Here is a 57,671-nt window from a genome sequence, read left to right as displayed (position 1 = left end):
AAATGACGAACACCAGTAAAGACCATCGCCACACCGTACTTATCTGCCATGTCGATCGATTCTTGATCTTTGATACTACCACCAGGTTGAATAATCGCTTTGATTCCTTGTTGTGCTGCATATTCGACACTGTCATCCATCGGGAAAAAGGCATCGCTTGCCAGCACTGAACCAGCCAATTTATTGTTTTCACGGGCTTGTTCCACAGCGATTTTCACTGAACCAACGCGGTTCATTTGACCAGCACCGATCCCGACGGTTTGCTGTTGATTGGCTAAAACGATCGCATTGGACTTCACGTGTTTCACCGCTTTCCAAGCAAATGCCAAGGCTGCGATTTCTTCTGGTGTCGGCTGTCTTTTGGTCACCACGGTCCAATCTGCTGGTGACTCCATTTGATCGTCTGGTTCTTGCACCAATAAGCCCCCAAGGACAGAGACAACTTCTGGCTGTTTGGCTGCTTTTTCGAAATCAACAACCAGCAAGCGCAGATTTTTTTTCTTCGTTAGGATTTCAAGTGCTCCTTCTTCAAATGCAGGTGCAATAATGATCTCAAGAAAAATCCGCTGCAGCTGCTGCGCAGTTGTCACATCAACTGGACGATTTAAGACGATAATCCCGCCAAAAATCGACACTGGGTCTGCTTCGTAAGCTTCTTGGAAAGCTTCAGCAATCGTTTCTCCACTTCCGATTCCACATGGATTCATGTGCTTTAGGGCTACTGCAGTTGGCTCTGTAAATTCTTCTGCGATCCGTAAGGCAGCGTCAGCATCTTTAATGTTGTTGTAAGACAATTCTTTGCCGTGGATTTGTTTTGCGCTGGCAATCGAATAGGGCACGGGTAATGCGTCTTGATAGAAGGAAGCTTTCTGATGACTATTTTCACCATAACGCAATGTTTGTTTCAAAACATAGGTTTTCGTCAAGTTCTCCGTTTCTGTTTCAGCCACCGCTTTGGTCAAGTATTCACCAATCAAGACATCGTAGGCTGCGGTATGGCGGAAGACTTTGGCAGCTAATTTCTTTCTTGATGCCAACGTCGTATTGCCTTCCTTCAGCTCAGTTAAAACCCAGTCGTAATCCTTGGGATCAACGACAACAGTTACTGAGGAATGGTTTTTCGCCGCAGAACGCAGCATGCTTGGTCCGCCGATGTCGATATTTTCGATTGCGTCGGCTTCTGTGACATCAGGCTTGCTGATCGTTTCTTTAAATGGATAAAGATTGACGACAACGAGGTCGATCGGTAAAATACCGTGCTCAGCCATTGCCTCCATATGAGAAGGCAGATCACGTCGCCCTAACAGACCACCATGCACCCGCGGATGTAGCGTTTTTACCCTACCGTCCATCATTTCAGGAAATTCTGTGATCGCTTCGATGCCGATCGGTTGAAGCCCTGCTTCCTCCAAGACGGTTTTGGTCCCGCCAGTTGAAATGATTTCAAATCCTAAATTGGTCAATTCTTGGACAAATGGTACCAGTCCTTCTTTGTCAGACACACTGATTAATGCACGTTTATTCACGATTTGATAGCCCCTTTTCCACAATTTCAGCTAAAACAGCTGGATAGATTTGGTGTTCCACTTGATGAATTTTCTCTGTCACACTTGTTAACGTATCGTCGGTGTCAATCCGAACGATTTCTTGGGCAATGATTGGCCCTGTATCAATGCCAGCATCGACATAATGAACCGTAACCCCCGTCACTTTCACGCCATAAGCGAAGGCATCGGCAATCCCAGATTTGCCTGGGAAGCTCGGCAACAACGAGGGATGGATATTGATGACTCTGCCTTCATAAGCGGATAATAGGGTGTTCCCGATGATCCGCATATACCCAGCTAAAACAATAAAATTGATGGCATGATACTGCAATTCTTCGATCAATTTCCTTTCAAAGGCTGCTTTTGACGCAAAAGCCGCTGGCTCCAAGACAAGCGTTTCATAGTCTCTTGCGCGGGCTTTTTCTATCACTGGCGCTGCAGGTTTATCGGAAAAGACCAATCCGATCTGCGCCCCTTTGATTTCATTAGCCTGGATCGCATCGGCGATCGCTGTAAAATTGCTGCCCGTTCCAGAAGCAAAGACGGCGATCCTCATCGGACTGCCTCTTTAAAGCAGACAGCTTCGTTGTCACGTTTCGTCACTTTACCGATCCGATACGCTGGTTCTTCATTGGCGGATAGAAGCGCCATTACTGCCGCAACATTTTCTGGCGCAACGGCTAAGACCATACCGATCCCCATGTTGAAAATCTCGAACATTTCTTGGTGAGGAATCGCGCCATGAGCAGCGATCAGATCAAATATCGGCAACTGCGGCCAAGTGTCTAAGGAGATTTCTGCCGCCAGACCTTCAGGCAGCATCCGCGGGATATTTTCAACAAAGCCGCCACCAGTGATATGAGAAATTCCAGCTAGCCATCCTTCTGTCAATAAAGGCTTCAATGCATCCACGTAAATTCTCGTTGGCGTCAATAAACTTTCTGCAAGTGTTTGGTTGCCAAGTTCTGCAAATGTTTCTGCTCCTGTATAGCCATGCTGTTCAAAAAAGACTTTTCTGACTAAAGAGTACCCATTCGAGTGAATGCCTGATGAAGGCAAACCAATCAGCTCATCGCCTTCTTTGATGGTTTCTCCAGTGATCAAGCGACTTTTTTCGACGATTCCTACGGCAAAGCCAGCAAGATCATATTCTTCTGGTTGGTACATTCCCGGCATTTCAGCGGTTTCCCCACCAATCAGGGCAGCACCCGCTTGCACACAGCCCTCTGCGACACCAGCAATGATTTGTTCGATCTTTGCAGGATCGTTTTTACCGACTGCAACATAGTCAAGGAAGTAGATAGGTTCTGCCCCTTGAGCGACGATATCATTCACGCACATTGCGACGCAATCAATGCCGATCGTTGTGTGCTGTTCTTGCTGGATCGCCAATAAAAGCTTAGTTCCTACACCATCTGTCCCAGAAACGAGTACTGGTTCTTTCAATTGGTACGATGATAAGTCAAAACAGCCACCAAAGCCCCCGATTGCCCCCATCACGCCTAGCCGTTCTGTTCGTTTCACATGCTTTTTGATCCGTTCGACTACTTCATAACCGGCTTCGACATCGACACCGGCTTTTGCATATGCATTTGCCACGTTCGTTCCTCCTCAATCATTCATCCGCTTTTCTTCATTCAGCTCATTCGTCGTTAACGCAAGTAAACCAGCGGTCCTTCACTGCTTCGTTTGAAAACCCATTTTTGCCTACAATTTATTCAGCTAAAGACGCGAGATAGTTTTCTTCATAATCATACAAAGGGGTTGGATAATCGCCATTGAAATAGGCCATACACAATCCTGAGTAAGGTGCGTCAAAATCTAAACCGATCGCTTCGATCAACCCGTCTTCACTTAAAAAGGCCAAAGAATCTGCTTCGATTTTTTCACAAATCTCAGCTTCCGTATATTTGGCTGCGATCAATTCTTTTCTCGTTTGAATGTCGATCCCGTAAAAACACGGATAGCGCAAAGGCGGCGAACCGATACGTACATGAACTTCTTTGGCACCTGCTTCTTTTAGCAGTTGCACGATACGGCGGCTGGTGGTTCCTCGGACGATCGAATCGTCGACTAGAATCACTCGTTTGCCTTCGACTACGCCACGAACAGCTGAGAGCTTCATCCGTACACCTTGTTCCCTTAACTCCTGCGTCGGTTGAATAAACGTTCGTGCGATGTATTGATTTTTTACTAAGCCTAATTCATAGGGAATACCTGATGCTTCTGCGTACCCGCTGGCAGCAGATAAGGATGAATTCGGTACACCAATGACCATATCCGCTTCGATCGGCGCCTCTTGTGCTAAGCGACGGCCCATATTTTTACGGGCACGATGGACGTTGACGCCAGCGATGTTGGAATCAGGACGGGCAAAATAGATAAACTCCATCGAACATATCGCAGGTTGTACTTCTTGGGTATACTGTTCAATTTGAATGCCTGCATCATCAATGATCACGACTTCGCCTGGTCGGACATCACGAATAAATTCCGCACCGATGACTTCCAACGCACAGGTTTCTGAAGCCACCACATAAGCACCATTGACCATTTTCCCGATTGACAATGGCCGAAAGCCATTGGGGTCTAGTGCTGCGATCATGGCATTTTCGGTCAGTAAAAGGTACGCAAATCCACCTTTAACTTGATTTAATGCCTCCTTGACCCGATCCATAAAAAGCGGTTCTTCGCTGCGACGGATCAAGTGCATGAGAATCTCTGTATCGGAATTCGAGTGGAAAATCGCACCAGCCTTTTCTAAGGATTTCCGTAGACTTTTCGCATTCGTCAAGTTGCCGTTATGAGCTAAGCCAATCTGCTGATCAAAAAATTTGAATAAAAATGGTTGAATATTATCAACGCTACCATTACCAGCAGTTGCGTAGCGAACGTGACCAATAGCAGCATCTCCTGTCAGACGCTGGAGGACACGTTCATCCGAAAAGACTTCCGCTAGCAACCCTAAATCACGGTGGCCATTGAGTTTCCCCGCATCATTCGTGACAATCCCTGCACCTTCTTGGCCGCGATGTTGCAAACTGTGTAGTCCGAAGTAGGTGACGCGAGCGGCATCTGGATGACCCCAAACACCAAAAACCCCACATTCCTCGTTGAGGCTCTTTACTTCATTAAACATGGAATGGCTTCCTCCCATTTCAATTTCGCCTCAGTAAGGGGCATCTCGATCGTATCATCTTGTGCTTGCATGCGAATCTGGCCATCAGCAGTCACTTCCCCGATCGCTGTTGCAGCAGCGCCTACCAGCGCTTCAAAAGCTGCTTGCTTATCAGGTGCGACTGAAAGCACAAATCGGGATTGGGTTTCTGAAAACAATTGTGCTGCTGGCAATGACACGGTCACATTTAGACCAAAGCCCTTGTCAAAAGCGGATTCGGCTAAAGCGATCGCTAAACCACCTTCGGCACAATCGTGGGCACTTTGAACAAGACCTGCTTGGATCGCTGCGGTAACCAATTGTTGGTTCATTTTTTCTGTTTCAAGGTCAAAGGACATTAAACGCCCAGCGATCTTTCCTGTCTGCAGTTTTTGCAATTCAGACCCATTGAAGTCAGCATGGGTTTCCCCTAGGACATAGATCAGATCCCCCGCTGATTGGAAATGCTGCGTCGTGATATGCGCCAGCTCTTCGATCAATCCGACCATCCCAATTACCGGCGTTGGATAGACCGATTGTCCGTCCGTTTCGTTGTATAAGGAGACGTTCCCAGAAATGACTGGTGTCTCTAGCACACGACAAGCTTCTGAGATCCCGTCAGCAGCCGTGGATAACTCCCAGAATCCTTCTGGTTTATCTGGCGAGCCGAAGTTAAGGCAGTCAGTGATCGCCAATGGACGCCCACCGGAAGCGACGATATTTCGAGCAGCTTCTGCAACTGCGATCTGTCCGCCGACTTCTGGATCTAAGTACAGGTAACGAGCATTACAGTCAGTCGTCATCGCCAAGGCTTTATTGGTTCCCTTGATTCGTAACACAGCGGCATCACTGCCGGGTCCTACCACGGTATTGGTACGAACTTGCGAATCGTAGGTTTCAAAAATCGAGCGTTTTGAAGCGATCGTCGGCTGCTGCAGTAGATCGGCAAATACAGACGTTGCTGAGTGAATCACTGGAACAAAGTCTGGTGTTTCCTTAAACACTTTGATCCGTTTCGGTTCTGCCATCTCTTTGTAGTAAGTCGGCGCATCTTCAGCTAAAGCATCTACTGGCAAATTAGCGACTTCCTGTCCGTGATGGAACAAACGATAGTTGCCATCATCTGTTACTTCACCGATCACGACGGCTTCTAGATCGTATTTCTTAAAGAGTGCTTCCACTTCAGCTTCATGTCCTTTTTTGACACAGATCAGCATCCGCTCTTGAGATTCTGACAACATCATTTCATAAGGCGTCATATTGGTTTCTCGTTGTGGAACATCATCTAACGTTAAGCGCAACCCTGATCCGGCTTTTGATGCCATCTCGGCACTAGAAGAAACCAATCCAGCAGCACCCATATCTTGAATTCCGACTAAAATGTCCGAATGATCCACGATCAATTCCAAACAAGCTTCCAACAAAAGTTTTTCCATAAAAGGATCACCGACTTGTACGGCGGAACGTTGTTGTTCTTCACCTTCGACAAATTCTTCCGATGCAAAAGTCGCCCCATGTATCCCGTCGCGTCCTGTTTTTGCGCCGACATACATGATGGTGTTTCCAACACCTTTGGCCTGCCCTTTTTGAATATCCTTGTGAGCAATGATCCCTACACACATCGCATTGACTAATGGATTGCCTTCATAACAAGGATCAAATGCCACTTCACCACCGACGGTCGGAATCCCAATACAGTTGCCATAGCCACTGATCCCTGCAACGACTTCTTCCAAAAGATATTTCGTTCTTGGATTATCTAACTCACCAAATCGTAAGGAGTCTAAAACAGCAATCGGTCTTGCTCCCATACTGAAGATGTCGCGGATGATCCCACCAACTCCAGTTGCTGCTCCTTCATAAGGTTCCACCGCAGAAGGATGATTATGGCTTTCCGCTTTAAAAACGACGGCTAGATCATCGCCGATATCCACGATACCCGCACCTTCGCCAGGTCCTTGCAGTACTTGCGGCCCTTCTGTCGGGAATTTCCGCAAAACAGGTTTGGAATTTTTGTAAGAACAATGTTCACTCCACATCACTGAAAAGAGTCCAGTTTCGGTATAGTTCGGTAAACGTCCCAAAATATCTTCTGAGATCATCCGATACTCTTCTTGGGTCAATCCCCATTGCTCGTATAATTTCGTGTCTTTGATTTCTTGTGGTGTAGGTTCTTTTACGATCATTTTATCCATTTACCGGCACCTTCCCAAAATTTTTCAATAATGAAGCAAAAAACTTCTTGCCATCTTCTGAGCCTAATAAGCTTTCCATCGCTCGTTCTGGATGAGGCATCATGCCTAGAACATTGCCAGCTTTATTACAGATACCAGCGATGTTGTGTAGGCTGCCGTTGACGTTATCTTCATAACGGAAAACGATTTGATTGTTGGCAACCAATTCCTGATAAGTCGTTTCATCACAATAATAATTGCCCTCACCATGAGCGACAGGAAGCGTAATGACTTGATCCGTTTCATATTCAGAAGTAAAAGCTGTTTGATTATTCACTTGCAGACGGACCGGTTTGCAAATAAAATGGAGTGATTCATTTCTTTGTAAAACCCCTGGTAACAAGCCCGCTTCCGTTAAAATTTGAAACCCATTGCAGGTACCAAAAACAGGTTTGCCTTCATTTGCCAGACGAATGACCTCTGACATGATCGTTGAAAAACGGGCGATCGCTCCACATCTTAAGTAATCACCATAAGAAAATCCTCCTGGAAGCAAAACACCGTCAAAACCAGCTAAGCTGTCTGCATCATGGCGCACATATTCTGCTTCTGCCCCCATGATATCTTTGATTGCCCACATCAAATCAACATCACAATTTGATCCAGGAAAAACGATCACTGCAAATTTCATAGGGCCCCTTCCTCCATTTGAACCATTTCATAACGGTAGGTTTCCATATTGACGTTTGCCAAAAGCTTGTCGCAGATCGCTTCGATCTCTTCTGCTACAGCTGCTTGTGTTTGATTGTTGGAAGGTGTCACTTTGATTTCAAAGTATTTCCCGATCCGAATATCACTGACATCTTGATACCCCAAGCGATGAACGGCTCCTTTCACAGCTTCTCCTTGAGGGTCTAAAACAGATTCCTTATAGGTTACATAAACTTTGACTAAATACATGCTGAATTCTCCTTTTCTAAACGATTTAAGACTTCTTCATAAACAGGAACGATGTCCCCTAAATCACGTCGATAGACATCTTTATCAAGATGCTCATTTGTCCCCATATCCCATAAACGACAAGTATCTGGTGAAATCTCATCAGCCAGGAGCAACTCGCCCTTCTTGGTTTTGCCAATCTCGATTTTAAAATCGATCAAGCGAATGTTGATATTCGAGAAGATTTCCAGTAACGCAGCATTGACTTTCAGCGCCAATGTTTTGATCTGGTCCAGCTCCTCTTCTGAGGCAAGCCCTAGATAAAACACATGATCATCATTGATAAACGGATCATCCAAGCGATCTTCTTTGTAGTAAAACTCTACGATCGGCTTTGGCAGTTTGGTTCCTTCTTCGATGCCCAAGCGCTTTGAAAAACTACCAGCAGCCGTGTTGCGAACAACGACTTCTAAAGGAATCATGGTGACAGCTCGAATTAATTGTTCGTGTTTAGACACTAATTGAAGAAAGTGACTTGGGACGTTTTTATCGGCTAGCCGCTGAAAAAGATGCGCAGTGATCTGATTGTTCAAGGCACCCTTTCCTACAACGGCATCTTTCTTTTGACCATTCAATGCAGTAGCTTGATCCAAATAAACGACTCTCAATACATCCTCTTCGTTGGTTTTAAACAATTTCTTGGCTTTTCCTTCATAAAGAAGCACTTCTGATTCCATAATCCACCTCAGTTAAGTAATATTTTTCACATAGCGATGACACACATCTTTATTTGCTTATTATTCTAACAACGCAGAAAAAGCGGGTCAACGATTATCTGTACATTTACATATTAATAAACACGAATGTTCGCTTTTTACCCAGTTGGTTGAAAGTAGATTCCTCTTTAGAAGCAGCGAAGGATTTATAAAGCGTTTACAATATTCTTTTTTCATGCTATATTTAGGTCGTATTGTAGCTACATTCAAGGAGGAGTACTATATGTGGTCGCTAAAGAATCGTGCTGAACTTTTTTTAGCTCATTTATCAGACAAAGAAAAACAACAGCTCCATAACGAATTATTGGCCGTGCAGCAAATCCTTTCCATCAACCAACAAACAAGTTTCTATTTATTCAGTCCCTTCAAAAAAGGGGCGCGCCCTCATTATGCCGAAGAACAAAAGCGTGTTCTACAATTTCAAAATGAGCGCAATGACGAATTGATCATTCATCAAATCCATCGCCAAAGCTTATTTAAACATACGTATTCTTTTCGGATTTATTTTAATTTAGAAGAAATGGACTTTTCTTTCTTGGATGATCTTTTGCATCTTTTGAAGGAACAAAGCCAGACACCAACGTTTAAATTGAGTCCAGCGGCAAACTGACTGAGTATCCTTCGATAAAAAAAGGTAAAATAAACAAAAGCCCGTAATTTATCGGGCTTTTTTTGTTATACTATTTTCAGACAACAGAAAGGATACGATTATGCTATTTACGAAACAATCATTTGATGCTTTTTCTTTAGAAACGTTAGACGAACGAATGGAAAAAATCCGTGCCGAGATTCAGCCGATTTTTCAAACGATCGGTGAGGCAGCGATCCCATTAATTGAAGAAAGCTGCCAAGAGCCTTTTTATTTGCATATTGCTCAGCACCGACGCAGAACCGTCTACCCTCCTGCCGAAACCTGGGCAGGGATCGGTCCGAACAAACGAGGCTATAAAATGGATGCCCACTTTCAAATTGGGATCAATCAAGCGTATGTCTTCGTTTGGCTCAGCGTGATCGACCAACCGAAAAATCAGGCAACGATCGCTGAATCCTGGTTGGCCCAAAAAGAATTATTCGATCAATTACCAGCTGACTTTACACTTTCTCCTGATCACACAAAATACGACCACCACCCTATCGCCATGTGGCCAACCTATCTGGAACGATTGAAGAAAGTCAAAAAAAGCGAGCTTCAAATTGGAAAGATTTTTCCGAAAGAAATGATCGAAGACGTTGAGATGGCGGATATTTTAGCAGTTTATCAAACGCTGTTGCCGCTTTATCATGCCCGTATGACGGCTTTGAAGGAGGAACAATAATATGTCAGAAAATCGGCGCTCTCGCAACGAAAAGCCAGCGAAAAAGCCCAAGCGCTTCGTCTGGTTGGCACTTCCTGCCGCCTTATTGGTACTAGGCGGCGGCTATTATGGTTATACCGTCTATCAGGATCGGCAAGAAGAAGCCGCTGCTAAAAAAGCCCTCACTTCCTTTATCGACGCTTTGGCCGATCAGAAGTACAGTGACTTGCCTGCCTTCGTGTCTGAAGACAGTTTAGCATCAACCGGCTTTACCGCAGACGAAGTCTCTGCAAAATACGAAGCGATCTTCACTGGTATCGGTGCTGAATCATTTAAAGCCTCTGGGATTGAGGTAACTCCTAATGACAAGGATTCCGATCAATTCAATTTCCAATACAACGGTTCCTTGACCACCTCGTTAGGTGAATTAACCGAGCTTTCTTATAGCGGCACGATCACTGTAGCTGATAACGAAGCCAAAATCGATTGGTCCCCTCAGTTGATCTTTCCAGGAATGGAGGGACAAGACAAAGTCAGTATTTCCGTAGATAATGCCACTCGCGGGGAGATTCTCGACCGAAACAACGAACCACTAGCAGAAAATGGCACGCTTTATCAGTTAGGCGTCGTTCCGGGGCAACTGGGCACGGGAGACGAAAAAAACGCCAATATCAAAGCGATCGCGGAACGTTTCGACCTGACAGAAGAAGCCATCAATCAAGCGTTGGGGCAATCTTGGGTTCAAGATGAGTTGTTCGTCCCCTTGAAGATCATCGAACCAACGGATGAGATGCCAACTGGAACAAGTTTAAAAGAAACGACTGGACGCACTTACCCACTTGGGGAAGCTGCCGCCCAACTGATTGGTTACTTAGGAAATGTAACAGCGGAAGATATCGAAAAAGATGAAACACTAGCAAGCAACGGACAAATTGGTCGTAGTGGTCTGGAAGCTGCCTTCGATAAAGAGTTGCGAGGAGAAAACGGCGGAAAAATCGCCATCACAGATGAAGATGGTGCTGAGAAAGCCGTCCTGTTAGAAAAAGAACGCGCAGATGGCAAGGATATCCAATTGACTATTGATGCCCAAGCCCAAAAGACGGCGTTTGACTCCTTACAAAACCAAGCAGGAGCAACGGTCGTTACTGAACCCAAAACTGGCGATCTGTTGGTACTTGCCAGCTCGCCAAGTTATGATCCCAATAAAATGACCCAAGGGATCTCACAAGAAGATTATGATGCGTATGAACAAAATGAAGACCTGCCTTTCATCAGCCGCTTTGCTACGGCCTATGCACCTGGTTCGACCTTTAAGGCCATCACTGGTGCGATCGGCTTGGAAAATGGCACGATCGATCCTACGCAGAGTATCGCGATCGATGGATTGAAATGGCAAAAAGATAGCTCGTGGGGCGACTACTTTGTGACGAGAGTTACTGATGTAGCTTCTGTGAATCTCAAGGATGCACTGGTATACTCTGATAACATTTATATGGCGCAACAAACCCTATCTATGGGCGAAGATACCTTTCGTGACGGCTTGTCGAAGTTGATTTTTGGTGAAACATTGGATTTACCGATCGCGATGAATCCTGCTCAAATTTCAAATGAAGACTCCTTCAATTCGGACATTTTACTGGCAGATACCGGCTATGGCCAAGGAGAATTGTTATTGAATCCAATCCAGCAAGCGGCGATCTACTCCGTCTTTGCCAATCAAGGGAAGCTGGTCTATCCCCGTTTAGTGAAAGAGGAAGAGCAAAAAGACAAAGAAGTCTTTAAAGCAGAAACGATCGATCAAATCAATCAAGATTTGACCGCCGTTGTTTCCGATCCAAACGGAACTGCACATTCCTTGGCAGCATTAAACATTCCATTGGCTGCTAAGACAGGAACAGCTGAAATCAAAGAAAAGCAAGATGAAAAAGGCCAGGAAAACAGTTTCTTATTTGCCTTTGATTCGCAAGACCAAGGATTTCTGATGGTCTCCATGCTAGAAGATCGCCAGGAAAACCAATCAGCAACTGGTTTAGCACCTGAGCTATTGACCTACTTAGCTGAACATTATTAAAAAAAGCCGCAACCTTCAGACAAGGATCTGAAGGTTGCGGCTTTTTTCTTATTCGGCTAAACCGACACGTTCAAAGATCGTGTCGACTTGTTTTAAATGATGGTTGTAATCAAACGCATCGTCTAAGTCTGCTTTGGACAACACATCCGTAATGGCTGGATCAGCTTCTAATAGTGGACGGAAATCCGTTTGCTCATCCCAAGCTTGCGCTGTTTTTGGCTGAACCAAGTCATAGGCTTGCTCTCTTGTCATACCGTGATCGATCAATTTCAACATCACTCGTTGGCTGTAGATCAATCCAAAGGTCGCATTCATATTGCGCTTCATATTCTCTGGGAAAACAGTCAGATTTTTGACGATATTGCCAAAGCGATTCAGCATATAATCGATCAAAATCGTCGTATCCGGAATAATGATCCGTTCTGCCGATGAATGTGAGATATCCCGTTCATGCCACAGTGAGACATTTTCATAAGCTGTCACCATATGGCCGCGAACGACTCGTGCAAGTCCCGCCATATTTTCAGAACCGATTGGGTTACGCTTATGGGGCATGGCAGAAGAACCTTTTTGACCTTTTGCGAAGAATTCTTCAACTTCTCGGGTTTCTGATTTTTGTAAGCCCCGGATTTCGGTGGCAAATTTCTCAATGCTAGTTGCGATCAACGCCATTGCAGAGAAATACTCTGCATGCAAGTCACGAGGTAGTACTTGTGTGGAAATATCTTGCGCACGAATCCCTAATTTTTCACAGACATACTCTTCGACAAACGGTGGAATATTTGCAAAGGTTCCAACTGCTCCGCTGATCTTTCCTGCTTCGACCCCTTTTGCTGCCCGCTCAAAACGCTCGACATTGCGTTTCATTTCCGCATACCATAAGGCTAATTTCAAGCCAAAGGTCGTTGGTTCCGCATGTACACCATGGGTACGTCCCATCATTACGGTATGTTTGTATTCTTTGGCTTTTTCACCAATGATCGTCACAAAACGATTTAAATCTTCCCGAATCAAGTCGTTGGCTTGTTTCATCAAGTAGCCATACGCAGTATCAACAACATCCGTCGACGTCAAGCCGTAGTGGACCCATTTACTTTCATCACCTAAAGATTCAGAGACTGCTCGGGTAAAAGCAACCACATCATGTCGCGTTTGCGCTTCGATCTCTAAGATACGGTCGATATCGAAGGTTGCTTTTTCACGAATCAAAGCAACATCCTCTTTCGGTATCTCCCCTAGTTCCGCCCAAGCTTCATCCGCCAATATTTCTACTTCTAACCACGCTTGGTAACGGTTTTGATCGGTCCAAATAGCACCCATTTCTGGTCTTGTGTAACGCTCTAACATGTTATTATCTCCTTTAATCCCAAATATTGGTTTGATAGATTTCTTCAGTGGTCTCTGCGATATCTTCTGTCAAAACAGTGATATGACCCATTTTACGCCCGGTTTTCGCTTCTTCTTTGCCATAGTAATGGAATTGCCAAGCAGGTTTTGTGGCAATCAACTCATACGTTTCTGTCAATTCATCGCCTAAGACATTGACCATGACTGCTGGTGAAAGCAATGACACTTCTGGTAATGGCCAGCCACAGATCCCCCGGATATGGGCATCAAACTGACTCATGGAACAAGCTTCGATCGAATAGTGACCAGAATTATGTGGTCGCGGTGCCAACTCATTGACATACAAGCCGCCACTTTTAGTCAAGAACATTTCGATGGCTAAAACGCCTTGCAGATCCAAGGCCTTCGCAATAATATGAGCGATCCGTTTGGCTTCTTCGGCAACTTCTGGATCAATGCGCGCAGGAGCGATCGTTTGATGCAAAATATTGTTGCGGTGGATGTTTTCTACCACTGGGAAAGTGGTAAAGGTTTCTCCATTACCAGCAACTAAAATCGACAATTCTTTTTCAAAAGGAATCCACGCTTCTAATTCGCACGTCCCTTCACGCAGTAAGTTCATCGAAGGCGCTAAGTCCGCGGTACTGTATAACACGTGCTGCCCTTTTCCGTCATAACCGCCTCTAGTCGTTTTTAACACACAGGGATAACCGATACTGTCGATGGCATCTTGGATATCCGTTGGACTGATGATCGTGGCATAAGGTGCAATTACGATATTGTTAGCCTCTAGAAATGACTTTTCTAATAAACGGTCTTGAGTGATTGCTAACAGGTCAGTCCCTTGAGGGATATGGGAATAAGGCAAAATGGAATTCAAAGCCTCGACACTGACATTTTCGAATTCATAGGTGATCACGTCGGCACGTCGAGCCATTTCTTCTAAAGCAAACACATCATCGTAGGCAGCAACAATATGCCAATCAGCGACTTGGGCTGTTGGACAATTGGCAGTAGGGTCTAAGACGCCAACCCGAAAGCCCATTTCTTTGGCACTCATTGCCATCATACGACCTAGCTGTCCTCCGCCAACGATTCCGATCGTTGCGTTGGGCATTAAAGGTTTAATCAAGTTGATCACTACTTTCCAATACAATTTCTTTTAATGTATTTCTTCGCGCGTTTAATTTCTCCGCTATCTCTAAATCATACATGGAAAGCATCTGCGCTGCAAGTAGTCCTGCGTTAGTTGCGCCAGCTTTTCCGATCGCTGTTGTTGCTACTGGTACCCCAGCTGGCATCTGCACGATCGATAGTAGGGAATCCAACCCGTTTAATGCGCGAGATTGTACAGGCACACCAATGACGGGCAACGTTGTTTTCGCTGCGACCATTCCTGGCAAATGAGCTGCTCCTCCTGCTCCTGCGACAATGACTTTGATTCCTTCTGCACGAGCAGTTTCGGCAAATTCGAACATCAAATCTGGTGTACGATGTGCCGAAACGACTTTTTTCTGATAAGGTATCGCTAACTCATCTAAAATCAAGCAGCACTCCTTCATTGTTTCCCAATCTGACTTGCTCCCCATAATCACTGCAACTGCTGGTTTCATTTGATTTTCCCTCCAACGATTTTTTACTAGTTTCTTCTGAAACAAGCTCAGAAGTATTTTCTCACGAAATTAGTTTGTTAGCAGCAGTTTGTCACTGCGACCCAACGCCCTTTGCATAGCACGTTATGACTAACAATCACTTTCCCCTTTAAATAGTAACGAGTTGCCGGAGCAATGTCAAAATATTTTCGAACTATTTGCTAGTTTAACTTTGTATCGTTCGTTTTTATGGCTAAGAAAACCATTCAGTCTTTCTGTTTGGCAGGAAAAAGACAAATAAAGGAACAATACAAAAAATCCAGACGAATCCTCGTCTGGATCAAATCGACTTACTGTTGCAAGCTCAATTCCGTAACTTCGTCTGTTTCTTTCGGCAATCCATTGAAGAACAGGTTCAAAACAATGGCTGTCAAACTACTCATGACGATCCCATTGCCTGTAAACATTTGGACGGTTTCAGGCATCTGACTGAATAAGGTTGGCATCATATTGAACCCTAAACCAAAACCGATCGAGACCGCAATCACTAACAAGTTCTTGTCATTCATAAAATCAACTTTGCTCAGCATTCGCATCCCTTGAACAGCGACCATGCCAAACATCACTAACATGCCGCCTCCCAGTACTGCTTCTGGAATGATCTGTGCGATGGCACCAACTTTTGGAAACAGCCCTAATACGATCAAAAAGATTGCTGAAAAGAAAATCGGGCGACGAGTCTTAATGCCTGAAAGTTGAACCAAACCTACGTTTTGTGAAAATCCAGTATAAGGAAATGTATTGAAGATCCCACCAAGGATCACCGCCAAGCCTTCCGCACGATAGCCGCGCTTTAAGTCATTGCCTGTAATCGGTTTTTCAGTAATATCTCCAAGTGCAAAATAAACGCCAGTGGACTCTACTAGACTCACGATGGAAATAATGATCATCAAAACGATCGACCACAAATCAAAGGTTGGTAAGCCGAAATAAAAAGGCTGAGGCAAATGAAACACAGGCGCATGGGCGATGGCAGAAAGATCCACCAAGCCTAATAATGCTGCTAAAATAGTCCCACCGATCAAAACGGCAATCGAGCGAATAAAGCCTTTCCCAAACACCTGCACCCCAATGATCAAGGCAATCGTTACAAAACCTAACAATAAATTCGTTGGATCACCAAAGTTAGCAGCTGCGGCATCCCCTCCACCGATTTTAGTGATGGCGACTGGAATCAAGGTCAAGCCGATGACGGTAATCACCGTTCCCGTCACCAATGGTGGAAACAAAACTTTGATTTTCGAAAAAATGCCGGCGATCAGAACAATGAAAATCCCGGCGGCAATGATCGCTCCGTAAATCGCACTGATTCCCGATTTGGTGCCGATCAAAATCAATGGGGAGACAGCTTGGATGGCACAGCCTAAAACGACTGGTAGGCCGATCCCGAAAAAGCGGGTAACAACTAATTGCAAAAGCGTAGCGATTCCGCACATGAAAATATCGATCGAGATCAAATACGTCATCTGAGCTTCATTGAAGCCCAGACCTGTTCCAATCAACAAAGGAACGGCAACAGCTCCTGCATACATCGCTAGCAAATGCTGCAAGCCTAAAACTGCTGAACGGCTATTCGTTTCTTTCATTAGGCATCTCCTTCTAAAAAGCTGACTTGTCCCTCAGACAATGAGGCGATCCGTGCTAGTGAAACAACAGGAATTCCCATTTCTTCAAGTAATTGTCGACCACTTTGGAATGATTTTTCAATCACGATACCGATACCGACGACGTTGGCTCCTGCTTGTTGACACAGTTCGATCAACCCTTTTGCTGCTTGTCCGTTTGCTAAAAAATCATCAATAATCAAGACTGTATCCTCTGATGACAAAAATTTCTTGGAAATCGATACTTGGCTGGTCACTTGCTTGGTAAAGGAATAGACAGATGCAGTCAGCAGCTCTTCATCCATCGTCAAACTCTTTGCTTTACGGGCAAAGATCATTGGTACTTGTAACTGTTCTGCAGTATAAAGGGCTGGTGCGATCCCTGAAGCTTCGATGGTCACTACTTTTGTGATGCCGCTTCCTTGAAACCGTTCCGCGAAGACTGCACCGATTTCTTTCATCAACTCATAATCCACTTGGTGGGTCAAAAATTGGTCCACTTTAAGAACCCCTTCGCCCAGCACATTTCCGTGTGTTTTGATACGCTCAACTAATTTTTCCATCCTAGCTCTCCTCGTTCCTTTCTATTCCATCCTGAAAAAAAAGACACTCTTTTTGCCAAAGCAAAAAAAGTGTCTAACAGGCACGATTTTTACTTATAGTCCGATATTTACGGTATCGGGTAGAGACTGTCGACCATATTTCGACGATATACAAGTAATTTTTAAATGATAGATTCGATTATGCCTGTCTTTGATTAAAAACACAAGCATGGAATGCCCTTTATAAATAAAAATATTCTCATTTGTGGATCATTTCCTACTCTGGCTTCTCCATATCGCGATAGTGTTCCATCTTTTTACTGAAAAGCTCCCCATTGGACGGCGGCGTGTAGGTGATGGCATTAGCGCCTGCTTCAATCGTTTCTAAGATGCTTTCATCGGTTGGTCCACCGGTTGCGATGATCGGCAGCTTCGGATATTTTTTACGGAAGAAAGCCACGGTATCTGCTGTGTCCTTGCCAGCACTGATATTGATGACTTTCACACCAGCTTCAAGCTTGGCATCAATTTCGGTATACTTACTCGTTACGGTACTGATAACGGGAATATCTACAACTTTACAGACCTGCTCTACAGTTTTCAGTGGCGTTGGTCCGTTTAAGACGACCCCGATCGACCCTTGGGCTTCAGCAAACATGCTCATATAAGACGAGCGAAATCCTTGGGTCAAGCCCCCGCCGACACCAGAAAACACTGGAATGTCCGCTGCTTCGATGATTGCTTTCGTAATTGCTGGGTGTGGTGTAAAGGGATAGACCGCAATCACAGCATCCGCATTTGTATTGCGGATGATCGCAATATCCGTTGTGAAAATAATGGAGCGGATTTGTTTTCCAAATATTTGAATACCGCTAGCCTCTCGAATAACTTTAGGCACTTTCACGATATCTTTGCGCAAATCGGTGGTGATTTTTGGCATATATTTTTCTTCCATAAGCAGCCAACTCTCTTTTCTTATTGATCAAATCGATTCAATTGGTAGGTTTCAATTACTTGAATGATTTTGCTGGCATAATCCGGATCCGTTGCATACCCTGCATCTTGTAATGCTTGTGCGGCACTGCGGTAGTCGTTTGCTGTCAAGACATTTACATAAAGTGCAGGATTCCAATCCACACCATTTACAAACAACATCGTATGATCATCCATTGATTCTTCCCAAGTATCATAGACACGAAAATCTCCTTGAATCGTGACCCATTCTCCATTATAAAACTCTTGGGTATCTAATGTCACCTTTTTTGAATGGCCAAATGACTTAATTCCAAATAAATTATTGTATTCACTGGCTAGAGAACTTTGACCCCAATCTGATTCAAGGATTGCCTGTCCAATAATGATACTTGGTAAAATCCCGTAGCCCTTTTGCAGTTCTTGTGCGTAAGGAGCGATGCGATCAATAAATTCTTCATGGGAGATGGCTTCCGTGTTTGTTTCTTCCTCTTTGGGAAGGGGGTCTGCCAAACTATTTAAGGAAAAAATAAAGGCAATCCCAATCAAGAATAACCCTAGAAAGACTAATGGGAAACGAGTCTTCTGTTTTTTTCGTCTTGCGCTCATTTTTTCACTTCCTTTGTCTGACTAAACACATTTTCAGAAAACAAATTGCCTCCATTCAGCAACAACTCATCTTGTGTAAGCTCACTGCTTTCTTGACTTTTAGCAAGAGACCCCTCATAGATCCAGTCCTCTGCCAGAGGATCTTCCCATTCGTGAGAGGACAGTTCTGCTTCTTTTCGAGCGATGTGTTCTTTTGCATCTTCCAGAAACTCTTCAAAGGTCAACTCCTGCTCCTCAATGTAGGTTGCCACTTCGACCCCTACATATCGTAGATGCCAAGGCTCATAATCGATTTGCGTAATAGCATGTTTTCCTTTCGGGTAACGGATGATAAACCCATACTCCCTTGCATGAGCTTGTAGCCATTTTCCACCCTCAGTATCACCGAACCCCTCATTGAGCAGTTCTCCTGTATGATTTTGATACCAATCCTGATCCACAACATCAACAGCAAGCCCAGTATGATGTTCGCTATAGCCAGGCTCAGTAAAGGTCAGTTTCGTGATCCGAATTGCTTCTTCTTTTGTATGACCTTGACTCATCAGGGTGTTGACATTGGCATTGAATATCTCCTCTTGATACGCGACTGAACGGTAGGCAGAGACCATCACCAAAGGATGTCCTGCAGCTTTTGCGGCATCTGCCAGCTTTTCATAAGCTGAAACGATGCGTTGATCGACGAGATAGCCATTCGACAATTTCCCTAAATCTTTTTGTGCAATTTCGCTTTTGATTTTATTGTTTGGGCCTACCAAAACCAATGACCAATCATCCAATGAGACAGTTGGAAAATCCTCTTCGTTCACTTCATCACTAGCACTTGCTTGTTCTTGTGACTCTTGCGTGTTCCCATTTGGCTCTTTTTCATTTGTTTCTGTTGTTTCACTCGTTGTTGCTTGATCTGTTGAACGAGCGATACTTGCACTCTTTGTTGGGGTGACTGCGGTCACTCGGTTCACTTGAATGGTTAAAAGAACCAGAAACAAGAAGCCCGCCGCCGCAGCCATTCCATAATACTTTTTCAAAAAATATCCTACCTTTAGTTGTAAGTTTCTTCCAGATTTTCTTTGACCCACTCCAACAGTTCGATTTTTTCATTGCGAATTTGCTGCTGAACAAAAGCGGGCAATCGGAAGTTTAGTATATCATCATAACCCCACTCATCATACGTAATACTGACTCTCAAATCAAGGTATTGGGCTGTTTCTTCAGATTCTGTTAACAATTCGACTTTCGCTAAATCGCTTGCTAACCACGTTCTGGCGATTTGAGTCTTCATTTTTTTGAACTCGACGACCGCTTGATTGCGTTTTTCTGGATAAATGACGGTTTGCCGAATGATTTTTTGGATCAACATCCATTCATAATCTGAAAACAGCAGCTTCACTTTCTGATTTTCAGCAGGTGACAGACTCATTGTGCCATTTTTCCATGCCTCCCATTGCTCCTCGGTGATGCCTAATTGTGTTTCATAAAACTGTTTTTCTGATGCGTATTGCTCGATGATGGTATTTAAAATAATTGCAATTGATACATTATGCATATGTTATCCCTCCTCTTCTATATTTTACTGAAAGTCAGCCGTAATGGAAACTTTTTGCGATTGTTTTTGATTATTTTAAAGAATTGATTTCTTTTGTTATACTAAATACGAAGGAGATGATCAATGATGAAAAAATACCGTTGGGGAATGATTGGCCTCGGAGATATCGCAACGCAATTTGCTGCTGGCTTTTCTAATGAAGCAAGTGAACTATATGGGGTCAGTGCCCGGAGTTTCCCTAAAGTCCAAGCATTTGCTGAGAAACACTCTATTCCCCATGCCTATGAAAGCACAGATGCCATGTTAGAAGATCCGCAAATCGATATTGTTTATATTGCAGTACCTAATGATCTTCATCATGAATTTATTATGAAAGCTCTGATGGCAGGAAAACATGTCCTCTGCGAAAAAGCCATCACCACCAGTGCCGATGAGCTAGCGGAAGAACTAGCCTTAGCCAAAGAAAAAAACCTAATCTTAGAAGAAGCAATGACGATTTTCAATATGCCGGTTTATGCTCGGTTGAAAGAAGAGATTGATGCCGGACGCTTAGGAAAATTAAAAATGATCCAAGCACCATTTGGCAGCTACAAAGATCCAGACCCAAGCAATCGTTTCTTCAATCCAGATTTAGGTGGCGGTGCTTTATTGGATATCGGTACGTATGCTGTTTCATTTGCCCGCTTTTTCATGACGGATACACCAGAAGTGACGTTTAGCAGCATGAAGCCCTTCTCTACAGGTGTGGATGAACAATCAGTCACGATCTTACAAAATCCAGCCGATGAAATGGCTAGTGTCACGCTGACTTTCCAAGCGAAAATGCCTAAAACCGGTATCGTCGCTTTCGAAGAAGGATACATTACCGTAGATGAATACCCTCGTGCGGACAAAGCCGTGATCCATTTCCGAGATGGAACAAATGAAGTGATTGAAGCTGGCGACAGCAGTCAAGCCCTTAATTATGAAATTGCCAATATGATCAAAGCCATCGATGGCGAGATCGAAGGATCGATCCATTTGACCACCGATGTCATTGACGTTCTTGATCAAATGCAAGCTTTTTGGGAACAGCAGTAAAATGAAAAAGACTCCTTTAGGCTGATGCCAGATATAACAGGAATCAAAACACATAATACCTAATCATTCACCAATAGGATTGTCAAAAGAAAAGGTAGCAACGGAAGCGAAATTCCGTTGCTACCTTTTTTCTGTTCCAAACCACCACAGTTTTGGCGAAAATACACGCAGAAGAAAATACGGTCAGAAGAAGATTTAACACTACCTATAGGCTGTAAAAAAGCTGATAATAGCACCAATTCTTTAAATCGTAACTGCCCATTACTTTACACCGTAACTGTGGAAGATTACCGTGTGTACGATCTTAAAGTGACTTCGGCAATTTTCCTGTCCATTTTAAGTAAGATTTGAGAAGGTTAACTATTCCGATGGTGTTGAGTTAGCTGGCTTTGCGTGTCAGCTAGTTCTTTATTTTGCACGCCAATTTTGAAATCAAAGACAGTAAAGATTTTTAGCAGGTGTATGCTGATGTGGACCTTTGTGTCTACGTCATCTGATCTAGGCAGTTGGGAAAAAGGTATTTCTTTTCCAAAGTCGGAGCCGTTCACTGTAGGCAGCTAACGCGGTAAAATGTAGCGTTCGAATTGCATATATATAGCTATTTTACAGTGCGTTCGCGGCTATTGTTTGAATTTAGCATAAAGACAATTCCTGCTTTTACTAATCTGCATATGTGAGGCTTCGAACTAACTTAAAAGAAAATCTTTAACATGTTTATTGAAATCTTTGCCTTCTTCATAGCTCGCGTGTCCCAGCCCTTTATAGAGAAGCAAACGACCGTTTGGGATTTTATCAGCCATCTCCGCTGAAGAATTTGATCCAACTATTTTATCGCTATCACCGCCAATTATGAAGGTAGGACAAATTATGTTTTCAAGTTTACTGAAAGTATCGTGTGCCAATACAGCTTTTGCCTGAAGTATGAACCTCTCAAAGCTTTTCGGCTTTCCAACTCTACATAGAAGTGGATACATCAGCCGATATGTTTTCAGTTTTTGGGATGAGTATGTTTTCTCCATTGTATCAATCATCAGTGATTTATAATCATTATTTTCCGCGTAATTCACCCATCCGTTGATAGCTCGATGAAGAGTTTCGTTTGCACGGGAAGTGGTAACAGCAAGAATAAGCTTTTTTACCATCATAGGATAGTCGATAGCAAAGTGCTGGGCTATCATACCACCCTGTGATATACCCATTAGGCAAGCACTTTTTATTCCAAGTTGGTCAAGTGCTGCTTTAAGGTCTTTTGCCATCTCCCTGGTGGTGTACCCATTTTCAATATTTGTTTTTCTACTAAACACATACACCTTAAAATCGTTCAAAAAAGCCCTAAAGTAATACGCCAATTTGATTGCTTGCCCCTCTACAGTTTTTAATCCATCTGATAACCCAGGCAAAATTATCAATGGAGATTTCCCCAGTCCAAATTCCACATAATCCATTTTTGATCCATTGATAGTTACTGAACTTCCTTTGGCACCATAAAACAAGATCTTCAACTCCTTCTAGTCTATAATCCCCTTTTTAAGTATATCTATATAGTCGGTAAGGTGGGTTACATACTCATTCCTAATTTGGTTAATTTCGGATTTATTTCCGTTTTGCACTTCTATTCTTTCGATAAAGTCGGCATTAAAACCTTGTAAAAACCATTTAAGCACATCAAGAACTTTTCTTTTATCCCAATTCAACGATTTCGTATCAACGTTTTCTAATACGCTATAATAAACATTCTGACCAGCATAATTAAATCTTGCTTCAACCTTTCGATAAATTTCTGTATCATTTTTGCTAAATGCTTTGATAATAAGCTTATATTTTTCTGGGTTTTGGATATACCATAAAAATTCCAATTCCGAGTATTGAATTATACGCTCAAACAAGTTAGTTGAAAGGGTGCCTAATTTTTGATATAGGTTTGCGTTTAGCTCGCCTGTGACAAAATCAAGCAAATAAAAATACAAATCTTCTTTGTTTTCAAAGTATTTAAACAAACTTCCTTTACTAATTTCAGAGGCCTTTACAATACGGTTGGTGGAACTATCTGCATACCCGTATTTTGCAAATTCTGAAATACTAACAGAAATGATTCTTTTCTTTTTATCTTCATGCAGTTCATGAAACAACTTTTTAGGCATAAGGTTCTCCGTTCAGTGACCACATGGTCATTTGTTTTCGAAATTTTAGTGACCACGTGGTCACTAAAAAAATTATACCATACGAAACTCCCGCCATCAATATGTTTATCTGTAAGAGGAACCGATCTTCGGGAGTTATCCTATCTAATTACATGGAATTGGAAGAAGAACATGCAATGGAAGTGGCTATCCAACAGCATCAAGTCAACAGTAAAAAATAAAATTTGGCTAGGGGACATTACCTAAATCCCTCTGAAGGAAGAAACGCTTTATGTATCTGTTTTTATTGATGTCTATAAGAAAAAAAGAGAGCTGATCAATGACGCTCAATTTAGAGGATTTGATCAGGCTCAAATGGAGATATCTAAATAGTTTGAAACTTACTAAACACAAAATTCAACCACTCTGCTCCGAGCTATCAATTTCCTAATGTCTTTGAAAAAAATTCCACTTACTCTCTTAACTAAGTGTCCAGTTTTTATTGACAACTCCAAATTTCTTCAATCCATAAAAGTCAAACTTTTGGGGTGACCACACGATAAAGCTGAACGAAAAATTGTAGCTACTTTTCCAATGGGTGTATGAAAACCATGTGACTGGCTCGCTGACTGAGAAACTTTTCCTACAGCTATCGAATGGATATGATACTCAACAAAAAGAATGTCTAAAACTGATTACAAGGCTGGAAAAAGAAATAGATCAACAGGAATAACAGACTATACAGGTGAAGGAATTTATCTCTAAGTATAAGCAGTTTTCTGAACGGGTCGAATTGATGCCTGCTCTTCTCAACCATGTTGTTAGCAAGATGGTTGTAGAAGCACCGAAAAGAGCAGGTAGATTCTTCGCATTGCTATGCTCTTGTTGGATATTACCGCCAATGAAGCGCGCAAGTTCTGCTTCCTATATTGGTATATTACGGCTGCCTTTTTGGGAGTCTTTTTTAGCGTGCTATTGTTTGCATTTGTTCAGAAAAGTCGGCTTTGATTTCAATAAAACTTTTAAAGGTTTGCAGAAACTGAAACAGCTGAGCGCGATTTTCAAACTCTGCTCTTGTTTGGGGCAATGGCTTTTGTCGATAATCTTCATAAAGCGCAGCAATTTTTGCCAAGATCTCTTTCCCATCGTTATTTTCGTGAAAGGACTCGGCAGTAAAGGATAGCAACTCTTGAAACGCATTTGTATAGGCTTCTTCTACCCAAAACAACTGCAATAAGTCAACCATTTCTAAGAGTAAGCGTGCCTGACTTTGGCGCATGGTAAAGTACTCTTCATAATAGGAGGCTTCTCCTCGCCATTGATTTTCACTATGCACCATTGCTTGTTGTTTGCCTTGCTTGATATCCCCCAAAAGCGTTTGGCAAACCTGGGGAAGCGTCGCCTTTTCTTTTTCAGTTAACGCAATTGACATGTCTTTTAAAAGACTTTTAAACGTTTCTTCTACTAATTGCTGTCTTTCTTTCAATGCTCGTTCGCCATCTGGCATATATAAATTGAACAAAAGCGCAAAGCCAATGCCAATACTCATCAATAAAAAAGCATTCCCAATCAGTGGCCAAGCAAACGAACGTTCCATCATATAATGGGTCACCAAGACAGAATTGACGACGATCCCATCCGTCAAATTGAAATAGACAGCGGTTGGGATAAAGAGAAAGAGAAAAAGAACAAATCCTATCGGCCCAAAGCCTAATAAATGGAAGCTGACAAAAGCTAAGAGCGTTGCGATCGCCAAAGAGATCAAACGCCCGATTCCCGTAAAAAGTGACGTTTTCTTTGTATTGCCGACGCTTAAAATGGCGATGATCCCTGCGGCTGGCGCATACAAAAGACCGATCTGTTGTGCCAGAAACATTGATAAACCAGCAGCAATCGCCGTTTTCACGGTTCTCATTCCGATTTTCATTTTTGTCACCTCCTGTGAAAAGTATACTAAATTGTGAGGAATAAGACTAGAATTTCTCAACTGCTTTGGGTATGATTAAGTAAAGGGGGCATTCGACCATGAAACTGGGGCGTTTTCGCTTAGGTATGCGAACGATAAAAACAGCCATTGCTGTCATGCTTTGTATTCTGCTCTTTCATTTTCTTGATCGTGGCCAACCATTGATTGCTGCCTTGTCGGCTGTCTTTTCTTTGCGACAAGACCTGACCACAACGATCTCTTTTGGTAAGTCACGGGTATTAGGAAATACGATCGGCGGCGGTACAGCCATTTTTTACTTTTTGACGAAGCAATATTTTCAAAATGACTTTCTGATCGAATTGTTTGTCTTGCCAGCGCTAGTCATTTTTGTCATCGTTTTTTCAGATGGCATCAATAACAATTCTGGCATTATCTCTGCTATTGCGACGATGCTTTTGATCACTTCCAGTGTCCCTCAAGGGGAATCGATCATCTTCGCCTTAGACCGTGTATTGGACACCTTTATCGGCACGTTAGTTGCCCTATCGATCAATTTCGTCATTCGACCACCTGAGGAAGAGAAAAAGGATGAGATCCAAGAAGATCTGGTGGTGCTGAGGCAAAAAGAGCTTGAACTAAAAGCCATGCTAGAAGAAGTCCAAGGCGAGATTTCCGAACAAGAAAAACAAGAAAAATAAAAACAGCCTTTTTCCAGAATCATTCTGAGAAAAGGCTGTTTTTGTTACTCATTGGCTTTCAGTGCATCGATCATATTGACATGTTTCAGTTTGAAATACATTGCGATCCCTACCACGCTTGAAATAAGCAGGTCAATCCAGCGGCATACACATAGCTCATTGGTTCGACTGTCGGTGAAAACATGGCGATATCGACTTCGATGGTCTGTAAGACAAATTGATGCTGAAGCACCCCTAATAATAAACCAAATGCAATGCCGAAGATCGTCAGAAAGATATTTTCACGAAAGACGTACATGGTCACTTCTCGATCATAAAAGCCCAATACTTTGATGGTCGACAACTCGCGAATGCGTTCCGCTATATTGATGTTGTTCAAGTTGTACAACACGATAAAGGCTAATGCCCCCGCAGACGAGATCAAGATCCAGATGACGATGTTCAAGGTTGCTGTCGTGTCATCTAAGGCATCCGCTGAAGCTGAGAGGAAGGAAACATTGATGACATTGTCTTGTGCCATCAAATCAGCCGCGATCGCTTCTTCCTCCGATTTCGTCAAACGCTGACTGAATTTCAATAACTCACTGTTGTAAGAAGGGGCGGCCTGAAAGATCTTTTGATACGCATCTGGGGTCAAATAAGCAAAATGCCCTGTGTAGTTTTCTGCGATTGCAGCCACATTCAGTTCAAATGCTTCGCCGCTTTCATTCGTCAACGTTATCATATCACCCACCGATAATCCAAACAACTTAGCAAGCTTTTCATTGATGATGGCACCCTCTCCTTCTAGCTCGTAAGCTTCTCCTGAAACCCGATCATTCAAGTGGACAAATCTCGATAAAGCCGCAGGATCTTCTGGCACGGTGACGGTTACTTCTTGCTGCGTGACCCCCGATTGAGCCAACGTCAGACTTTCCGTATGCAAGAATAACCCTGCTTCAAAGCCTTCAATATCTTCTGCGGCGGCTTTTGTTTCACTCATTGCTTCCGAATCCTCATCATCAAAGGTGATCACCGCCTGATACTGCCAGATTTTCTCAAACTGTAAAGGAATGATATTGCTGATAGAATCTCTTAGACCAAATCCAGTCAAGATCATGGAGGTACATCCCGCGATCCCTAAGATGGTCATGAGCATTCTGGACTTGTAGCGAAACAGGTTTCGCATTGTAACTTTTTGAATAAAACTTAAGTGCCGCCATATAACGGTGATTCTTTCTAAGAGAATTCGTTTTCCTGTTTTGGGTGCCTTTGGTCGTAACAATGAAGCCGATGACTGTCTTAAATCAAAACGTAAAACCAACAACGCGATACCGATGGTGCAAAGCAAGCTGACTCCCACAGCAATCAATGAAAGCCGCAAATACCATGGGGTGTCATATTCCGTGAGATTGTAAAGCGGTCCATAAGCTTGAATGATGATTGCTGGAAAAAAGGAAAAGCCGACTGCTAGACCCAATACAGCACCTGTGATGCCTGCTGCAGAGGAATAAAGCAAAAATTTCTGTCCAATCTCCCAGTTACGATAGCCTAATGCTTTCAATGTACCGATCTCACTACGTTTTTCATCGATCATCCGCGTCATGGTGGTTAGACTGACTAACGCTGCAATCAAAAAGAAGATAACTGGGAAAATCGTCGCTAACGAAGAAACCCGTTCCGCATTGTCTTGGTACTCTGAATAACCAGGATTCGCATCGCGGTTTGCGACACGATAAACTGCCGGTTTTAGATCCAACAATTCCTGCTCTTTTTCAGCAACTTCTTTTTTGGCATCTTCAAGTTTTTCGCGTTCTTTTGGTGCTCTTTCTTTAAATTCGTCAAGCTTTTCTTGAAGGGTTGCTTCGTTTTCTCGATATTCCTGCCAACCAGCAGCTAATAAAGACTGACCCTTTGCTTTTTCAGAAGCTAAGGTCTCACGAGCGTCGCTTAGCTGCGTCTCTCCTTGGGTGATCTGGGTCTGCGCTTGTGCCAATTCTTGGCGCCCAGCTCTGATTTGGCTCCAGCCAGCATTGACTTGCTGTTGTGCCTGCTGAAGTTGCGCTTCTTGGTCATTGATTGCAGCCAGTTGTCCGCTTAATTGGGCACGTTGTTGCTCACCTTCATCAATAAGTGGATTCAATGTATCTTCAGCTGCCGTCAACATAGTAGCAATCATCGTTTCATCGATTTCCTCCAGATCAGGAACCGGACCAAGGACATCTGTCGGCAGGTTCAACTGTGCCAGAGCGGCGGTTATTTGTGCATAGACGGTAGGCAGCTGGGACATTTGCTCCTCTGCAGAAAGTTGACCCACACTTCTGATTTGATCCATGCCTTGGTATGCCAGCGCCAGTTGCTCCTCTACCTGCTGGATACCCTTTTGTAGTTCAGGTCTTTGTGCCAAAACGGGTGCCAACTGAGCTTGGGCTGACTGTACTTGGGCTTCTTGCTGAATCAATGCTTGTTCATTTTGATCTAGCAGGCGTTGATTTTCGATCAATGCCTGTTTCCCCTCAGCTAATTTTTGCGCTTCTCCAATCAATTGCTCTTGGGCAGTTTGAATCTCTGTCTGAAAAGCTGCTTCTTGTTCCGTCAACTCCTGATGCGCCTGCGCCAATTTCTCTGTTGCGTCGTCAAGTTCCGCTTGCGCTTGCTGCAATGCTTCTTCGCCATCACGGATCTGTTCTTTGGCCTCATCAATGGCTGGTTGCGCTTCATCGATCAACTCTTGCCGCCGTCCTTGTGCCCGCGGAGCCAACCGTTCTTCTACTTCATCACTTACTTGATCCCTTTTTGTCTGATATGCTTCTGAATAGCTAGCCACTTGCGATAGCTCATCAAAACGAACTAACAATCTAGCATACGCAGTTTCTTTAAAATCTTCTTCTGGAATTACTGCAAAGTAATCAACCGTCCCATTCCCAACGGTACTATTGCCTCGATGAAAATTCTCAATAAATTCGGGACTATTGACAAAGCCAACGATCGTATAAGTGTGCGTTTCTAGCTGGTTTTCACCGCTTTCTGGCAGTTCAAAAGTTTCATCTAGTGCAAACCCACCGCTGCTTTGTGCCGCTTGATCCAAAGCAATTTCCCCTGACTTTTGCGGCAATCGACCAGAAGTCACCTGATATTGATTGACTCTCCGCTCCTTCGAAAGGGAAAAGACACGGATCACGGCACGGTGATTTTCGGCATTGATATCGGCGATCTGCTCTGCTTCAACAGACGTGACACCAGGCATTTCTTCAATGATTTCCCGATCGGCAGTCGACAACCCTAATGTTGACGCAATCGTAAAGTCCGCTAATTTCTGGCGAGCAAAATAATCTTCAGCTGCTTGTTCCATATTCGGACCAGTTGCACTGATCCCCACAAAAAAAGCGACCCCTAAAAAGATAATGCCTAATATGGACAAAAACCGCCCGGGTGCTTGCCTGATTTCACGTAAACTGGAACGTAATAATGTTTTTTTCATAGGCATTTACCAAGAAATAGAGGCAATTGGAATCGGATGAGTATTTTTTTCCATCTTGCGGACCTTTGCATCATTGATATGGATCACACGATCAGCCATGGGAGCCAATGAGCTGTTATGTGTAATGATCAAAACGGTCGTCCCAGTCTCGCGAGCCGTTTTTTCTAGAATTGCTAGAATCTGTTTCCCCGTTTCATAGTCAAGGGCCCCAGTTGGTTCATCACAAAGCAGCAATTTGGGCTTCTTCGCAATAGCACGAGCGATCGTGACTCGCTGCTGTTCGCCACCAGACAATTGCGCTGGAAAGTGATCCAAGCGATCACCAAGCCCAACTTGGGTCAAGATCTCAGCTGCATCAAGTGCCTCTGGCACGATTTGTGCTGAGAGTTCAACGTTTTCTCTGGCTGTCAAATTAGGGACCAAATTATAAAACTGAAAGACAAAACCGACATCTTTGCGGCGATAGGTCGTCAATTGTTTGGCATCAAAGCCAGCAATATCTGTTCCATCAACGATCACTTTGCCACTATCACATTGATCCATTCCACCTAATATGTTCAAAACGGTGGACTTACCAGCGCCACTAGGACCAAGGATCAGTGCGATCTCTCCTTTTTCTACGGAAAACGAAACACCATCATTAGCAGCAATGACCGTGTCGCCCATTGTGTATTTCTTCACTTCTTTCACAACTTCGATATAACTCATTATGTTCCTCCAAGAATTCCAGCGCCGCATGCGCTTTCTCGCTTAATAGTGTATCATACTTATTCCTGCGAAAGAAACAGCAAAAAAGCAGCTCATTTTATCAAATTAAAAAATCTGAGACAAAATGATGCTCATTCTGTCCCAGAATCGATTTTACACTTCCATCTAATTTGATTGACAAAGAACAAAAACCAATCATTGTGCTTGGTCGGCAATTCTTCGCTGGGTTTCTTCCCAAAGTTTTTGCGCTTGCTGCCGCTCATCAAGGATCTCCGTCGGCACTGCCTGACGATCGACAAAGTAGCGCCCGCTAATGCCAGCCACCTCGGGGCTTAGTGCCAAATATATCGCTGTATCAGACCCTTCCTCAGGTGTTTTGAAAAAAGGCGTGAGCATTTTGTAGACAGATTGACCAAATCCTGTTTGTCGGCTGACCCCTAAGCTGGTCGCCACAGCTCCCGGATGCAAGGCATTGGCAGTAACGGTCGTATTGCGCAGTTGAAACGCAAGCGCATCTGTAAATAAAATCAGGGCTTTTTTTGAGCGGCCATATTCCCGCCAAGGCAAAAAATTCGGCACATCGAAAAAGCGCTGATCCTTTTTCTTTACAAATTTGTAAGCACCAGAAGCAACATTAACGATCCTACCAGCATCCGCACGTTTTATTAGCGGCAATAACTGACGGGTCAGTTCAAAATGCCCCACGTAGTTTACGCCCAGCATTTGTTCAAATCCATCGGCTGTTCGCTCTTTTTTTAAATTGACGATGCCCGCATTATTGATCAGTACATCCAATTTCTCAAAGCGGGCATTGATTTCAGCGGCTGACTTGCGTACGCTAGCCAACGACCCCAAATCACCGATCACTAGATCGATGCTTGGATTGCCTGTCTCTTCCTTCAAACGTTGCTGTGCTGCCTGTCCTCGTTCGGCAGAACGGCAATACAAAATCACATGCATCCCCAATTCTGCCAATTGTTTGGCTGTTGCAAAGCCCATGCCAGCGTTGGCACCCGTAACTAAAATCGTCTTCAATTTGCCACCTTCCCCTTCTAAGAATACCGTTTTCTTTCATCATAACTGAAAATAAAAAAATCTGCTCAAAAAACAGATCAAGAGAAGCTCTCTTCTTGTTTCTTGAAGCAGATTGTTTCAATTTATGCTTGGTAACGGCAAACACCATCTAAATAAGTGGCTGCTAAATTCATTTCTTGATCCAAAACAATGAAGTCAGCTGGACGACCTTGTTTGATCATACCGCAAGCGTGGTCGATCTTGCAGCTGATCGCTGGGATCAAGCTGGCCATCATGACCGCTTCTTGAGGAGTAGCAATTCCCCAGTCTACAACATTTTTCACGGCTTCTTTTAGTTTCAAAATGCTGCCAGCAAGATTGCCTGTTTCCATTCGAGCCGTGCCATCTTTTACCACTACTGGAAATTCACCTAAAATGTAATCACCGTCTGGCATACCGCCAGCCATCATACAGTCGGTGATCAAGGCCACATGGTCATGACCAGCTTTTTCCATTAAGATCTCAGCTGCTTGAGGATGCACATGGTGGCCATCACAAATCAACTCAGAAAAAACTTCTTTTAATGAAAGTAAGGCGCCGACCATTCCAGGTTCACGATGGTTTAATCCGCGCATTCCGTTGAAGGCATGAACAAAGACACTGGCACCAGCTTCTACTGCTGTTTGCGCTTCTTGTAACGTTCCGTTACTATGCCCTAGTGCAACCACTACGCCTTCTTCCGTCACTTGCGAAACAAATTCCTTCACACCTTCGCGCTCAGGAGCCAAGGCGATTTTCTTGATAATTCCACCAGAAGCTTCTTGCCATTCATGGAAGGTATCGATATCAGGATCACCAAAATAGATCGGATTTTGTGCCCCTTTATGTTCTTCAGTAAAGAACGGTCCTTCAAAGTAGATCCCTTGGATCTTCGCTCCTGTAACTTCGTCTTTGACTTTCCCAACGGTTTCAGCAACATCCCGCAACCGTTCTTTGCTAGATGTTAAGGTTGTCGGTAAGAACGATGTCACACCACAAGACAAAAGACCTTCTGACATGGCTTTGATGCCTTCTGCATCGTTATCCATCACATCATGGTTCATAAACCCGTGGATATGCGTATCCACAAGACCCGGTGCTACCCATTTGCCTGAATAATCTTCTACGTCTGCACCAGCAGGGACTTCATCGACGATCGCGCCGAATTTTCCCTCCTTGACCTCCAAGTAACCAGGGCCATGAACCGCTGATTTCAGAAAGAATTTGTCTGCGTAAATATATTTATTCATCTTGATCGCTCCTCTATTTCTTTTCTTCCTTAAAAGTACTCTTATTTGCAGCAGAAGTCAAGAAAGGTCTACACCACTTTGTCAGATTGGCGAATATCCATGACGGCACGATACAGTTGAAAACTTTTTTCAGCTGCTTTTTCTTCTTTTAGTCTTTGAAGCAATTGTCCTTTTAGTTCAAACAATTCTTCTAGAAAATATAAGCTATTTTTCTCTCTCGCTAGAGCAATGCCTTCGTTGGTTACTTTTAGCGCGCGACAGTCTTCTTGTTGCTCTTTTAAAAAGACCGCATAGTTGTAATAAATTTTGGTCAGCGCTGTGGACAGTCGCTCCGGCGGCAAGGCATGCATGGCATCGTAGGCTTTTTCTAAGTAAAAACGCGCCTCACCCAGTTGCAGCAAATCACTATAGACACGACCCATGCAGCTCAGGATACGAATTTCCATCACCGAAACATTGGTCTTATCCTGTTGATAGGAATAGGCCAGTCCTTTTTTCAGCGCCTCAAGGGCGGCATCATAGTTTTGATCGAGGAAATAATCACAGCTGCCTAGATAGTAGTAATACATTTGCATATCTGAATCCAGATACAAATAATCCTTGATCGCCTTGTCTTCCATTTTTTCCCGCATTTCTTGAAATTGTTTATGGACAAAATGTGATTCGATTTCGGCAAAGATTTGATTGGTTTTGTTGATCTCTTCCGAATGAAGCATCATTACTTGATCTAAGGTGACGCCTAAGCGTTGGCAAATTTGATACATCACCCAGACATTGGGCAGCTCTTCGTTGTTTTCGATACGACTTAACACACTTTGCGAACAAATATCTTCCGCTAACATCTTCTGGGTCATCTTTCGTTTCAACCGAATTGAACGGATATTTTGACCAAAAGATTCATCTCTTTTTTTCATAATCGTCCTCCAGGGGGAATTCTAAAAAAATCGAACGTTTCTTGTCAAAAATGCGAATTCGCATTTTTAATTTTCTTTATTTTAGCACATAATGACAAAAAGGAAAGCAATTTCAAGAATGTCTTGTTATTTTTCCACAATTTCAAATGAGGTGTTAAGATGACGATCGACAGTACGATCTTTTTTACATGGGAAGGCAAAAAATACCAAGGGATCATCGAACGGGAATATGAAAATTCGGTCCTCGTTCAAGTGACCGATCCTAGTGCTGAAATGCTGGATAAGTTTACCAATCGGATGATTGTCAGCAAAAAAATTTGTCAACCAGTTACCGAATAAAAACATAAGCACCGCTCCCTCACGATCGCTGAAGGAGCGGTGCTTTTTCATGTACTTACTTCTGGCGATACGCTGCCAAGAATTCTGTCATTTTTTCAGCAGTCGTTTTTAAATCTTCCATATTAGGAAGGTAGACGATTCGGAAATGATCGGGCTGTTGCCAATTGAACCCACCGCCATGCACCAACAAGATATGGTGTTCATGTAAAAAATCGAGAACAAATTGTTCATCATTGGTAATGTTAAAGCGCTGAATATCAATTTTAGGAAAAATATAAAAGGCTGCTTTCGGTTTCACTGCTGACAATCCAGGAATATCATTGATTGCCTTGTAGATAAACTCTCTTTGTTCATAGATTCGACCACCTGGCAGCAGCAGCTCATCGGAGCTTTGATAGCCGCCTAATGCAGTCTGGACGATTTGTTGCGATAAAACATTGGAACACAGCCGCATCGATGACAACATATTCAAGCCTTCGATATAGTCTTTGACATTGGACTTATCCCCGCTGAGAACCATCCAGCCAACGCGGAAGCCTGCCACTCGGTGAGACTTAGACAAACCGCCTAGCGTCACAACGAAGCGATCTGGTGCTAGTGTAGCAATCGGTACATGGACATAATCATCCATGACTAAACGGTCATAGATCTCATCGGAGAAAATGATCAAGTCATGCTCACGAGCAACCTCGACGATTTGTTGCAAAACTTCTTTCGGATAAACGGCGCCGGTGGGATTATTTGGATTAATAATGACGATGGCCTTCGTCTTGCTGGTTACTTTGGCTTTGATATCCTCGATATCAGGATTCCAATCTGCTTGTTCATCACAAATATAATGGACGGGTTTTCCGCCAGCTAATGAGATCGAAGCAGTCCACAAGGGATAGTCTGGCATCGGCACGAGCACTTCGTCCCCATTGTTACATAACCCTTGCATACACATCGTGATCAGCTCGGAAACACCATTACCTGTGTAAATATCATTGATGGTCACATCAGGAAATTTTTGTAATTGATAATATTGCTCGATCGCTTTACGGGCCGAGAAAATCCCTTTTGAATCAGAATAGCCTTCGGACTCTCGCACATTCATAATCAAATCTCTAACGATTTCATTTGGGGCTTCAAAGCCAAAGGGCGCGGGATTCCCAGTATTTAATTTTAAGATACTGATGCCTTCTTCTTGCATCCGATCAGCTTCTTCTAAAACAGGGCCGCGTACATCATAACTGACCCCTTCAAGTTTTGACGACTTTGAAAATTTCTTCATATTCCATTTCTCCTTTAACCATAGGTCAACGTCAGGTTATTGGTTCTCGTCGTTGATCTCTTTTCAGATTGAACCTATTATAGCAAAAAAATTTTAACTGTGGCGAAAATTTTTCACCTCTCGGTCGAGAGCGCTTGCCCTGCGTTCATCCACTGAATTTGGTTCATTCAGGAATTTTCAGGAAAATACTTCAAGTACAATTCATTTAACGCCAAATGCCCCACCGAAAAATCAGTGATTCCTGCTGCGATAAAACGTTGCGGCAACTGCGGATCGCTAATTTCTACTAGATAGATCCGCCCTTGCAGATCGATAGTCACTGTCGTTAACTCTGGAAAAGCCACCAAGAAATCCGCCGAGTCCGTCTTTACATACAACGGTTCATTGACTAACGACTTGCGGCCAAGGTATTCGTGAATGATCTTACCGTCTTTTAAAAACAAGACCCGATCCGCGTAAGAATCTAAATTCGTCAAAATATGCGAAGCGATCACGATCGCTTTCTTTTGCTCCCGCAAGGCTTTCAACACGTTGGAGATCAATTCGACATTTGTCGGATCTAAGCCATTCATCACCTCATCCATCAGCATGTATGGCGTATCTGTCACGATCTGCATCGCAAAACACAGACGTTGCCGCATCCCGAGCGAATAGGTTCCCACTGGGCGTTTGATATAATCGCTCATTCGCAAACGAGCAATCGTTTCTTCCACCAAGCGTTCCTCTGAACGCCACATTCGCTGATACAGTTTCAGATGCTCGAGTCCGCTTAAATCATTGTACAAATCATTTTGGTCAGGAAAAAATGAAATTTGTTGATGCGCTGCCACTTCTGATTTTTTGGTCACATATACTTGACTGCCGTTTAAAAATACTGCGCCTTCATTCGGCTGGATGAAATTCATCGCCACATTCAGTAGCGTGGATTTCCCAGTGCCGTTAGGGGCGACTAACCCGACGATCTCCCCGGGAGAAAAGGCAACGGAAAGTTGATCCAATACTTTTCTCGTATACGTGACAGTCACATTTTTCAGTTCTAACATATCGTTCCTCCTATGCCAAATGAAATTTTTTGCGTTGGATCGTCAAAAAGAAACACAATTCGATCAGAAGCCAAACCCCGCCTAATAAAAGTAAGCCTTTCTCAATCGTAAATCCTGCAGAACCAAAGTAAAAGCGTGTCCAGCCTGAAAGGACTTGTCCCACATTTTGATACAGATAGACATACAGCGTTTTATCAAGATAGGCACTAAACCAGCGTCGTTGGAAAAGAAAGGGCGAAAGCAAACAAAAACCAGCCACAAGCAGATTAATCAATTCTGAGCGAAACAGGGCACTGAACAGCAAGATGCCGCGACAATAAAGAAACTGCAAGAAAAGCGTTGCAAGAAAACATTGACTTAAAAAAAGACCGATGGCTTGTGTATCAAAAGCATTGAAATCTGTGATCGGGTAGCGGGCATCAAAGGTCGATGATAAAATCGTGACTGGCAGTTCCAAGGAACCAAAGCCGAATTGAATACCAGAGCCAAACCAGATAAAGAACATGGTTCCTAGCGTTGCGATTGCAGAACCAACCATCAACGCTGCCGTTTTACTCCAAAGGATCTCTTCTGCCGATAATGGCAGTGAAAGAAACAGGGATTTATGTCTTCGTTCTTTTGGTAAGCAATCGATCGCCAAAAATAAAGAAACAGCAATTAATAGAATCGGTAAATATTCAGTAAAGCTTCGCTGTAATGCTTGCACCCCCGTTTTTTGCTCCATGACTGCTTGAGAGAGTTTGCTATTGGGCAGCTGGCTAAAAGCTTCCATCAGTTTTGCGGTTGATGCATAGCCGAAGCGCCCGTCATACCCCGCATAGTAATTTCGAAACGTGTAATAATCAGGGGTATAAAAAATATTTCGTTCATCGGTAAATTGCAAAGCGAGATGGTACCAAGTACTTGTGCTTTGTGCGTATGCTTGCCAGTCTTTCTCGGCTAGCGCGTCGAGCCGTTGTTTTTCTGCTTCATTCCATGGGGTAAACATTTCGACTGCCATGAATGCCGACCAATGGTCAGAGGGATTGGCTGCTTGTTGATCAAGAAAATCTTGTCGCACGGTATAGCGTTGTTGCATTTCTGTTTTATCTACTCGTTCAATCGGGCGAAAGTCTCTTTGCCAAAAACTGTAAACGCCGCTGTAGATCAGCAGCAAGCAAAAAAGGCCGATGGTTTTCTTGCTTTTTAACAGCTGGCGTAATTCAAAGAAAAAATAGTCTTTCATCCTTTACCTCCTCTCAACAAGCGATTCTGTTTATCCGCAACAAGCATGATGCTTAAACAAAGGAAGATCCACACTAGCGTCAGCAGCCAACTGGCATAGACGCCCCAAGAAGTGCCAGAGCCCAAAGCAAAGGCACCCGAATAAAATTTATCCATAGCAGCTAGATGAACTGGTAATATAGGGATCTTTTGCAGCATCGGAATCAGGCCGAATCCATAAAAAAGCACCAGTAAAAAGAAAGAGACGTATCGATTGGCTGCGACCATGTTCATGACAAAACCTAAGCATTCGATCAAACCAATCAGCAAGGCAAAAGAAACCATACTAGATAAAACACTCTGCCAAAAAGGTAAGGCTACCCAATCCCCACTGAGATAGACGGCTACTGGATACTGCCAATCCCCGAACTCCCCCAGAAGGCTCATTGAAAGAAAGACGCCTAAGAAAAACACGAGCAAGATTCCTAAATTGGTGATCGTTTTGACAAAAACCTTACTGACCATCCGAATCGGGAAAATCTGTGGGTATGAGCGGATCAAGGAGAAGTGTTCTCTTTCTTCTAATAAATTGTCACTAGCAAAAAAAGCCCAGAAGAAGAACCCAAAATTCAGTAAAAACGTTATTGCCAAAGCGACAGCCGTCTGGGTATTAGCAGCCGTGAGAACCGGATCTTTTTCTTGCTCGGCTAAGGCTTGATAGACCGTCTGCTCTTGTTCGATCGACCACATCGGCGGTAAAAAGGCTTTGTCATCAACTGAAGACGCCCAAACCTGCTTTTTTAGCTCCGCCATTTGAATACTCGTTTGATTAAATCGTTCATATTCCTCCATAATCAAGTTGGACAGCTGCCGTGAGGTCAGAGTATTGTTATCAAGTAATAGCTGATATACCTCTTGCTCATCCGGTGAACCAGATTGATTGGCTTGGTAGCGATCAACAAGCCGTGAAGCCTCCGCTTTTTCTGCGGTAATGGTAGCGGGCAAGTTGACAGGTTCCATCAGTTTCAAATAAATGGAAAAACAGCAGCCTAAACTAAAGGCCCCAATGAGTAGGAAGATGAATGTTTTCTGCTTAACAGCTTTTGCCAGTTGGTTTTTAAAATAGTTCATTTGCTCTCCTCTCAAAAAAATAATTATTCATTCTTTTAGCATACCTTTTATGGGAAAAAATGCAATCTAAAGTCTGAAAATTCTTTCAAATAGCATGAGGAAAAGTTATTGACAAACCTGCTGAAAATCAGGTAAGATATTTTCTAGACGCGGCGTGACAGTACTACCTCAGCCTGCGTTTCCTTCTATAGTATTTGCGGAAATGACGGAATGGCAGACGTGCAAGATTGAGGGTCTTGTGAGCAATCGCTCGTGTGGGTTCAAATCCCATTTTCCGCATCCTTACAGCTTCCCCATTGCGGGAAGCTGTTTTTTGTTTGCACAAAAGATCCCCCCTGGCGATCCTTCAATGAATTCCCTCGATCGCTTTGATCTTGAGTACCTACTCCTCAAAAGTTGATAGTAACCTTCCTTTCCCCAAATATAAAAAATCCAATAAAAATCCTTTTATCGTTGCATTTAGAGATATTTTTCATATAAAATGAATAATATAACGACTATTCATAAAATTTAGTTCGATTTTCCGTTTTTTCTTATTAGCGTATCAGAAACAATTGCTTGAATGAACTTGTGATGGAAATCTTTTCAACATTTTTTCCATTCACCTGCCCTCCTCCTTCCCCCAGATGAACCAACCTCTGCCGACCGTTTTCTCAGTTACTTTCGATAGAAAGAAGGAGTCTAATGAAAAAAAGAATACTGATCACCCTATTGTCATTCGTTATTTTGCTTATCGGCTGCACGAAGGCAGATGAAGAACTGTCAGAGACCGTTGCGCTTGGCATCGACGCACGACTGGAATATACAAACCAGTCTGGAACGGGTTGGGCCTATTATCAACCAGCGACCTTAGAATTGCTGATTGCAGGCAGCCAAGCCGAACTGGCTATTTTGGAAGAGCTTGATTCTTCCGACGAAGATCTTCAGCAATTGATCAGCCACACGATTGATTTGATGGCAACCGCTGAACGAGCGTTAGTGGAGCGTCGGATCAATGTCCCTGCTTGGTTCGCTGCCCGCATTGGTTATAGCCAAGCTCTGGCTGCGATTCATGAAAAAAGTCCGATCATCCTCAGTAATCAAGACAACCTCGACAGTCTACTAGAGGTAGCAAACGAAACGATTCCTGAAGCCGATCCGCGGGAAAAGCTGGGGCTTTTGGCAGACGATATCGAGCAGCTTCAGCAGCTCACAGAAGATGCGCTTACTCTTCATCGCACAATCGAACTTGACGATGGACTCACTGCCACCGTTTACCACACAAGCGAAACGAATGTTGACGTCTTCGTTTTTGCGATGCCCGATGAGGAGTACGCATCTGGGTTTACTGTTCTGAATCGGGAAACTGCCGACGAGCAAAAAGCTGCTTTCTATGAAACGATTTTACGAGCGCTCGCCGTAAATATTCCTCGTGAATCGTTGATGTTTATGAATCGATTCGATCAATCTTCTGATGAACATCAGCTGGCGGTGATGACCTATGGCTTTGATCATGACATTGATCAAGACATGGTCACTACCGTGTATCAACAGCTTCAAGAAGCAAACGCCAAACAAGACGCAGCTTCGGCTTTGCAGCAAGAGCAAAACAATGACGAACAAACTCAGACCGAGAATAAAGGATCTTCAGAACAAAGACGAGCGATCGCTCGTGCCGAATCCTTTACGAACCTCATGGCTTTCTCACGTGCACGATTGATACAACAATTAGAATTTGAAGGGTTTACCCATAATGATGCACAATGGGCAGTTGATCAGCTCACGATTGATTGGAACGAGCAGGCGTTGAAGAAAGCAAATAGTTATCATTCCTTGATGAGTCTTCCTCCTGACAACATTCGCCGGTTATTGGCTTTTGAAGACTTTTCAGAAGAACAAATCGACTACGCGATGACAAACATAGGTAACTAAAAGCTAGCGAAGAAAAGGGCATCGCGATGCCCATATGCTGTTGTAGTGACCTCAAAAAGTTAGGTTTTTTGGTCTAACTTTGGGGGCTCAGTTGATGTCCCTTGTATTGTGGCTATGTTTATACCCAAGAAAGAGCTCGATCTAATGCGTTCATTCGTACAAAATGGCGAGGTTTACTAGAGTCTCACGAGGAGGAGAAAAATGAAAAAACAAGTTTTGTTGCCTTTATTACTAATACTGTCCCTGATTTCAGGATGTGGGACGATAAATTCAGCAAGCCCTGAGGAACTTTCTGAACGCATCGGTGCAGCTTTAGATGCTGGTTGGGAACATACCTATCATGCAGAAAATCTTACTTATGATTTAAGTATTGAAAATCTCGAACTGATGATTCGAGGCAAAGAAGCAGAATTGGCCTTTCTAGACCAGGTCAATAGCAACTCAAAACACAAGGCGGCATTCATTGAAAACACGGAAACAATGATCGCACTCGCTCAAGAAGCGATCGAAGCTCGCTATCTGGATATGCCCAGTTGGGTTGCCGCTCGCAATGGCCGTATCGAAGCCTTACTTGCCATCCATGAAGAGAGCCCGATCATCGTCAGTAGACGAGCAAAATTGCAAGAATTATTCAACGAATACGAAGAGGATTTAGCACTAGTGACCGCTGGAGCAAACAATCCACTTGCCGATGAAGAAGAAATCAATGAAGATACACGAGAAAAGCTTGGTTTGACACCTGATACACTTGAACACTTACACCAACAAAGCGATGACCAAGAAATCGAGTGGCAGAGTGCGATTGATTTGGCGAACGGTGTGACCATGAATGTCTTTTCAACAAAATATGAGCCAGTGGGGATTCTCACATTTACGAATGCTGGTGAGACCTACCCTTCCGCAATCACTTTGTTTAATGGACAAACGACGGAAATCGTTCCCGAGATAATGACTCCTTACGAAGCCGTTTCCGCTTATTTTTACGAAATTGCCGATGCTGTTTATGAAACGATTCCATACGGTTATCGATTTCTGGTTGAATCACTATGGCTTGAACTGGAAAACGACAATCGTTTTCAATTCAGAACCTACGTGTTTGATAACGAAGTGACCGAGGAAACGATTTTAGAAGGGTTTCATCTCGCCCCGACTGTAGCAGCACGCTATGAGCGCGAAAACAATGCGACAGAACGAGAACTTGAAGCCTTTTTCCTCGTTAGAGCGCAAGGAAATCGTCGCTTTTATTCAAAACAAGAGATGGCAGAACTGTTAGAAACAGAAGGTTTTACTGCGGAGGAAACACAATGGGCACTAGAAACCCTAGATGTAGATTGGTATCGCCATGCTTTAGGACGCGCCAATCAATCCCGTCGGGTGTTAGGGATCCGTCAAAGAAATATGGCTGCTCATCTTGAAGGGAACGGCTTCTCACCTGATGAGATCGAATTTGCGATTGAAAACATGGAAAATTAATATGTAGGGGACGAGACCCCATTTCCCATTTTGTCTTAGCTTAAACAAAAAACCGACCAATCTTCCTGTTTAAGATTGGTCGGTTTCTTTATTTTTTGGTTTTGATTGGTACCATGGCTTTGCGCCGATGCTGCTTCATTATTGCTTGAAGACCATAGACACCAACTCCGATAATTCCTGCAAAAGCCGAAAAAGCAATAAAAATCACAGGAGACGCCCCACTTTCTATTAATTGTTTCCCTTGGACAAAGAAAAATAAGCCCATGCTGATCAATAATGCTAGAAATAGTGATTGTCCCGCCCCGTTTTTTTTCATGCTTGCTCTCCTTTTACTTGATTATAGGTTATTCTCTCATTTCATGAATGAAAAAACCTCCATCTTAAGGCTGATTCTTTCTTTCGATGATCAGATTGATCCCATTCGGATCAGTCAAATGCAAGCGGCTGTCTGTTTCTAACTCATACGAAACGCCTCTTGCCTTTAGATGACTTCGTAACGTAGAAAAAGCCAAAGCTGGCAAAACGATCGTAAAGTACGCTAAGCCTAGATCCTGTTCTTCCATAGCTGGAACATTTCTGCCCATCCAAATATTCGATCCGATATGGTGATGATACGAACCAGCAGCAAAAAACTTTGCTTGGCTACCAAAATCTGAGGTCAAACGCATGCCTAAAACTTCTGTGTAGAATTCTTCTGTTTTTGCCAAGTCCGCCACTTTCAAATGGACATGCCCCACCGTGGTGCCAACTGGAAAGGTCGTTTGAGATCGGTCAGCGGCTCCCAGCACGCCTTGCGCGTCCATTTCGATAGTAACGCCTACGATCTCACCATCTGCTCGAATATCCCATTCACTCATCGGTTTGTCACGATACACTTCGATCCCATTTCCTTCTGGATCGCTCAGGTATAACGCTTCACTATATCCATGATCGCTGGCACCATCCAGGGGAGCTTTGGCTTCCAAATAATGAATCAGCATATTTCCTAGGTCTTTACGGCTAGGCAAAAGAAACGCCGTATGGAAAAGGCCTGTTTTCCGTGTCAAAGGCAACGGATCACTCACCTTCTCTAGAACTAAAAGCTCTTGCGCTCCCACGCCTAATCGCGCGTGATCTACACTTTGCTCCAATAAAGTCAGGCCGATCACGTCCGAATAAAACTGGCTCATTTTTTCTATGTTTGCTACTTTTAAAACGACTTTGCCAATTGCGGCTGCTGCATCGATTTGATAGGTGGATTGAATCATTTTCATCGCTATTTCCTCTTTTCTAAACAGTTAAATTCACTTGTACCTTTAAGTATAACACTAACTTTTAGTAAGTAAATAAATCTGCTTGTTGAGGAAAGGACTCCGTGATCTTCCGTGATTCCTAGAAACAAAGCATTTCCGCATCAGTCACAATCAAAGACAACTCGCTCACTTTTTCAGTGCTTCAATCAGTGAAATGGCTGGCTGCATCGCTTCTTCGGTCGTCCCTTCTAACACAACATAACAATATGGCTTGTATTCAGCGGTGATGGCCAATAGTTGTTGATAATCAATCATTCCTTCTCCCAATGGGACTACCTTGATTTTCCCATCGATTACTTGATAGTCTTTCAAGTGCAAGCAAACGATGGCATCGCCAAAGCGGGAAAAAGCTTCCCTTGTCAAAGCGACTTGCTCTTGATAGTTCTTCGCAGTAATCAGATTGGTTGGATCAAAGATGATCCCTAAATAGTCAGAGGGTACCCGTTCCAGCAATTCTTGGATTCGGTCGATCGATGATAGTGGATGATTCAAGCCCGCTTCAATTCCTAGCATCACTTGATGTCTCTTAGCCACTTGGACCAAACGCTTGATCACCTGAACCAAATCATCGAAAACGACGTCACTAAAATTTTCCTCGGTATACCCCATATTTGGCAAAACCGAACCAGTTTCACTTGCGACCATAGCTGCATCAAAATATTTGGCATGTGCGAGATAGGTCTCGAATCTGGATAAAATCGCTTCCCGTTTTTCCAGATCAGGATGGATCAGATTACAATAACAACTTAATAAAGCGACCTGAACGTGAGATTGACCAAAAACTCGTTTGAAAAAGCGGCCTAAACCAGGGCTTAATTGCTCTGGCTCTGCCCATTGTGGGAAGGATTTATTTAATGCAAATTGAATGTTATGAATGTTTTGGGCGGCAATTTTTTGCGCTAATTCTTCTGGGGACCCATAATTCTTTAAATCATGCCCCCGAACAGTTAGTTGAAACATAGCTTCTCCTTTCTTCACTGCTTTTGAAGCAAAAAGAAGACCAAGCAGCGAATCACTTCAACTGGTCTTGGTCTTCAAATCTTTCAGCAGTAGCGGCTCCTCACTTCATCCATTTCTTCTCAATAGATGATCAGAACCTTTTGTGACCTTTATTGTTGTGAACGATAGTCTTCCGTGAACTCGTCAATGATTTGCTGTCCACCATTTCTTAAGAAGGTTTCGATCGCTGTATCAAACCCATCGATCTCGATTTCCCCAGTCATATATTGGTAGTAAGCGTCTGAGATTCCTTCAATCAAGCTTGACCATGAACGATCATAGGTTTCAGAGGTCAGCGATTGTGCAGGATTGATCACCGCAAACTCTTCATTTTCGCGAATTTTTTCATTGGCTAAGTTGACATATGGGTTGCTTGAAGGGAAAACTGTTACTAATTCTGATGGACGAGACGAAGAAAATGGTTGTACTTCTTGTTGCCACTTCGTATCATCTAAACGGACATAGACCCCCTCATCATCAATTTCATAATGAACCCCTTCGATCCCTTGCGTCATCAACGTAAACGGCTCTTCGTCCATCAAATCATTGATAAATTTCAAAACAACACGTAAGTCTTCTTCGGTTTCAACATTGTTTTTCGGAATGGCTAACCAGCCGCCCATTCCACCATTGGTATCAGAAAGGATACGACGTTCCACATTTTCATGGACGATATCATTGATCAAGACCCATTCCATATGCTCTTCATCAGTACCAGCTGCATCATCAATGTAGTTACGTACTTCTTGCAAACCACTCAATACGATCCCACCACGACCTTGAACGATATAGTTCTTCTGATCATTTTTCGCCATTACCGCAAAATCAGAATTCATCCAGCCGTTATCATAGATATTACGGAACCATTCCATTGCTTCTTTGTATTCTGGTTGCATAAAGGATGGCATCACTTCATCATCATCCGTGATCGTAAACCAATTGTCTGCACCAAAGTAACCTGAAAGCGAACGGAACCCAACGTTAAAGGACTCATCACGCTCTACGAAACCAACCGTATCATCCGCACCGTTTCCATCTGGATCATCTTCCGTAAAGGCTTGGGCGACAGCAGCTAATTCTTCTAATGTCGATGGCACGTCCAAGCCTAAATTATCCAACCAATCTTTTCTGACAAGGACGCCATAACGAGCGATCGGTTTTAAAAACGGAACACCATAGATTCGACCATCAATTCGAGAAGACTCTAACCGATCTTCGGAAATTTCTGCCAAATTCGGGAACTCTTCTAAATAGGGTTCCACATCCCAGAACATTCCAGATGCGAGTGAGCTGCGGACGGTTGTGTTATTGATTTCTGTCAGACTAACGATATCTGCTAAAGAATTCGACGCCAATGCTGCATTCAAGCGCTCTGTTTTTGAAGCATCTGGCACCCACGTAAAGTCGATCTCGACCCCTGTGTATTCTTCTAGCTTTTGCGTGACATCTCCAGATGGTGGGGAAGCAGTATGTAGCATCGCCATCCAAGAAATACTTGATTTCCCTTCGCTTTCTGGTCCTTCAGGTGAACCTCCACCATCGCCGCAGCCTGCTAAAAACAGTCCAGCACATAATAATAAACTTGCAACTTTCAACTTTTTCATTTGTTAACCTTCTTTCTCTATTTTTAGGGAGCCATCATCGAGTGGATCTTTCCCTTGATACGTAAAATATTCAAAATCAGCATAGCTTTTGGCAAAGTGATCTAAATCATGGGCACTGATGCCAATGAAATTCCCCGTAAAACCACCAGACAAGAACTGGATGTTTTGCTTTTTAAAGGGATGCCACGTTTGTGCTTGCCGATAGAACCATTGGGCTTCTAGATAAGAACCGACTACTTTCAATCCGATCGGCTCACTTGAAGCAGCGAGGGGCAATTTATCTGGGAACAAGTGAAATTCTCCTTCACAACACCGCAGCAACCGAAGGACCTTGCCTTTTTCTTCATCATAGGTTACGTAGAAAAACAAATAGTTTTCTTCATTTAAGAAAAGCGACAATCCAGCCATATGATTGAACGATTGGGGGTGGTATTCCATCACTGTTTCAGCTTCAAAACAAAAGTCTTGTTGACGAATCGCCAATAAGTGCTTATGAAAGTTCGATTGCATCGATTCTCCGCCGATCAATCGCAGATACCCTGGTCGCTCACTCAGATTGCACCACTCTTCATTGGGCAGCAATCGTCTACCGTTCCATGCTTTTTGCAACGATTCTTTAAAGTCATCAATAAAAACAGCAGGTGATGCCCTTTGCTTCTGAGCGTCGCTAGCGAGCCTGATGGTTTGATCTGGGATCGTATCACCATTGCTAAGACGCAGCCATCCTTCGTGATCCCAATAGACGGTTTGGAGTGCCGTCTCTCGTCCAAGGATCGCTGCACCTTCTACTGGCCGAGTCATCAAATAGCTCATGACCCATTCTCCTGATGGCGCAATCGTCAAACTGCCATGACCTGTACATTGAAAAGGGGAATCTTCGCGCTGATAGGCACGCATCATGGGAAAATGCGGATCTACTTCATAAGGCCCAGTGATGGTTTTACTACGACAAACCGTTACCGCATGACCTGCACCCGTTCCTCCTTCTGCCGTCAGTAAGTAATAACACTCATTGTGGTAATAAAGATGCGGTGCTTCAGTCTTCGCCAACTGGGTTCCAGAAAAAATTGGCACTCTGTCACCGATCAAGCGGCCTTGTGCTTCAGAGTATTCTTGGAGCACGATCCCCACCGATTTATTTGGTGTATCCTTACGATAATCCCAAAGCGCATTCAATAACCAGATACGCCCCTCTTGATCATGAAACAAGGACGGATCAAAGCCACTACCATTTAAGTAAATGGGCTCACTCCATGGTCCATGAATCGTAGGAGCCGTGATGAGATAGTTTCGACAGTCTTTGAAGGGGCGCGTCGTGTTGCGAACATTTGTATAGACACAATAGTATTGTCCGTTTGCGTAACTGATTTGCGGTGCCCAAATGCTGCCGTTTGCTGCGTTGCCTAATAAATCCACTTGATTGGTCAGAATATCTGTTTCATGGGACCAATTGACTAGATCTTGGGAACAGTAGACCCGAATTCCTGGTAACCACTCAAAGGAAGAAACCGCTAAATAATAAGTATCCTCGACTTTTAAAATACTCGGATCAGGATGAAACCCTCTTAAAATCGGATTATTGATTATTGCCTTCATGCAACCCCTCCTTGTTTGCTGACTGCGTCCGTTGTTTTTTTCTTGTGTCGGTCATCACGATGGAGAAAACAAAAACCCGCCGCTAAAAAGAAACAAAAGGCAATCGGAAAAGCGATCATTTGACTACCAATCAATGTCACGACACCAGTCAAAAAATAAATAGCACAAGATTGCTTTCGATAATTACGATAGCGAACAAGCATCGTCGCCACTGAAACCAATATCAGGAGTGCCAACAGTGTGAAGCCAAACCAAGCACCGAGAGTTTGGAATTGCGCCAATGCTGCTTCTGCCGTCATTTGATTCAGTATAGTGGGAAACGCACGTTGAAAGATCTCTTCGAACTGCTGGACAGTCATTTGATTGATCGCCAAGGAAAAGCCGCCCATAAACACCAAAGCGAGAACCATCCCGATCCAGCCAGACCATTTTGCCTTGCTCATTTTTCTATCACTCCTTCAAGAGTCACCCATTCAGGACGTTGGGGACTTCTTTGGTAACAACACATTCGCTCCGTGAATGTGACCGTTTGGTGGCTTGCTGTTTTTCCCCAATCAGACCATCCGCAAGGGGCGAGCTGTTGATCAAAGCAGCAGGATAAAAAGGTGACTTTGGCGTCATTACGCCAAGGACGGCCTAAATAATAGGCTTTGTCCCCTGTCACTCGGCACCGATCGAAGGTTAACCCGCTTGCTTGTTTGCTAGTTGAGGCAGCAGTAACGTAGTTCGTTTGTGGTGTCTTTTTACAATGCAAGCGACACTCTTCAAAGGTGGCGGAACCACCGCCAAAAATAAAATCGACTGTTCCACTGATTCTGCAATGCAAAAACAAACTCTGTTGTTGGTCAAAGATTGTCTTTCGCCAAGGACTGATCATTGGTTCGCCTTCTTTGGTATATTTTGGCAATGGACCCAGGCACAAGGTATCTTGAAAAGCATCGAGATGACAGCGTTCGAAGCGAATGTCATCCCCTTCGATATAGACGGCAACTGCTTGCCCGACTGCTTGCCCATACCCTGCGTCATTGATGATGGTCAGGTTTTTTACAAAGACTTCTCGGCTATTGATAAAGAGCGTCGCTGTTTGAAACGTTCCTCTTTTTTGCCCTTTTTCATCGGTTTGCTCGGCAGCCAAGTGGTAGCATAAGAACGTGTTAGGTTCCGCGATCAACGTAAGCTGGTTTTTATAAATTTTCACCTGTTCTTGATACACGCCAGAGGCGATCGTGATCTCACAAGGTGCTTTTAAGGCTTCAGCAGCCAGCACGGCTGCTTGGATACTCGTAAAATCACCCTTTTGCGGCTCTTTACTAACCTTTAGCTTGATAGGAGGTGCTGTTTTAGAAATTCGATCCACTGCGCTCTCATCTCCTTGGTTTCTTCATGACCGCCTGGCAAGCAACACGCCTGCCAATGCTCCTTATAGCCTATTGCTTCATAATGCTGTCCGAGCTGCTGATCCAAACGAGCGACGCCGCTTGAGGGGCAGCCACGATCCTCTTTGCCAACCAAACTCAAACGCGGGCGTGGTGCGATCTGTTTTTGGATCGCCGCAGTCGTAAAGTCTTTCAACACATTAGGAACATAATAGTAAAACCCATGTTTGCTTAGACGATCCTCTTCGATCAATGCTTGATAGTCCACTTGTGCTGCCATGTCCACCACCACTGATATCCGTTCATCAAGCGCTGCCAACCACCAGCTCATCAAGCCGCCCATGGAAAGTCCCAGTGTGGCGATAGCGGAATGTTTCACTTCTTTGCGGGAAGCAAGATAAGTCAAAAACTGTTGATTGTCATAGATTCGTTGTCCCCATAATGTTTTGCCTTGCAATAGAAACCGCTTGTAGCTATCATTCTCACCGTTTTTTCGTTCGCCAAAGCCCCACATGTCGATCACCCCAACGGCGACGCCCAGCTTCATAAATGCAGCGAATAGGCTTTCTTTTTGCATATAACACGGACTTTGTCGCAGTTCTTCTTTCCCCATCGTGAAGTCGCCGCCATGAGAATGATTGAACAAAACGAGTGGAACAGGTTGCTGAGAGCTAGGATAAGCAAAGTAAGCAGGGACATCCTCTTCTTGATTTAATCGTAGAAGTAAATGTTCCAAGGTATAATTTTGCACCTGCTCTTTTGTTTGCTGAACCACTTGTGGTGCAACTTTCATATCAGGACCTAGCAGCTGTAGTAACTGAGGATCCCTCACAAAAAATCTCCTTGAAATGCCAGAGGCTGACGATTCTCAAATGATTGTGTGACGGTGATTTCCCGACTATTCTCGATATGGAACGCTTCAGTTACGCCTTCCAAATTGATACGATCAAACTGAATATTCCGTCCACAGCCAATATAAAAGCCTTGTTTTGTCATCTCTTCGATACCTGTCATCATTGCAGGCTTTCCCGGAATTGGGTGTTCAGCCATAGAGACAGCAATATCTTGGAAAGTGATATCTGAAATAAATTGTTCAGCCAAGCCATAAACAAACCCAACGGCCGCATGAACATTCCGAGCCGAGATATTTGCAAAATGGATTCTCCGAAAATGAGGGGTTTCCTCGGTGATCGGGTACGGATTTTTATCCCAAACATACTTTTCTTTGCCTTTCGGTCCACAGAAATAGTAAAGATTTAAAGTGAATGGACAGATAACATTATCCATCACAATGTTATTCACTCGAATATCTTCGATCGTTCCGCCACGTCCCCGACGGGATTTCAACCGAATCCCACGATCGGTATCTTGAAAAATACAGTTACTGATGGTGACATTACGAATATCGCCGCTCATCTCACTACCTAGAACGACTGCCCCATGCCCATGAAGCATATGGCAATTTACGATCGTGATATTCTCACAAGCGACCCGTTCTTTGGTGTCCTCCGTTCCTGATTTGATGGCGATACAATCATCACCAACATCGATATGACAGTTACTGATGCGGACATTTTTACAAGATTCAGGATCGATCCCATCCGTATTTGGCGAATCCGCTGGATTTTTGATGCGAAGATTATCGATCGTTAGATCTTGGCAAAGAATCGGATTGACGGTCCAACTTGGTGAATCGACAAGACGGATATCTTTCAACGTAATTTGCTGGCAAGAGTCAAAACTGATTAATTTTGGTCGTGGATAAGCAAGCTGTTCACGGTTTTCCCGAAAGGTGTTCCACCATCTTTGCCCTTGTCCATCAAGCATTCCTAGTCCTGTGACAGCGATATTTTCCGCATTCTCCGCATATAAACAAGAGGCATAAACTTCCCGTTTGACCCCTTCCCAGCGAGACACAACGACGGGATAGTCTTTGGGATCATCAGAAAATACTAGGGTCGCCCCCAATAGTAGGTGCAGTTCAATATTACTTTTTAAAAAGAGCGCTCCTGTCGGATAGCGTCCTGCGGAAAAAGTGATTCTGCCTCCTCCTTGTTGATGCAATTCATCAATTTTTTCTTGAATTGCTTCTGTCAACAGACCTTCTTTTTCTTGTAAATCAGCTGTAGTCAATTGGATATTCATTTCTTGCTTCCTTCCTCCATTAGTGGTTGCAGCAGTAAACTCGCTTGTAAAAAGGCACCGTATCCTTTGAAATCATTTGTGATAACGGGTTCACTGATATAGTATACAAACGTACCATCCCGATCATCTGGGCCACCAAGACCAGCAACTTCACAGTTTCTGATCAGATTCAACCAGCCTTCTTTTGTTAAAAAGACAAACTCATCAAGCAATCCTTGATAGGTCTCTTGGGCAAACACTTGCCATTTTTGATCGATGATCCCTGCTTTGACTGCTTTCGCTGTTGCGTAACAAATCATTGAAGAAGCGGATGCTTCTAAATAATTCCCACGCTCACTGCCTTTATCTAAGACTTGATACCACACTTTTTTCTGGGGATCTCTTACTTTAGCAAGAGCTTCTAGACAGGAGACAAACATTTTTTCTAATGGATTCTTCTGCTCTGATTCCCCTAATAGCACCATCGTATCTGCGAGAGCCATCATGAACCATCCCATTGATCGTCCCCAGAAATTTTTTGAACAACCGGTCTCAGGATCTGCCCACGGCTGGACTTTTTGTTCATCCCACGCGTGATACAAAAGACCCGTTTTTGGATCTAGGGTATGAGTAAAGCATAAGGTGAATTGCTTGATTACATCTTCCAATGCTTCTTCTTTCTCAAATGTCAGTGCGTATTCTGTTAGAAATGGGGCCCCCATATATAAGCCATCTAACCACATTTGATAAGGATAGATTTTTTTATGCCAGAACCCGCCTTCGCTTGTTCTTGGCATCTGCTGTAATTGTTGATACAGCGTGTCCAAGGCGATCTTGTATTTTGAAGCACCTGTTTCTTTGTATAGTAAGAATAAACATTTGCCATTATTGATGTAATCGATATTCATCGCATCCATCTGATAGTTTTTGATACAACCGTCTTCGTCAATATAAAAATCCATCGTGTTTTGGATATAGTCGAAATAGCGTTTGTCACCAGTTTGCTCATAGGCTTCTTTCACGCCTTGTAAAACGACCCCGATGTCATAGGACCATTTTCCGTGATAAATTTTTTCTTTGCATAAGTAGTCATAGCGCTCAAATAATGTGTTCAAAGCAATTTCCGAATAGTTCTTCATGTACGATACTTCCTTTTATTGTAGTCTCCTCAATTCATAGAGCTATTTGAATGAATCCGTTTTACCGGCTGTATTTCATGAGGGTTCAGCTTGTCTTGCTATTTTCAGGTGTTCTCTAGTAACCGTTTTGTTTGCGGACCAGTAAAAGTCTTTGAGCCGTTTTCTTTAGATAATGACCTCCTCTCCTTTGCTGGAAACGGTTTGCTCCGTAGTCGATGCCATTTTTGAAACCACCTGATCTGTTTCAACTGGGTGGATATCTTGAAGAATTTTTTTACCAGCAAGGGCAAAAACACCACCAACTAAGCTGCTACCCATCAAAAAGAGGCCGATCAAGAAATAACTGCCCAGGACTAAATAGCCAACGATCAAAATCGTCCAACTTATGATCGAATAATGCAGATAGCCTAAACCTAACAACGCACTCCCCCGCAGGATCTCAAACACGGTCACAAAGTTGGTGGCTGCCATGACGGTATACACGTGCATGAATAAAAAGAGAAACGCAATCAAAAAGAGGACATTCGCTACTTGGATAAACCATGGAAATGGCGCAAATATGTTGGTGATCACGATCGCTGCAATGATCAGAAACAACCAACTGATCAGCACCGATTGTCGGAACCGTTCTTTACTATAGTAGAAAAAACTTTTGATCAAAGGTGGTCGTTCATGAAGACGAAGCCAGCGATCATAATATTTCATCATGGCATACGACGCAGGGCCAATGCCAAAGAGGACCCCTCCCAGGAGAGTCACACTGAGCCAAAGAAAGTGAAGTGCGATCAGCGTCAAAAATGCGAGTAATCCTTCGTTGATTTTCGTGATCTTTTCGATCGTCATGTGATCCCTTCTTTCTTAATAAATCCCGTCTTCGCCAATTTTTTTCGCCAAACGATTCGCAAAGATAACGAGGATCAAGCCAACAAGTCCTTTAAACAGCCCAACAGCTGTCGAGTAACTCAATTGACCATTTTGAATCCCGGCGGTATAGACAAAGGTATCAAAGATTTGGGCAACTTCACGGTTCATTGAGTTCATCAACAAGAACATATGCTCAAAGCCCATATCTAAGATCGAACCGATCTTTAAAATCAATAAGGTTACGATCGTTGGACGAATACAAGGCAATGTGATATGCCACATTTTTCGTAGCTTGCCAGCCCCATCCATATCCGCCGCTTCATAAAGCTGTTCATCAACATTGGTAATAGCGGCTAGATAGACGATCGTCCCCCAACCGGCACCTTTCCAAAGGTCTTGGAAAATATACATTGGACGCAACCACGTGCGACTTGTTAGAAACGGGATACGTTCGCCACCAAGACTTTCGATCATGTTATTGATCACACCACCTTCTGTCGTTAATAAAACATAGAAGATGGAAACAACGATGACCCACGACATAAAATGAGGCAAATAAATGATGGTTTGAATCCCTTTTTTCAAACGGCGATTGTTTACTTCATTTAGCATAAGTGCCAATAATATAGGAAAAGGGAAGGAAATCGTGATATTTAAGAAAAACATGATCAGTGTATTGCGCATCAACATCACGAAGGTATCTTCAGTAAAGAGCCGAATAAAATGAGTGAAGCCAACAAAGGGGCTTCCTAGGATCCCCAAGAATGGTTGGTAGTCTTGAAAAGCAATGACCAAACCGCCCATCGGTATGTAACGGAAAATAAGAAAATATAAAATCCCCGGCAATACCATAATATAGAGGGCACGATTTTTTCTGATTTGCGCCCATTTTTTCTTTTTCAGCCGCAGCCGCTGTTCTTCTTCATTAAGTGGTGAGAAGTAATTATCAACTTTTGTTTCCATACTTGTTCCTCCGAATTTTTTTGATTTGATAGTCCCATGGTAGCGTGAAAAAAAGATAACGTATATAATCATTTTCTCAGCTTTGAAAAGGCATACATTTTTTTAGGATTATTTCTCAATCGAATTGGAAAAGCCTTGATTTATCAACGTTTATCACTATTGTGAATTTTTTAACATGTAAAAGTGATTATATACGTTGTCCCCGCCTCATGATACGTTGGAAGTACCTATTTAAGTAAAAAAAGATGGAGGTTTTTTCTATGCAACAAACCCTGAAAAAAACGAACCGCCCGAAAAGTGAACGGGTCGTTCAAGGATTTATTATTGGCTTTCTGCTACTCTTCACCTTAATGTGTCTCTTACCTTTTCTAAACATTCTCGGAAGCTCCTTTGCTTCTTCTTCTGAGATCGCGACACGAACATTTATCATTATCCCACGTGAATTTAGCTTAAATGCTTACCGGTATATTCTCTCGACACCCACGATTTTTACGAGTATTGGCGTTTCCCTTTTCGTGACCATCGTCGGAACGGTTCTTTCAATGATCTTGACCTCTTTTATGGCCTATGCTCTTTCGAGAAAATATTTGCATGGACGCGGCATCTTCAACTTTATTGTCGTATTTACCATGTTGTTTAGCGGTGGGATGATCCCAAGTTTTATTTTGGTACAAAGCCTCGGCTTGATCGATTCTCTCTGGGCATTGATCTTACCGAGCGCCATCAGTGCATATAATATGATCATTATGAGAAACTTTTTCCAAGGGATTCCTGATAGTTTAGAGGAATCCGCAAAAATGGATGGTTGCTCCGATTGGGGAGTCTTTTTCCGTATCATCTTACCCCTTTCCTTACCATCGATTGCGACGATCTCTTTGTTCTACGCTGTTAGTTATTGGAATACTTATCAATCAGCAATCTTGTACATCAATGATTCAGCGAAATGGCCGATCCAAGTGCTCCTTCGACAAATCGTGATCGTCTCCAGCGGGATGAACGCCGATGCCGCTAGTGTCGATGTTGTCCCCCCAGCACAATCCGTAAAAATGGCCGTGATCGTCGTTGCGACTCTGCCAATGTTGATTGCCTATCCATTTGTTCAGAAATATTTCGTGAAAGGTGCAATGGTTGGCTCCGTCAAAGGGTAACCAACAGACAGCAAAGAAAAAAGCGCTTTTTGATCAACGATCAAAAAGCGCTTTTTTCTTTTAGTCTTTGGATCGTTTGCGATACTCTCCAGGGGTCATCTGTTCTTTCTTTTTGAAAAAGCGGATGAAGTTTTGAGAGTTGGTATATTGAAGGTTGGCTGCGATTTCCTTGATCGTCATATCCGTTTCCCGCAACCATTTTTTGGCGATTTGTAACCGATAGTTTTGTAAGTAATCGGCAAAATTGATGGATAATTCCTTTTTAAACACATTACTTAAGTAATTGGCATTATAATGCAGCTGTTCAGCAATGCTATCTAAGGAGAGATCTTGATCGTATTGTTGGTGTACGATCAAGACCATCTTTTCAGACAAGGAGCGAATTTCTCGATCTGTTTTGGCTTGTGTCGTTTCAACGATAGGTAAAACTAACTCATGATAGATGATTTGCTCAACTTTGAACAAACTAGTTTGGTTGAGCACGGATTGATAAACTTTACGACTATTCTGCAAGCTGGTATGATCCGCTCCTAAGAGTTGCCCTAGCTGAACGATACTGTTGATCAACTTAAACAAGGCACTTTCAATCGTCAACGGATTTTTGTTTTCATGAATGATTTCCCGTACGACTTCCGTGTAACTCGCTTTGATGGTCGCTAGTTCCCCACTACGCATCGCATCCAAAAAGGTGCTTTCTGCTTCTCTAGGGTATTGAACGATCGCATTATTGTCTAATTGTGCTGCAATGTCGTCAAAAAAGATAATGACTTCTTCCCCTAAATTCATTCGATAGTGCAAGGCTTCTTTGGCGTTATCAACCGCTAATTTGGTTTCTACGAGGCGGTCGTAGGATTGTGAGACCCCACAACTTATTTTGATTTTCAAGTAATCTTTTGCCGCTTGATGGATCTTTTGACAATAGGTTAATACTTGTTTTTGGTCAACTGATTCAGGAAGCTTTAAAATCGTTCCTTGGGTTTCTTGACTGGAGATGATTGGTTGAAAACGCAAATTTGCTGGAATGATCTCAGAAACGAGATTCTCGATGGCAAGCAAGAAAATATCAATAGTCGCTGTTTCTCGTCCACACAAATCATCGATTTGAATCAGTAATACGGCAAAGTGTTCTGTTTTGGATACTTCATACCCAAATTGTGACAGTTTTAAGTGAATATCTTCTTCTGAGATACAGCCGCGAAACAAGTTTAATAGAAACAAGGATTCTAATTCGGGCTTTTGATGCTCGACTTTGACGGAGAGATCGTGGTTTTGATGTAAGACCTGGTCGATATCGGAAATCAACTGATTGACTTCTAATTTCTGACCTTGTTTTTTGGGCTTTAAAAGCTCACCGATCCGATTGATGGGTGAGGTAGCCACGATCGCAATGCGATAGGATACTAATAAAAAGAGGATGATCAAAAGACTGCCAATCACGATCAAACCGCTTCTTAATTCACGGATTGCTTGTGAAACGCTAGCAGGCGCCAGGCGGATCACATGATACCACTGATTGTAATCCGATTGTGTGACCACATACTTATTGTTTTCTTTGTCAGTGAAGATGCCATCGCCGGGGGCAGCTGCAATCATTGTTTCTTGTAAGGCAGAATCGATCACTTCACCATTATCGAAAAGCAGTTGTCCGTCAGCATGAAAAATATTCAAAAAGGAATCGTCATGATCTGCCACCAACTGCGCAATGGTATGGTCTTGGATTTCAGCGATCCCCAAAGCAGTGGTTTCCTGTCGAAACACAGGCAGCGTCATCACCATTTTTAAATAGCCATCTTCTGGTAACCAATACAAGTAGCGTTGGTTGTCGATCAACGCTTGAAAAGCAGCAAGTTCAGTATCATCGATCTGTTTTAAGGAGCCTTCTTCGATTTTCCAATGCTGGTTCAAATTCACCAATTGGTAACTGGCGTTTTCGATCCCCATCACACCAATGTAAGCCAGTTGTGAATTGATCTCTCGTACTTGTCGATAATTAGTCACAGAAAACGGCTGTTCCATCGTATCGGAAAAGCTTTGTGTGCTACTGTATGTAGAAAAGGCATACTCCACCATCTGAATTTTTTGATCCAGATTTTCTTTGACTTGGTTGACCAAATTATGTTGACTTTGCAAAAATGTTTCTTGAATGTTTTGATACGTTCGATGATAAATGACCCCACTAAACCCAATTATTAAAGCGCTACCAATTAGAAAAATCAAAATAAATATTTTATAAAACAAGTTGGACGTTTGATGATAGCTTAAAAAGAATTTCATAGACTCCCTCCCATTACCTGACTATCTTCTTTTATACTAGCACATCCCAGAAAAAGTTCCTATGTTATTTTGAAAAATGTTTCACGTGTGCATCCTTGGTGTATTGACATTCTCGTGGGAACAAGCTATGCTTGAATCAAGCAAAAAGGAAGAAGGTTTTCTATGGTCACGATCAAAGATATCGCCAAAGTCGCTGGTGTTTCACATACAACTGTTTCTCGTGCGCTAAACGATAGCCCATTAATTAAGCCAGAAACAAAAAAGAAGATCGCAGCCATCGCTGAATCTTTACACTATGTGCCCAATGTCAATGCCAAAAGTCTGGTGAATCAAAAATCCTATATCATTGGTCTTTATTTTTCTCATCTATCCATTGGTACTTCCGATAGCTTTTTAGTCGAAGTGATCAAAGGAATCAGTGATACCCTACCATCCGAATATACTTTGGCGGTTCATGAATTATTACAATCCGATACATTTG

At 43.3% G+C, this 57,671-nt stretch carries 51 protein-coding genes, 1 tRNA gene, 1 pseudogene and 1 riboswitch (2 of these 54 cut by a window edge); of the genes and pseudogenes, 11 read left to right on the top strand and 42 right to left on the bottom strand.

Going from position 1 to position 57,671, the window contains the following annotated elements; translation table 11 throughout:
- From purH to purC, 8 genes are all read right to left on the bottom strand, one after another.
- Nucleotides 1–1,526 carry the 5' portion of a bifunctional phosphoribosylaminoimidazolecarboxamide formyltransferase/IMP cyclohydrolase gene (purH, locus tag P0G38_RS07575; protein WP_074535228.1) on the bottom strand. It extends 10 nt beyond the left edge of the window, so 1,526 of the gene's 1,536 nt are visible here — the first part of the coding sequence; its start codon is at nucleotides 1,524–1,526; its stop codon lies beyond the left edge, outside the window.
- Nucleotides 1,519–2,103, bottom strand: coding sequence for a phosphoribosylglycinamide formyltransferase (gene purN, locus P0G38_RS07570; RefSeq protein ID WP_074535227.1), 585 nt, complete (start codon nucleotides 2,101–2,103; stop codon nucleotides 1,519–1,521). The genes purH and purN overlap by 8 nt, the downstream gene beginning before the upstream one ends.
- Complete coding sequence (gene purM, locus P0G38_RS07565; protein WP_074535226.1) at nucleotides 2,100–3,146, bottom strand: phosphoribosylformylglycinamidine cyclo-ligase; 1,047 nt, start codon at nucleotides 3,144–3,146, stop codon at nucleotides 2,100–2,102. The genes purN and purM overlap by 4 nt, the downstream gene beginning before the upstream one ends.
- A 115-nt stretch (nucleotides 3,147–3,261) precedes the next feature.
- Nucleotides 3,262–4,686, bottom strand: a complete 1,425-nt coding sequence (purF, locus tag P0G38_RS07560) for an amidophosphoribosyltransferase (RefSeq protein WP_010749590.1) — start codon at nucleotides 4,684–4,686, stop codon at nucleotides 3,262–3,264.
- Nucleotides 4,671–6,899: a phosphoribosylformylglycinamidine synthase subunit PurL gene (gene purL, locus P0G38_RS07555; RefSeq protein ID WP_175445274.1), complete on the bottom strand. Its 2,229-nt coding sequence runs from the start codon at nucleotides 6,897–6,899 to the stop codon at nucleotides 4,671–4,673. Before purL ends, purF begins: the two co-directional genes overlap by 16 nt.
- The gene (gene purQ / locus P0G38_RS07550) at nucleotides 6,892–7,569 is read right to left on the bottom strand and encodes a phosphoribosylformylglycinamidine synthase subunit PurQ (protein WP_010749588.1); all 678 of its coding nucleotides are present in this window, start codon (nucleotides 7,567–7,569) and stop codon (nucleotides 6,892–6,894) included. The genes purL and purQ overlap by 8 nt, the downstream gene beginning before the upstream one ends.
- Entirely contained in the window at nucleotides 7,566–7,838 is a 273-nt protein-coding gene (gene purS / locus P0G38_RS07545; RefSeq protein ID WP_016611024.1) for a phosphoribosylformylglycinamidine synthase subunit PurS, read from the bottom strand. The genes purQ and purS overlap by 4 nt, the downstream gene beginning before the upstream one ends.
- Nucleotides 7,829–8,554 carry a phosphoribosylaminoimidazolesuccinocarboxamide synthase gene (gene purC, locus P0G38_RS07540; RefSeq protein WP_074535225.1) on the bottom strand — a complete coding sequence of 242 codons (726 nt, stop codon included), beginning with the start codon at nucleotides 8,552–8,554 and terminating at the stop codon, nucleotides 7,829–7,831. The genes purS and purC overlap by 10 nt, the downstream gene beginning before the upstream one ends.
- Nucleotides 8,555–8,768: 214 nt before the next feature.
- Here purC and P0G38_RS07535 point away from each other — a divergent pair, with 214 nt between their 5' ends.
- The 3 genes from P0G38_RS07535 (at nucleotide 8,769) to pbp4 (ending at nucleotide 11,959) form a co-directional block, all read left to right on the top strand.
- Nucleotides 8,769–9,203 carry a hypothetical protein gene (locus P0G38_RS07535; protein WP_016611022.1) on the top strand — a complete coding sequence of 145 codons (435 nt, stop codon included), beginning with the start codon at nucleotides 8,769–8,771 and terminating at the stop codon, nucleotides 9,201–9,203.
- A 100-nt stretch (nucleotides 9,204–9,303) separates the two neighbouring features.
- Entirely contained in the window at nucleotides 9,304–9,909 is a 606-nt protein-coding gene (locus P0G38_RS07530; RefSeq protein WP_016611021.1) for a DUF1054 domain-containing protein, read from the top strand.
- Nucleotide 9,910: 1 nt separating this feature from the next.
- A complete protein-coding gene (gene pbp4 / locus P0G38_RS07525; RefSeq protein ID WP_074535224.1) occupies nucleotides 9,911–11,959 on the top strand; it encodes a penicillin-binding protein PBP4(5) in 2,049 nt (682 codons plus the stop codon).
- Nucleotides 11,960–12,007: 48 nt separating this feature from the next.
- Here pbp4 and purB read toward each other — a convergent pair whose 3' ends face one another.
- The 9 genes from purB to P0G38_RS07480 all read right to left on the bottom strand — a co-directional run bounded on the left by purB (nucleotide 12,008) and on the right by P0G38_RS07480 (nucleotide 20,228).
- Nucleotides 12,008–13,306: an adenylosuccinate lyase gene (gene purB / locus P0G38_RS07520; RefSeq protein WP_005231933.1), complete on the bottom strand. Its 1,299-nt coding sequence runs from the start codon at nucleotides 13,304–13,306 to the stop codon at nucleotides 12,008–12,010.
- 13 nt (nucleotides 13,307–13,319) lie between these two features.
- Complete coding sequence (gene purK / locus P0G38_RS07515; RefSeq protein WP_015509893.1) at nucleotides 13,320–14,447, bottom strand: 5-(carboxyamino)imidazole ribonucleotide synthase; 1,128 nt, start codon at nucleotides 14,445–14,447, stop codon at nucleotides 13,320–13,322.
- The gene (purE, locus tag P0G38_RS07510) at nucleotides 14,431–14,919 is read right to left on the bottom strand and encodes a 5-(carboxyamino)imidazole ribonucleotide mutase (RefSeq protein ID WP_010749580.1); all 489 of its coding nucleotides are present in this window, start codon (nucleotides 14,917–14,919) and stop codon (nucleotides 14,431–14,433) included. Before purE ends, purK begins: the two co-directional genes overlap by 17 nt.
- Nucleotides 14,920–15,248: 329 nt before the next feature.
- Nucleotides 15,249–16,544 (bottom strand): nucleobase:cation symporter-2 family protein, encoded by a 1,296-nt coding sequence (locus P0G38_RS07505; protein ID WP_275854895.1) that lies wholly within the window; start codon nucleotides 16,542–16,544, stop codon nucleotides 15,249–15,251.
- A complete protein-coding gene (locus tag P0G38_RS07500) occupies nucleotides 16,544–17,125 on the bottom strand; it encodes a xanthine phosphoribosyltransferase (protein WP_010749578.1) in 582 nt (193 codons plus the stop codon). The genes P0G38_RS07505 and P0G38_RS07500 overlap by 1 nt, the downstream gene beginning before the upstream one ends.
- Nucleotides 17,126–17,201: 76 nt before the next feature.
- Nucleotides 17,202–17,299: riboswitch (purine riboswitch) on the bottom strand.
- 82 nt (nucleotides 17,300–17,381) lie between these two features.
- On the bottom strand, nucleotides 17,382–18,059 hold the full coding sequence (locus P0G38_RS07495) for a beta/alpha barrel domain-containing protein (protein ID WP_010749577.1): 678 nt from the start codon (nucleotides 18,057–18,059) through the stop codon (nucleotides 17,382–17,384).
- A 20-nt stretch (nucleotides 18,060–18,079) separates the two neighbouring features.
- Entirely contained in the window at nucleotides 18,080–18,685 is a 606-nt protein-coding gene (locus tag P0G38_RS07490) for a glycoside hydrolase family 73 protein (protein WP_005229997.1), read from the bottom strand.
- Nucleotides 18,682–19,692 (bottom strand): M15 family metallopeptidase, encoded by a 1,011-nt coding sequence (locus tag P0G38_RS07485; protein WP_128488420.1) that lies wholly within the window; start codon nucleotides 19,690–19,692, stop codon nucleotides 18,682–18,684. Before P0G38_RS07485 ends, P0G38_RS07490 begins: the two co-directional genes overlap by 4 nt.
- A 32-nt stretch (nucleotides 19,693–19,724) precedes the next feature.
- The gene (locus P0G38_RS07480) at nucleotides 19,725–20,228 is read right to left on the bottom strand and encodes a hypothetical protein (protein WP_005229993.1); all 504 of its coding nucleotides are present in this window, start codon (nucleotides 20,226–20,228) and stop codon (nucleotides 19,725–19,727) included.
- 123 nt (nucleotides 20,229–20,351) lie between these two features.
- On the opposite strand from P0G38_RS07480, the gene P0G38_RS07475 reads away from it, so the two are divergent.
- Entirely contained in the window at nucleotides 20,352–21,308 is a 957-nt protein-coding gene (locus P0G38_RS07475) for a Gfo/Idh/MocA family protein (RefSeq protein ID WP_005229991.1), read from the top strand.
- A gap of 686 nt (nucleotides 21,309–21,994) precedes the next feature.
- On the opposite strand, the gene P0G38_RS07470 is transcribed toward P0G38_RS07475, so the two are convergent.
- From P0G38_RS07470 to P0G38_RS07460, 3 genes are all read right to left on the bottom strand, one after another.
- A complete protein-coding gene (locus P0G38_RS07470) occupies nucleotides 21,995–22,801 on the bottom strand; it encodes an alpha/beta fold hydrolase (RefSeq protein WP_241655668.1) in 807 nt (268 codons plus the stop codon).
- A gap of 15 nt (nucleotides 22,802–22,816) precedes the next feature.
- On the bottom strand, nucleotides 22,817–23,449 hold the full coding sequence (locus P0G38_RS07465) for a TetR/AcrR family transcriptional regulator (protein ID WP_074932683.1): 633 nt from the start codon (nucleotides 23,447–23,449) through the stop codon (nucleotides 22,817–22,819).
- A gap of 943 nt (nucleotides 23,450–24,392) precedes the next feature.
- Nucleotides 24,393–25,355 carry an aromatic acid exporter family protein gene (locus P0G38_RS07460; RefSeq protein WP_034869373.1) on the bottom strand — a complete coding sequence of 321 codons (963 nt, stop codon included), beginning with the start codon at nucleotides 25,353–25,355 and terminating at the stop codon, nucleotides 24,393–24,395.
- Nucleotides 25,356–25,453: 98 nt separating this feature from the next.
- On the opposite strand from P0G38_RS07460, the gene P0G38_RS07455 reads away from it, so the two are divergent.
- Nucleotides 25,454–26,053 (top strand): FUSC family protein, encoded by a 600-nt coding sequence (locus tag P0G38_RS07455; RefSeq protein ID WP_005231932.1) that lies wholly within the window; start codon nucleotides 25,454–25,456, stop codon nucleotides 26,051–26,053.
- Between the two features lie 44 nt (nucleotides 26,054–26,097).
- On the opposite strand, the pseudogene P0G38_RS07450 reads toward P0G38_RS07455, so the two are convergent.
- The 5 genes and pseudogenes from P0G38_RS07450 to P0G38_RS07430 all read right to left on the bottom strand — a co-directional run bounded on the left by P0G38_RS07450 (nucleotide 26,098) and on the right by P0G38_RS07430 (nucleotide 33,438).
- Nucleotides 26,098–29,519: pseudogene (locus P0G38_RS07450) on the bottom strand (ABC transporter permease).
- Nucleotides 29,520–30,221 carry an ABC transporter ATP-binding protein gene (locus tag P0G38_RS07445; protein ID WP_275854883.1) on the bottom strand — a complete coding sequence of 234 codons (702 nt, stop codon included), beginning with the start codon at nucleotides 30,219–30,221 and terminating at the stop codon, nucleotides 29,520–29,522. It abuts the pseudogene before it with no gap.
- A 195-nt stretch (nucleotides 30,222–30,416) separates the two neighbouring features.
- Nucleotides 30,417–31,256 carry an SDR family oxidoreductase gene (locus P0G38_RS07440; RefSeq protein ID WP_154694511.1) on the bottom strand — a complete coding sequence of 280 codons (840 nt, stop codon included), beginning with the start codon at nucleotides 31,254–31,256 and terminating at the stop codon, nucleotides 30,417–30,419.
- A 122-nt stretch (nucleotides 31,257–31,378) separates the two neighbouring features.
- Nucleotides 31,379–32,524, bottom strand: coding sequence for an N-acetylglucosamine-6-phosphate deacetylase (gene nagA, locus P0G38_RS07435; RefSeq protein WP_275854880.1), 1,146 nt, complete (start codon nucleotides 32,522–32,524; stop codon nucleotides 31,379–31,381).
- A gap of 68 nt (nucleotides 32,525–32,592) precedes the next feature.
- Nucleotides 32,593–33,438, bottom strand: coding sequence for a helix-turn-helix domain-containing protein (locus P0G38_RS07430; RefSeq protein WP_015509901.1), 846 nt, complete (start codon nucleotides 33,436–33,438; stop codon nucleotides 32,593–32,595).
- 159 nt (nucleotides 33,439–33,597) lie between these two features.
- On the opposite strand from P0G38_RS07430, the gene P0G38_RS07425 reads away from it, so the two are divergent.
- Entirely contained in the window at nucleotides 33,598–33,777 is a 180-nt protein-coding gene (locus tag P0G38_RS07425) for a hypothetical protein (RefSeq protein WP_005229977.1), read from the top strand.
- 55 nt (nucleotides 33,778–33,832) lie between these two features.
- Here P0G38_RS07425 and P0G38_RS07420 read toward each other — a convergent pair whose 3' ends face one another.
- The 4 genes from P0G38_RS07420 to P0G38_RS07405 form a co-directional block, all read right to left on the bottom strand.
- Entirely contained in the window at nucleotides 33,833–35,050 is a 1,218-nt protein-coding gene (locus P0G38_RS07420) for a pyridoxal phosphate-dependent aminotransferase (protein WP_005229975.1), read from the bottom strand.
- A 167-nt stretch (nucleotides 35,051–35,217) separates the two neighbouring features.
- On the bottom strand, nucleotides 35,218–36,093 hold the full coding sequence (locus tag P0G38_RS07415; protein ID WP_005229973.1) for an ABC transporter ATP-binding protein: 876 nt from the start codon (nucleotides 36,091–36,093) through the stop codon (nucleotides 35,218–35,220).
- Between the two features lie 10 nt (nucleotides 36,094–36,103).
- Nucleotides 36,104–37,318 carry an ABC transporter permease subunit gene (locus P0G38_RS07410; protein WP_156235886.1) on the bottom strand — a complete coding sequence of 405 codons (1,215 nt, stop codon included), beginning with the start codon at nucleotides 37,316–37,318 and terminating at the stop codon, nucleotides 36,104–36,106.
- Nucleotides 37,315–38,427, bottom strand: coding sequence for a hypothetical protein (locus P0G38_RS07405; protein WP_275854875.1), 1,113 nt, complete (start codon nucleotides 38,425–38,427; stop codon nucleotides 37,315–37,317). The genes P0G38_RS07410 and P0G38_RS07405 overlap by 4 nt, the downstream gene beginning before the upstream one ends.
- 196 nt (nucleotides 38,428–38,623) lie before the next feature.
- Here P0G38_RS07405 and P0G38_RS07400 point away from each other — a divergent pair.
- The 3 genes from P0G38_RS07400 (at nucleotide 38,624) to P0G38_RS07390 (ending at nucleotide 41,811) form a co-directional block, all read left to right on the top strand.
- Nucleotides 38,624–38,706, top strand: a tRNA-Leu gene (locus P0G38_RS07400).
- Nucleotides 38,707–39,111: 405 nt separating this feature from the next.
- Nucleotides 39,112–40,338: an Ltp family lipoprotein gene (locus P0G38_RS07395; RefSeq protein ID WP_275854873.1), complete on the top strand. Its 1,227-nt coding sequence runs from the start codon at nucleotides 39,112–39,114 to the stop codon at nucleotides 40,336–40,338.
- A 201-nt stretch (nucleotides 40,339–40,539) separates the two neighbouring features.
- Nucleotides 40,540–41,811 (top strand): hypothetical protein, encoded by a 1,272-nt coding sequence (locus P0G38_RS07390; protein WP_153883772.1) that lies wholly within the window; start codon nucleotides 40,540–40,542, stop codon nucleotides 41,809–41,811.
- An 88-nt stretch (nucleotides 41,812–41,899) separates the two neighbouring features.
- On the opposite strand, the gene P0G38_RS07385 is transcribed toward P0G38_RS07390, so the two are convergent.
- The 12 genes from P0G38_RS07385 to P0G38_RS07330 form a co-directional block, all read right to left on the bottom strand.
- The gene (locus P0G38_RS07385) at nucleotides 41,900–42,127 is read right to left on the bottom strand and encodes a hypothetical protein (RefSeq protein ID WP_005229963.1); all 228 of its coding nucleotides are present in this window, start codon (nucleotides 42,125–42,127) and stop codon (nucleotides 41,900–41,902) included.
- Between the two features lie 64 nt (nucleotides 42,128–42,191).
- On the bottom strand, nucleotides 42,192–43,064 hold the full coding sequence (locus P0G38_RS07380) for a VOC family protein (protein ID WP_275854870.1): 873 nt from the start codon (nucleotides 43,062–43,064) through the stop codon (nucleotides 42,192–42,194).
- A 165-nt stretch (nucleotides 43,065–43,229) separates the two neighbouring features.
- Nucleotides 43,230–44,063, bottom strand: coding sequence for a sugar phosphate isomerase/epimerase family protein (locus P0G38_RS07375; RefSeq protein WP_156235906.1), 834 nt, complete (start codon nucleotides 44,061–44,063; stop codon nucleotides 43,230–43,232).
- Nucleotides 44,064–44,212: 149 nt separating this feature from the next.
- The gene (locus tag P0G38_RS07370; protein ID WP_015509909.1) at nucleotides 44,213–45,706 is read right to left on the bottom strand and encodes an extracellular solute-binding protein; all 1,494 of its coding nucleotides are present in this window, start codon (nucleotides 45,704–45,706) and stop codon (nucleotides 44,213–44,215) included.
- A gap of 3 nt (nucleotides 45,707–45,709) precedes the next feature.
- Nucleotides 45,710–47,302 carry a glycoside hydrolase family 43 protein gene (locus P0G38_RS07365; protein ID WP_275854866.1) on the bottom strand — a complete coding sequence of 531 codons (1,593 nt, stop codon included), beginning with the start codon at nucleotides 47,300–47,302 and terminating at the stop codon, nucleotides 45,710–45,712.
- Nucleotides 47,299–47,745 (bottom strand): DUF4064 domain-containing protein, encoded by a 447-nt coding sequence (locus P0G38_RS07360; protein WP_266167137.1) that lies wholly within the window; start codon nucleotides 47,743–47,745, stop codon nucleotides 47,299–47,301. The genes P0G38_RS07365 and P0G38_RS07360 overlap by 4 nt, the downstream gene beginning before the upstream one ends.
- Nucleotides 47,742–48,659 carry a pectinesterase family protein gene (locus tag P0G38_RS07355; RefSeq protein ID WP_275854862.1) on the bottom strand — a complete coding sequence of 306 codons (918 nt, stop codon included), beginning with the start codon at nucleotides 48,657–48,659 and terminating at the stop codon, nucleotides 47,742–47,744. Before P0G38_RS07355 ends, P0G38_RS07360 begins: the two co-directional genes overlap by 4 nt.
- Nucleotides 48,620–49,510, bottom strand: coding sequence for a dienelactone hydrolase family protein (locus P0G38_RS07350; RefSeq protein ID WP_275854860.1), 891 nt, complete (start codon nucleotides 49,508–49,510; stop codon nucleotides 48,620–48,622). The genes P0G38_RS07355 and P0G38_RS07350 overlap by 40 nt, the downstream gene beginning before the upstream one ends.
- Nucleotides 49,507–50,823: a glycoside hydrolase family 28 protein gene (locus tag P0G38_RS07345; RefSeq protein WP_275854858.1), complete on the bottom strand. Its 1,317-nt coding sequence runs from the start codon at nucleotides 50,821–50,823 to the stop codon at nucleotides 49,507–49,509. The genes P0G38_RS07350 and P0G38_RS07345 overlap by 4 nt, the downstream gene beginning before the upstream one ends.
- Nucleotides 50,820–51,941, bottom strand: coding sequence for a glycoside hydrolase family 88/105 protein (locus P0G38_RS07340; RefSeq protein ID WP_081116627.1), 1,122 nt, complete (start codon nucleotides 51,939–51,941; stop codon nucleotides 50,820–50,822). The genes P0G38_RS07345 and P0G38_RS07340 overlap by 4 nt, the downstream gene beginning before the upstream one ends.
- Nucleotides 51,942–52,106: 165 nt before the next feature.
- Nucleotides 52,107–52,784 (bottom strand): YesL family protein, encoded by a 678-nt coding sequence (locus P0G38_RS07335; protein ID WP_270290231.1) that lies wholly within the window; start codon nucleotides 52,782–52,784, stop codon nucleotides 52,107–52,109.
- 15 nt (nucleotides 52,785–52,799) lie between these two features.
- On the bottom strand, nucleotides 52,800–53,768 hold the full coding sequence (locus P0G38_RS07330) for an ABC transporter permease (protein ID WP_005229934.1): 969 nt from the start codon (nucleotides 53,766–53,768) through the stop codon (nucleotides 52,800–52,802).
- Nucleotides 53,769–54,028: 260 nt separating this feature from the next.
- On the opposite strand from P0G38_RS07330, the gene P0G38_RS07325 reads away from it, so the two are divergent.
- Nucleotides 54,029–54,916, top strand: a complete 888-nt coding sequence (locus P0G38_RS07325) for a carbohydrate ABC transporter permease (protein WP_008381527.1) — start codon at nucleotides 54,029–54,031, stop codon at nucleotides 54,914–54,916.
- Between the two features lie 60 nt (nucleotides 54,917–54,976).
- Here P0G38_RS07325 and P0G38_RS07320 read toward each other — a convergent pair whose 3' ends face one another.
- Nucleotides 54,977–57,190, bottom strand: a complete 2,214-nt coding sequence (locus P0G38_RS07320) for an AraC family transcriptional regulator (RefSeq protein ID WP_275854853.1) — start codon at nucleotides 57,188–57,190, stop codon at nucleotides 54,977–54,979.
- 162 nt (nucleotides 57,191–57,352) lie between these two features.
- On the opposite strand from P0G38_RS07320, the gene P0G38_RS07315 reads away from it, so the two are divergent.
- Nucleotides 57,353–57,671: the 5' portion of a LacI family DNA-binding transcriptional regulator gene (locus P0G38_RS07315; RefSeq protein ID WP_005229927.1), read on the top strand. 662 nt of this gene lie beyond the right edge of the window; 319 of the gene's 981 nt are visible here — the first part of the coding sequence; its start codon is at nucleotides 57,353–57,355; its stop codon lies off the right edge, out of view.

Origin of the sequence: Enterococcus casseliflavus (assembly GCF_029215545.1) — a bacterium.
GTDB classification, from domain to species: domain Bacteria; phylum Bacillota; class Bacilli; order Lactobacillales; family Enterococcaceae; genus Enterococcus_D; species Enterococcus_D casseliflavus.
This window is presented reverse-complemented; position numbering and strand designations above follow the sequence as displayed.

What these genes read in the sequence shown, in the direction of transcription:
- purN (WP_074535227.1), bottom strand. Translation starts at nt 2,103, where the DNA reads ATGAGGATCGCCGTCTTTGCTTCTGGAACGGGCAGCAATTTTACAGCG.
- purF (WP_010749590.1), bottom strand. Translation starts at nt 4,686, where the DNA reads ATGTTTAATGAAGTAAAGAGCCTCAACGAGGAATGTGGGGTTTTTGGT.
- purL (WP_175445274.1), bottom strand. Translation starts at nt 6,899, where the DNA reads ATGGATAAAATGATCGTAAAAGAACCTACACCACAAGAAATCAAAGAC.
- purQ (WP_010749588.1), bottom strand. Translation starts at nt 7,569, where the DNA reads ATGAAATTTGCAGTGATCGTTTTTCCTGGATCAAATTGTGATGTTGAT.
- purS (WP_016611024.1), bottom strand. Translation starts at nt 7,838, where the DNA reads ATGTATTTAGTCAAAGTTTATGTAACCTATAAGGAATCTGTTTTAGAC.
- purC (WP_074535225.1), bottom strand. Translation starts at nt 8,554, where the DNA reads ATGGAATCAGAAGTGCTTCTTTATGAAGGAAAAGCCAAGAAATTGTTT.
- P0G38_RS07535 (WP_016611022.1), top strand. Translation starts at nt 8,769, where the DNA reads ATGCTATATTTAGGTCGTATTGTAGCTACATTCAAGGAGGAGTACTAT.
- P0G38_RS07530 (WP_016611021.1), top strand. Translation starts at nt 9,304, where the DNA reads ATGCTATTTACGAAACAATCATTTGATGCTTTTTCTTTAGAAACGTTA.
- pbp4 (WP_074535224.1), top strand. Translation starts at nt 9,911, where the DNA reads ATGTCAGAAAATCGGCGCTCTCGCAACGAAAAGCCAGCGAAAAAGCCC.
- purB (WP_005231933.1), bottom strand. Translation starts at nt 13,306, where the DNA reads ATGTTAGAGCGTTACACAAGACCAGAAATGGGTGCTATTTGGACCGAT.
- purE (WP_010749580.1), bottom strand. Translation starts at nt 14,919, where the DNA reads ATGAAACCAGCAGTTGCAGTGATTATGGGGAGCAAGTCAGATTGGGAA.
- P0G38_RS07505 (WP_275854895.1), bottom strand. Translation starts at nt 16,544, where the DNA reads ATGAAAGAAACGAATAGCCGTTCAGCAGTTTTAGGCTTGCAGCATTTG.
- P0G38_RS07500 (WP_010749578.1), bottom strand. Translation starts at nt 17,125, where the DNA reads ATGGAAAAATTAGTTGAGCGTATCAAAACACACGGAAATGTGCTGGGC.
- P0G38_RS07495 (WP_010749577.1), bottom strand. Translation starts at nt 18,059, where the DNA reads ATGGAAGAAAAATATATGCCAAAAATCACCACCGATTTGCGCAAAGAT.
- P0G38_RS07490 (WP_005229997.1), bottom strand. Translation starts at nt 18,685, where the DNA reads ATGAGCGCAAGACGAAAAAAACAGAAGACTCGTTTCCCATTAGTCTTT.
- P0G38_RS07485 (WP_128488420.1), bottom strand. Translation starts at nt 19,692, where the DNA reads ATGGCTGCGGCGGCGGGCTTCTTGTTTCTGGTTCTTTTAACCATTCAA.
- P0G38_RS07480 (WP_005229993.1), bottom strand. Translation starts at nt 20,228, where the DNA reads ATGCATAATGTATCAATTGCAATTATTTTAAATACCATCATCGAGCAA.
- P0G38_RS07475 (WP_005229991.1), top strand. Translation starts at nt 20,352, where the DNA reads ATGATGAAAAAATACCGTTGGGGAATGATTGGCCTCGGAGATATCGCA.
- P0G38_RS07465 (WP_074932683.1), bottom strand. Translation starts at nt 23,449, where the DNA reads ATGCCTAAAAAGTTGTTTCATGAACTGCATGAAGATAAAAAGAAAAGA.
- P0G38_RS07460 (WP_034869373.1), bottom strand. Translation starts at nt 25,355, where the DNA reads ATGAAAATCGGAATGAGAACCGTGAAAACGGCGATTGCTGCTGGTTTA.
- P0G38_RS07455 (WP_005231932.1), top strand. Translation starts at nt 25,454, where the DNA reads ATGAAACTGGGGCGTTTTCGCTTAGGTATGCGAACGATAAAAACAGCC.
- P0G38_RS07445 (WP_275854883.1), bottom strand. Translation starts at nt 30,221, where the DNA reads ATGAGTTATATCGAAGTTGTGAAAGAAGTGAAGAAATACACAATGGGC.
- nagA (WP_275854880.1), bottom strand. Translation starts at nt 32,524, where the DNA reads ATGAATAAATATATTTACGCAGACAAATTCTTTCTGAAATCAGCGGTT.
- P0G38_RS07430 (WP_015509901.1), bottom strand. Translation starts at nt 33,438, where the DNA reads ATGAAAAAAAGAGATGAATCTTTTGGTCAAAATATCCGTTCAATTCGG.
- P0G38_RS07425 (WP_005229977.1), top strand. Translation starts at nt 33,598, where the DNA reads ATGACGATCGACAGTACGATCTTTTTTACATGGGAAGGCAAAAAATAC.
- P0G38_RS07420 (WP_005229975.1), bottom strand. Translation starts at nt 35,050, where the DNA reads ATGAAGAAATTTTCAAAGTCGTCAAAACTTGAAGGGGTCAGTTATGAT.
- P0G38_RS07415 (WP_005229973.1), bottom strand. Translation starts at nt 36,093, where the DNA reads ATGTTAGAACTGAAAAATGTGACTGTCACGTATACGAGAAAAGTATTG.
- P0G38_RS07410 (WP_156235886.1), bottom strand. Translation starts at nt 37,318, where the DNA reads ATGAAAGACTATTTTTTCTTTGAATTACGCCAGCTGTTAAAAAGCAAG.
- P0G38_RS07405 (WP_275854875.1), bottom strand. Translation starts at nt 38,427, where the DNA reads ATGAACTATTTTAAAAACCAACTGGCAAAAGCTGTTAAGCAGAAAACA.
- P0G38_RS07395 (WP_275854873.1), top strand. Translation starts at nt 39,112, where the DNA reads ATGAAAAAAAGAATACTGATCACCCTATTGTCATTCGTTATTTTGCTT.
- P0G38_RS07390 (WP_153883772.1), top strand. Translation starts at nt 40,540, where the DNA reads ATGAAAAAACAAGTTTTGTTGCCTTTATTACTAATACTGTCCCTGATT.
- P0G38_RS07385 (WP_005229963.1), bottom strand. Translation starts at nt 42,127, where the DNA reads ATGAAAAAAAACGGGGCGGGACAATCACTATTTCTAGCATTATTGATC.
- P0G38_RS07380 (WP_275854870.1), bottom strand. Translation starts at nt 43,064, where the DNA reads ATGAAAATGATTCAATCCACCTATCAAATCGATGCAGCAGCCGCAATT.
- P0G38_RS07375 (WP_156235906.1), bottom strand. Translation starts at nt 44,063, where the DNA reads ATGTTTCAACTAACTGTTCGGGGGCATGATTTAAAGAATTATGGGTCC.
- P0G38_RS07370 (WP_015509909.1), bottom strand. Translation starts at nt 45,706, where the DNA reads ATGAAAAAGTTGAAAGTTGCAAGTTTATTATTATGTGCTGGACTGTTT.
- P0G38_RS07365 (WP_275854866.1), bottom strand. Translation starts at nt 47,302, where the DNA reads ATGAAGGCAATAATCAATAATCCGATTTTAAGAGGGTTTCATCCTGAT.
- P0G38_RS07360 (WP_266167137.1), bottom strand. Translation starts at nt 47,745, where the DNA reads ATGAGCAAGGCAAAATGGTCTGGCTGGATCGGGATGGTTCTCGCTTTG.
- P0G38_RS07345 (WP_275854858.1), bottom strand. Translation starts at nt 50,823, where the DNA reads ATGAATATCCAATTGACTACAGCTGATTTACAAGAAAAAGAAGGTCTG.
- P0G38_RS07340 (WP_081116627.1), bottom strand. Translation starts at nt 51,941, where the DNA reads ATGAAGAACTATTCGGAAATTGCTTTGAACACATTATTTGAGCGCTAT.
- P0G38_RS07335 (WP_270290231.1), bottom strand. Translation starts at nt 52,784, where the DNA reads ATGACGATCGAAAAGATCACGAAAATCAACGAAGGATTACTCGCATTT.
- P0G38_RS07330 (WP_005229934.1), bottom strand. Translation starts at nt 53,768, where the DNA reads ATGGAAACAAAAGTTGATAATTACTTCTCACCACTTAATGAAGAAGAA.
- P0G38_RS07325 (WP_008381527.1), top strand. Translation starts at nt 54,029, where the DNA reads ATGCAACAAACCCTGAAAAAAACGAACCGCCCGAAAAGTGAACGGGTC.
- P0G38_RS07320 (WP_275854853.1), bottom strand. Translation starts at nt 57,190, where the DNA reads ATGAAATTCTTTTTAAGCTATCATCAAACGTCCAACTTGTTTTATAAA.